Source organism: Macrococcus sp. S115 (assembly GCF_030067655.1).
GTDB classification, from domain to species: Bacteria; Bacillota; Bacilli; order Staphylococcales; family Staphylococcaceae; genus Macrococcoides; species Macrococcoides psychrotolerans.
Map to the genome: position 1 here is coordinate 342,907 of NZ_JASJES010000001.1, position 57,671 is coordinate 400,577.

56 protein-coding genes (2 of these 56 only partly in view) are annotated in these 57,671 nt (G+C 38.2%); 19 read left to right on the plus strand and 37 right to left on the minus strand.

The window, feature by feature from the left end; all coding sequences use genetic code 11:
- Positions 1-272, plus strand: the 3' portion of a protein-coding gene (gene tagD / locus QNJ52_RS01720; protein WP_101044191.1) for a glycerol-3-phosphate cytidylyltransferase. It extends 118 nt beyond the left edge of the window; the window shows 272 of its 390 coding nt (coding positions 119-390); its start codon lies beyond the left edge, outside the window; it ends in the stop codon at positions 270-272.
- 10 nt (positions 273-282) lie between these two features.
- Here tagD and QNJ52_RS01725 read toward each other — a convergent pair whose 3' ends face one another.
- Complete coding sequence (locus tag QNJ52_RS01725) at positions 283-1,380, minus strand: glycosyltransferase family 2 protein (protein ID WP_283721719.1); 1,098 nt, start codon at positions 1,378-1,380, stop codon at positions 283-285.
- A complete protein-coding gene (locus QNJ52_RS01730) occupies positions 1,311-2,354 on the minus strand; it encodes a CDP-glycerol glycerophosphotransferase family protein (protein ID WP_283721720.1) in 1,044 nt (347 codons plus the stop codon). The genes QNJ52_RS01725 and QNJ52_RS01730 overlap by 70 nt, the downstream gene beginning before the upstream one ends.
- 25 nt (positions 2,355-2,379) lie before the next feature.
- Here QNJ52_RS01730 and QNJ52_RS01735 point away from each other — a divergent pair, with 25 nt between their 5' ends.
- The 6 genes from QNJ52_RS01735 to QNJ52_RS01760 all read left to right on the plus strand — a co-directional run bounded on the left by QNJ52_RS01735 (position 2,380) and on the right by QNJ52_RS01760 (position 12,067).
- On the plus strand, positions 2,380-3,510 hold the full coding sequence (locus QNJ52_RS01735; protein ID WP_283721721.1) for a glycosyltransferase: 1,131 nt from the start codon (positions 2,380-2,382) through the stop codon (positions 3,508-3,510).
- A gap of 78 nt (positions 3,511-3,588) precedes the next feature.
- A complete protein-coding gene (locus QNJ52_RS01740; RefSeq protein ID WP_283721722.1) occupies positions 3,589-4,881 on the plus strand; it encodes an LCP family protein in 1,293 nt (430 codons plus the stop codon).
- A gap of 11 nt (positions 4,882-4,892) precedes the next feature.
- Complete coding sequence (locus tag QNJ52_RS01745; protein WP_133421645.1) at positions 4,893-5,363, plus strand: DUF2538 family protein; 471 nt, start codon at positions 4,893-4,895, stop codon at positions 5,361-5,363.
- 214 nt (positions 5,364-5,577) lie between these two features.
- Entirely contained in the window at positions 5,578-9,177 is a 3,600-nt protein-coding gene (locus tag QNJ52_RS01750; RefSeq protein WP_283721723.1) for a GW dipeptide domain-containing protein, read from the plus strand.
- A gap of 250 nt (positions 9,178-9,427) precedes the next feature.
- Positions 9,428-10,411 (plus strand): acyltransferase family protein, encoded by a 984-nt coding sequence (locus tag QNJ52_RS01755; protein WP_283721724.1) that lies wholly within the window; start codon positions 9,428-9,430, stop codon positions 10,409-10,411.
- A 99-nt stretch (positions 10,412-10,510) separates the two neighbouring features.
- On the plus strand, positions 10,511-12,067 hold the full coding sequence (locus QNJ52_RS01760; protein ID WP_283721725.1) for a M20/M25/M40 family metallo-hydrolase: 1,557 nt from the start codon (positions 10,511-10,513) through the stop codon (positions 12,065-12,067).
- Here QNJ52_RS01760 and QNJ52_RS01765 read toward each other — a convergent pair.
- On the minus strand, positions 12,064-12,537 hold the full coding sequence (locus QNJ52_RS01765) for a competence protein ComK (RefSeq protein WP_283721726.1): 474 nt from the start codon (positions 12,535-12,537) through the stop codon (positions 12,064-12,066). The two genes, QNJ52_RS01760 and QNJ52_RS01765, sit on opposite strands and share 4 nt — an antisense overlap.
- Before the next feature lie 212 nt (positions 12,538-12,749).
- On the opposite strand from QNJ52_RS01765, the gene QNJ52_RS01770 reads away from it, so the two are divergent.
- The 3 genes from QNJ52_RS01770 (at position 12,750) to QNJ52_RS01780 (ending at position 14,055) form a co-directional block, all read left to right on the plus strand.
- A complete protein-coding gene (locus tag QNJ52_RS01770; protein ID WP_219494323.1) occupies positions 12,750-13,205 on the plus strand; it encodes a sigma-70 family RNA polymerase sigma factor in 456 nt (151 codons plus the stop codon).
- A 65-nt stretch (positions 13,206-13,270) separates the two neighbouring features.
- Positions 13,271-13,453 carry a YkvS family protein gene (locus tag QNJ52_RS01775; RefSeq protein ID WP_041635862.1) on the plus strand — a complete coding sequence of 61 codons (183 nt, stop codon included), beginning with the start codon at positions 13,271-13,273 and terminating at the stop codon, positions 13,451-13,453.
- A 2-nt stretch (positions 13,454-13,455) separates the two neighbouring features.
- Positions 13,456-14,055, plus strand: a complete 600-nt coding sequence (locus QNJ52_RS01780; protein ID WP_283721727.1) for a CPBP family glutamic-type intramembrane protease — start codon at positions 13,456-13,458, stop codon at positions 14,053-14,055.
- 56 nt (positions 14,056-14,111) lie between these two features.
- Here QNJ52_RS01780 and QNJ52_RS01785 read toward each other — a convergent pair whose 3' ends face one another.
- Positions 14,112-14,972 carry a bifunctional UDP-sugar hydrolase/5'-nucleotidase gene (locus QNJ52_RS01785; RefSeq protein WP_283721728.1) on the minus strand — a complete coding sequence of 287 codons (861 nt, stop codon included), beginning with the start codon at positions 14,970-14,972 and terminating at the stop codon, positions 14,112-14,114.
- Between the two features lie 41 nt (positions 14,973-15,013).
- On the opposite strand from QNJ52_RS01785, the gene QNJ52_RS01790 reads away from it, so the two are divergent.
- Entirely contained in the window at positions 15,014-16,477 is a 1,464-nt protein-coding gene (locus tag QNJ52_RS01790) for an ATP-binding protein (protein ID WP_283721729.1), read from the plus strand.
- Between the two features lie 81 nt (positions 16,478-16,558).
- On the opposite strand, the gene QNJ52_RS01795 is transcribed toward QNJ52_RS01790, so the two are convergent.
- The 6 genes from QNJ52_RS01795 to QNJ52_RS01820 form a co-directional block, all read right to left on the minus strand.
- Complete coding sequence (locus QNJ52_RS01795) at positions 16,559-17,908, minus strand: TrkH family potassium uptake protein (protein WP_241427492.1); 1,350 nt, start codon at positions 17,906-17,908, stop codon at positions 16,559-16,561.
- A gap of 6 nt (positions 17,909-17,914) precedes the next feature.
- Positions 17,915-19,321 carry a S1C family serine protease gene (locus tag QNJ52_RS01800; protein WP_283721730.1) on the minus strand — a complete coding sequence of 469 codons (1,407 nt, stop codon included), beginning with the start codon at positions 19,319-19,321 and terminating at the stop codon, positions 17,915-17,917.
- Positions 19,322-19,387: 66 nt separating this feature from the next.
- A complete protein-coding gene (locus QNJ52_RS01805) occupies positions 19,388-20,158 on the minus strand; it encodes a TerC family protein (protein ID WP_283721731.1) in 771 nt (256 codons plus the stop codon).
- A gap of 15 nt (positions 20,159-20,173) precedes the next feature.
- A complete protein-coding gene (locus QNJ52_RS01810) occupies positions 20,174-21,736 on the minus strand; it encodes a peptide chain release factor 3 (RefSeq protein ID WP_219494311.1) in 1,563 nt (520 codons plus the stop codon).
- A gap of 11 nt (positions 21,737-21,747) precedes the next feature.
- Positions 21,748-21,987 carry a YueH family protein gene (locus tag QNJ52_RS01815; protein ID WP_101039518.1) on the minus strand — a complete coding sequence of 80 codons (240 nt, stop codon included), beginning with the start codon at positions 21,985-21,987 and terminating at the stop codon, positions 21,748-21,750.
- Positions 21,988-21,989: 2 nt separating this feature from the next.
- Positions 21,990-23,459 carry a UDP-N-acetylmuramoyl-L-alanyl-D-glutamate--L-lysine ligase gene (locus tag QNJ52_RS01820; RefSeq protein WP_283721732.1) on the minus strand — a complete coding sequence of 490 codons (1,470 nt, stop codon included), beginning with the start codon at positions 23,457-23,459 and terminating at the stop codon, positions 21,990-21,992.
- A gap of 348 nt (positions 23,460-23,807) precedes the next feature.
- Between QNJ52_RS01820 and QNJ52_RS01825 the strand changes: the two genes are divergently transcribed.
- Both QNJ52_RS01825 and ltaA read left to right on the plus strand, forming a co-directional pair.
- A complete protein-coding gene (locus tag QNJ52_RS01825) occupies positions 23,808-24,977 on the plus strand; it encodes a diglucosyl diacylglycerol synthase (protein ID WP_283721733.1) in 1,170 nt (389 codons plus the stop codon).
- Positions 24,955-26,139, plus strand: coding sequence for a lipoteichoic acid biosynthesis MFS flippase LtaA (gene ltaA / locus QNJ52_RS01830; RefSeq protein ID WP_283721734.1), 1,185 nt, complete (start codon positions 24,955-24,957; stop codon positions 26,137-26,139). Before QNJ52_RS01825 ends, ltaA begins: the two co-directional genes overlap by 23 nt.
- A 145-nt stretch (positions 26,140-26,284) precedes the next feature.
- On the opposite strand, the gene QNJ52_RS01835 is transcribed toward ltaA, so the two are convergent.
- The gene (locus QNJ52_RS01835) at positions 26,285-27,385 is read right to left on the minus strand and encodes an AI-2E family transporter (RefSeq protein WP_219494303.1); all 1,101 of its coding nucleotides are present in this window, start codon (positions 27,383-27,385) and stop codon (positions 26,285-26,287) included.
- Positions 27,386-27,514: 129 nt separating this feature from the next.
- Here QNJ52_RS01835 and QNJ52_RS01840 point away from each other — a divergent pair, with 129 nt between their 5' ends.
- Both QNJ52_RS01840 and QNJ52_RS01845 read left to right on the plus strand, forming a co-directional pair.
- Entirely contained in the window at positions 27,515-28,192 is a 678-nt protein-coding gene (locus QNJ52_RS01840; protein WP_283721735.1) for an alpha/beta hydrolase, read from the plus strand.
- Positions 28,193-28,238: 46 nt separating this feature from the next.
- Positions 28,239-28,748 (plus strand): YjcG family protein, encoded by a 510-nt coding sequence (locus QNJ52_RS01845; RefSeq protein ID WP_283721736.1) that lies wholly within the window; start codon positions 28,239-28,241, stop codon positions 28,746-28,748.
- A gap of 49 nt (positions 28,749-28,797) precedes the next feature.
- Here QNJ52_RS01845 and fabI read toward each other — a convergent pair whose 3' ends face one another.
- The 7 genes from fabI to QNJ52_RS01880 form a co-directional block, all read right to left on the minus strand.
- The gene (gene fabI / locus QNJ52_RS01850; protein WP_283721737.1) at positions 28,798-29,571 is read right to left on the minus strand and encodes an enoyl-ACP reductase FabI; all 774 of its coding nucleotides are present in this window, start codon (positions 29,569-29,571) and stop codon (positions 28,798-28,800) included.
- Positions 29,572-29,729: 158 nt separating this feature from the next.
- The gene (locus QNJ52_RS01855) at positions 29,730-31,559 is read right to left on the minus strand and encodes a monovalent cation:proton antiporter family protein (RefSeq protein ID WP_283721738.1); all 1,830 of its coding nucleotides are present in this window, start codon (positions 31,557-31,559) and stop codon (positions 29,730-29,732) included.
- Between the two features lie 9 nt (positions 31,560-31,568).
- Positions 31,569-32,945: a magnesium transporter gene (gene mgtE / locus QNJ52_RS01860; protein ID WP_219494294.1), complete on the minus strand. Its 1,377-nt coding sequence runs from the start codon at positions 32,943-32,945 to the stop codon at positions 31,569-31,571.
- Positions 32,920-33,813 carry an RluA family pseudouridine synthase gene (locus QNJ52_RS01865; RefSeq protein ID WP_283721739.1) on the minus strand — a complete coding sequence of 298 codons (894 nt, stop codon included), beginning with the start codon at positions 33,811-33,813 and terminating at the stop codon, positions 32,920-32,922. Before QNJ52_RS01865 ends, mgtE begins: the two co-directional genes overlap by 26 nt.
- The gene (locus QNJ52_RS01870; RefSeq protein WP_219494290.1) at positions 33,810-34,607 is read right to left on the minus strand and encodes an NAD kinase; all 798 of its coding nucleotides are present in this window, start codon (positions 34,605-34,607) and stop codon (positions 33,810-33,812) included. Before QNJ52_RS01870 ends, QNJ52_RS01865 begins: the two co-directional genes overlap by 4 nt.
- Positions 34,608-34,618: 11 nt before the next feature.
- The gene (gene yjbM / locus QNJ52_RS01875; protein ID WP_219494288.1) at positions 34,619-35,245 is read right to left on the minus strand and encodes a GTP diphosphokinase; all 627 of its coding nucleotides are present in this window, start codon (positions 35,243-35,245) and stop codon (positions 34,619-34,621) included.
- A 14-nt stretch (positions 35,246-35,259) separates the two neighbouring features.
- The gene (locus tag QNJ52_RS01880) at positions 35,260-35,601 is read right to left on the minus strand and encodes a UPF0738 family protein (protein WP_219494286.1); all 342 of its coding nucleotides are present in this window, start codon (positions 35,599-35,601) and stop codon (positions 35,260-35,262) included.
- Between the two features lie 148 nt (positions 35,602-35,749).
- Between QNJ52_RS01880 and QNJ52_RS01885 the strand changes: the two genes are divergently transcribed.
- The 3 genes from QNJ52_RS01885 to QNJ52_RS01895 are packed head-to-tail and all read left to right on the plus strand — an operon-like array spanning position 35,750 to position 37,545.
- Complete coding sequence (locus QNJ52_RS01885; protein ID WP_283721740.1) at positions 35,750-36,334, plus strand: CYTH domain-containing protein; 585 nt, start codon at positions 35,750-35,752, stop codon at positions 36,332-36,334.
- A gap of 41 nt (positions 36,335-36,375) precedes the next feature.
- On the plus strand, positions 36,376-36,747 hold the full coding sequence (locus QNJ52_RS01890) for a globin domain-containing protein (protein ID WP_086038402.1): 372 nt from the start codon (positions 36,376-36,378) through the stop codon (positions 36,745-36,747).
- Between the two features lie 15 nt (positions 36,748-36,762).
- On the plus strand, positions 36,763-37,545 hold the full coding sequence (locus QNJ52_RS01895) for a ClpXP adapter SpxH family protein (protein ID WP_283721741.1): 783 nt from the start codon (positions 36,763-36,765) through the stop codon (positions 37,543-37,545).
- A gap of 326 nt (positions 37,546-37,871) precedes the next feature.
- Here QNJ52_RS01895 and pepF read toward each other — a convergent pair whose 3' ends face one another.
- The 4 genes from pepF to spxA form a co-directional block, all read right to left on the minus strand.
- Positions 37,872-39,680 (minus strand): oligoendopeptidase F, encoded by a 1,809-nt coding sequence (gene pepF / locus QNJ52_RS01900; RefSeq protein WP_283721742.1) that lies wholly within the window; start codon positions 39,678-39,680, stop codon positions 37,872-37,874.
- A 35-nt stretch (positions 39,681-39,715) separates the two neighbouring features.
- Positions 39,716-40,711 carry a competence protein CoiA gene (locus tag QNJ52_RS01905; RefSeq protein ID WP_283721743.1) on the minus strand — a complete coding sequence of 332 codons (996 nt, stop codon included), beginning with the start codon at positions 40,709-40,711 and terminating at the stop codon, positions 39,716-39,718.
- A 66-nt stretch (positions 40,712-40,777) separates the two neighbouring features.
- Positions 40,778-41,440, minus strand: a complete 663-nt coding sequence (mecA, locus tag QNJ52_RS01910) for an adaptor protein MecA (RefSeq protein ID WP_219494277.1) — start codon at positions 41,438-41,440, stop codon at positions 40,778-40,780.
- Between the two features lie 126 nt (positions 41,441-41,566).
- Positions 41,567-41,962, minus strand: coding sequence for a transcriptional regulator SpxA (gene spxA / locus QNJ52_RS01915; RefSeq protein WP_219494276.1), 396 nt, complete (start codon positions 41,960-41,962; stop codon positions 41,567-41,569).
- A 420-nt stretch (positions 41,963-42,382) separates the two neighbouring features.
- On the opposite strand from spxA, the gene trpS reads away from it, so the two are divergent.
- Positions 42,383-43,375, plus strand: coding sequence for a tryptophan--tRNA ligase (gene trpS / locus QNJ52_RS01920; RefSeq protein ID WP_219494274.1), 993 nt, complete (start codon positions 42,383-42,385; stop codon positions 43,373-43,375).
- A 198-nt stretch (positions 43,376-43,573) separates the two neighbouring features.
- Here the strand turns inward: trpS and QNJ52_RS01925 are convergent, their stop codons facing one another.
- The 15 genes from QNJ52_RS01925 to opp3C form a co-directional block, all read right to left on the minus strand.
- Complete coding sequence (locus QNJ52_RS01925) at positions 43,574-44,374, minus strand: ABC transporter permease (RefSeq protein WP_219494816.1); 801 nt, start codon at positions 44,372-44,374, stop codon at positions 43,574-43,576.
- Positions 44,367-45,245, minus strand: a complete 879-nt coding sequence (locus QNJ52_RS01930) for an ABC transporter ATP-binding protein (RefSeq protein ID WP_283721744.1) — start codon at positions 45,243-45,245, stop codon at positions 44,367-44,369. The genes QNJ52_RS01925 and QNJ52_RS01930 overlap by 8 nt, the downstream gene beginning before the upstream one ends.
- A 4-nt stretch (positions 45,246-45,249) precedes the next feature.
- Entirely contained in the window at positions 45,250-46,815 is a 1,566-nt protein-coding gene (locus tag QNJ52_RS01935; protein ID WP_283721745.1) for an ATP-binding cassette domain-containing protein, read from the minus strand.
- A 1-nt stretch (position 46,816) separates the two neighbouring features.
- Entirely contained in the window at positions 46,817-47,068 is a 252-nt protein-coding gene (locus QNJ52_RS01940) for a DUF2087 domain-containing protein (RefSeq protein WP_219494270.1), read from the minus strand.
- Between the two features lie 52 nt (positions 47,069-47,120).
- Positions 47,121-47,393: a hypothetical protein gene (locus QNJ52_RS01945; RefSeq protein ID WP_219494268.1), complete on the minus strand. Its 273-nt coding sequence runs from the start codon at positions 47,391-47,393 to the stop codon at positions 47,121-47,123.
- Between the two features lie 10 nt (positions 47,394-47,403).
- On the minus strand, positions 47,404-47,547 hold the full coding sequence (locus QNJ52_RS01950) for a hypothetical protein (protein ID WP_157891043.1): 144 nt from the start codon (positions 47,545-47,547) through the stop codon (positions 47,404-47,406).
- 10 nt (positions 47,548-47,557) lie between these two features.
- Positions 47,558-48,475 (minus strand): oligopeptide ABC transporter permease, encoded by a 918-nt coding sequence (gene opp4C / locus QNJ52_RS01955; protein ID WP_241427489.1) that lies wholly within the window; start codon positions 48,473-48,475, stop codon positions 47,558-47,560.
- 10 nt (positions 48,476-48,485) lie between these two features.
- Positions 48,486-49,451 carry an oligopeptide ABC transporter permease gene (opp4B, locus tag QNJ52_RS01960; protein WP_219494265.1) on the minus strand — a complete coding sequence of 322 codons (966 nt, stop codon included), beginning with the start codon at positions 49,449-49,451 and terminating at the stop codon, positions 48,486-48,488.
- On the minus strand, positions 49,432-50,436 hold the full coding sequence (locus QNJ52_RS01965; RefSeq protein ID WP_283721747.1) for an ABC transporter ATP-binding protein: 1,005 nt from the start codon (positions 50,434-50,436) through the stop codon (positions 49,432-49,434). The genes opp4B and QNJ52_RS01965 overlap by 20 nt, the downstream gene beginning before the upstream one ends.
- Positions 50,436-51,431, minus strand: coding sequence for an ABC transporter ATP-binding protein (locus QNJ52_RS01970; protein ID WP_283721748.1), 996 nt, complete (start codon positions 51,429-51,431; stop codon positions 50,436-50,438). The genes QNJ52_RS01965 and QNJ52_RS01970 overlap by 1 nt, the downstream gene beginning before the upstream one ends.
- Positions 51,432-51,493: 62 nt before the next feature.
- Positions 51,494-53,227 (minus strand): oligopeptide ABC transporter substrate-binding protein, encoded by a 1,734-nt coding sequence (opp4A, locus tag QNJ52_RS01975; RefSeq protein WP_283721749.1) that lies wholly within the window; start codon positions 53,225-53,227, stop codon positions 51,494-51,496.
- A gap of 266 nt (positions 53,228-53,493) precedes the next feature.
- Positions 53,494-55,119 (minus strand): peptide ABC transporter substrate-binding protein, encoded by a 1,626-nt coding sequence (locus tag QNJ52_RS01980; RefSeq protein ID WP_219494258.1) that lies wholly within the window; start codon positions 55,117-55,119, stop codon positions 53,494-53,496.
- A 184-nt stretch (positions 55,120-55,303) separates the two neighbouring features.
- Entirely contained in the window at positions 55,304-56,359 is a 1,056-nt protein-coding gene (locus QNJ52_RS01985) for an ABC transporter ATP-binding protein (protein ID WP_283721751.1), read from the minus strand.
- Positions 56,359-57,432: an ABC transporter ATP-binding protein gene (locus QNJ52_RS01990; RefSeq protein ID WP_283721752.1), complete on the minus strand. Its 1,074-nt coding sequence runs from the start codon at positions 57,430-57,432 to the stop codon at positions 56,359-56,361. The genes QNJ52_RS01985 and QNJ52_RS01990 overlap by 1 nt, the downstream gene beginning before the upstream one ends.
- Positions 57,433-57,446: 14 nt before the next feature.
- Positions 57,447-57,671 carry the end of an oligopeptide ABC transporter permease gene (gene opp3C, locus QNJ52_RS01995; protein WP_219494254.1) on the minus strand. The gene runs 831 nt beyond the window's last position, so 225 of the gene's 1,056 nt are visible here — the last part of the coding sequence; its start codon lies off the right edge, out of view; it ends in the stop codon at positions 57,447-57,449.

The following is a 57,671-nucleotide window of genomic DNA, read 5'->3' on the forward strand; positions in this document are numbered from 1 at the left end:
TCAATAAATTAAAAAACAAGAAATCTTATTATGATTACGAACAACGTAAAATGATGTTAGAATCTATTAGATACGTTGATTTAGTAATTCCTGAAAATGACTGGGAACAAAAAATATCTGATGTTGAGAAATACCACGTCGATACTTTCATTATGGGTCATGATTGGGAAGGTGAATTTGACTTTTTAAAAGACCATTGTGAAGTGATTTATCTTAAAAGAACCGAAGGAATATCTACAACACAAATTAAAGAAGAATTATATGGAAAATAAAGCAGCTGCATTAATTACGCAGCTGCTTTATTTTGTCCTTTATTCTTGTTTTTAATATAAACAATTGTCCTTTAACAGGGTGATGTAAAATATAGTTCTTCAATTTAAGGTGATGTGCTTTGATATAGTGTTCGAGCTGTTGTCGCTCCGATTTATTACCATACAGTGTTACAAAGAGCACGATTTGATTTAGGCTCTGATTGTTGTAAGTGTTTGTTCTCATCTCTTCGATATAGCGAATTACATCATCGATAAACTTTTCATCATGCTCAACACGCAAAACGTGTTTGATTAAATAACTGACAATCAATTCGTCCATTCTATAGCTATAGTATTGCATAAGCTCCTGTGAATTTTGTGAGGTTGCCAGTAGATCAAAGACACGTTGACGTGCTTTTATAGCATCTTTAATATATTCAGAGCCGTTTTGATAGCTTTGAGTGATGGATCCTGTGGATATGTGATAATAATAAACAACTTTATCCGTTACAAAGACACGATTCATCAGGCATTTAATATTAAAGGCATGTTCCTCACAGAATGTAATATCCTCATCAAACTGTGATAATATATCTCTACGGTATAACTTTGCTCCTGGTCCGATTGACTGCATCAATTCCGGTGATCGAGATAACGTTGTCGATCCTGACGTGTAGGTGTGGCTTTTAATTGGAATTAATTTGTTTGATTTCATATGCTGTATGTGTCCTACATAAACATCGTGTGCTGGTTGTGTCTGTATCAGTTGTTTAAAATGCTCAATCACGCCTTCAGCAAGTGAATCATCACTATCTAAAAACATCACGTAATCTGAGGTCGCTGCGATGATTCCTTTATTTCGTGCTTTAGCCGCGCCTTGATTGTCTTGATGTATATAGATGACTTGTTTGCTATTTTGATGTTGCCATGATTTAATCTGCTCGCGACTTTTATCGGTAGAGCCATCATCCACACAGATAATGTGATCTGCTGCTCTCGCAGAATCAAGCGCACGCGTTATTGTAGTTTCCGCGTTATATACAGGTATAATGACCGTTATCACTGTAATCGCTCCTTTATATACTGAATGATATCTTGTGTTGCATGCTGCGTCTGATAGTTTGTCCATCCATCTGTATCGATGCGTTCAATATGCGTTAGCTTCTGCTGTAATGCTTCAACTGTATATGCTTTTATTTCTTGTGGCAATGCATAGTAGTACTGATTTAATCCGCGTGAAGCTTCATATTCCGCTTCATCCGGCACATATAGCATGACACGCTTTCCTTTATACAGTGCTTCTATCGCGAGTGAACTATAATCTGTAATAATAATATCTGCAAGATTCAAGCACGCATCTAAAGTTAATTGCGAAATCTCGGTATCCGTCTCATAATTATGGTCTGAAGGGTGTGCACGGATGCGTAGGTTTTTCACGTGTTCATGCTTAAGTTTATCGCTTTCCTTCAACGTGTAATCTCGGTATGTCGGAACAAATAGTACTGTATCGGCTTCACTTTGTGATGCAGTTGAATATTCAAGTCTTGGTAGTCCGGTTTTAATAAAGTTCTTATCGGATGCATTCAATGATTGTTTAAATACTTCTATCATATGATCACCCGCAACGACATAACTATCTGTAAAGTCATATACATCTTTATACTGCTGGACCATCTTGGTGTTTGATACGTCTACAGAACGATCTTCAAGTCCGAATCGTTTCAATGCACTGGATGCATGCCATATTTGAATGACTTCTTGATCTCTATGCTTTGTAATAGCGCCGAACATTAAATAGTACGTATCGATAAGTATAACTTTCGCACGTTTCACCGCCTTGATATGCTGAAATACATATTTATTATTTAATGGAATCGCATTAATGTTATGATAATTTAATTGTTTCTTTACAACATCGTTATACTTCGGATGATATAATAGAGAAATATCGATTTTTTGTGAAGCGAGTTGCGTTATTATCGGTAATAGATCTTCTGTAAATGTCATTGTTATTACGATATGATTTGGTCTCGGCCTGGTAACAATGAATCGATCTAACAGTTTTAATAGGGTTATATAGCTCGCTTTGATTAATGTTCTCATACTACACCTCAGTCAGGAGTTTATCATGCAATCATTTACATTTTTAGTTCACAATATATATTATATCGGCGGAACAACGAGAGCCATCATTAATCTTGCAAATACATTAAGTACACGAGGTCACGATGTAACACTGTTATCTGTATTTAAAAGTAAAACTTCGCCTGCTTATCCGATTCACGAAAATATAAATGTTGAATGTATTATTGATTATAGTAATAAATTAAACATTGTGCCAATGATTATGAACAGAATTCATACATTCACACCATTGCTGAAGCCAAAAGTGATTCAGCCTGATGAACCCGGTTTAAATCAGTTCTCATCATATATTGAACGTAAGATCATACAGGCTATCCAGCATGTTGATACTGACTTTCTTGTCGGAACACGTGCAACGTATAATATATTAATTGCACAGTATAGCCGTACAACCACTATCGGTATGGAGCATATGCACTTTAATGCACATCCAGAACGTTTACAGTCTTTAATAAAATCTACATATTCTAACTTAGATTACATTACAACGTTAACGGATGAAGATCGTAATATCTATTCATCATTTCATCCGAACGTGTTTACATTGCCGAATATTATCCCAGAAACTACTTATCATCGAGATGAACAACCGATCATCTCAAGTCTTGGGCGTTTAGAACACGAGAAAGGATTCGATCTGTTTATAGAGAGTATCTATCATATCGCGCCTTCATTACGTGAATATGACTTTAAAGTAAATATATACGGTGAGGGCCATGAACAGAGTCAATTACATGACATGATCACTCATTATCATCTCGACGATATTATCTCCATTCACCCCATGACACAGGATGTTGCATCTATATATAGTAGAAGTATGATTGTAGCAGTGCCCTCTCGTTCTGAAGGATTTGGTATGGTGATTCTTGAGGCCATGCAAGCAGGTTGTAACGTGGTGAGCTTTAATGCACCTATCGGACCGAAAGCATTACTCAATGAAGATAATGCGATGGTAGTAGATTGCTTTAACACGCAGTTATTCGGAGAAGCTATGCTTACCCTTATTCATGATGCACAGTTGCGACAACATCTTAAACAAGGTGGCTATGCAACAGTCGTTCAGTTCTCTGAAGATGGGATATATAACATAATAAGACGTCAATTACTTTAAAATAAACTAAAGTTGTAAATGCTCTTCTATGCCTTTATAATTAAATCGTTTATTAATTTGAAAATAGGAAGTGTAACAATGAATAGAATATTTAAATGGATGCTTATACTATTGTCACTCAGCCTGATTGCAGTCCCTGTCGCTTATGGTGCTTATCTATATCATTCAACAAAAACGGCAATCGATACATCCTATAATAAAGCATACGAAAAGTCTCAACTGCGTGATAAGACCGTTAATCCTTCCGTAGATAATTTCTCTATCCTGTTCCTCGGTATCGATGACAGTCCTGAGCGCCGCGACAATGGTCAGAAGATAAGCGAGGCACGTACTGACTCTATGATTCTCGCGACATTTAACCGTGATGACAAACAAGTCCGCCTGATTGGTATACCGCGTGATACACTAAGTTACATTCCATCTGTTAAGATGTATGATAAGATTACGCATGCGCACGCTGAAGGTGGTCCTAAAAGTTCAGCACATGCTGTGGAGCAGAAGTTCAATGTACCAGTAGATTACTATGTAAGAGTGAACATGCAGGCGTTCGTTGACATTGTGGATGAACTTGGTGGTATTACGTTCGATGTGCCGTTTGATATCGACGAACCGACGAAGAATGACAAAGGCAGAATTAAGATAGAGAAAGGTCGCCGGCTTCTAAATGGTAATGAAGCTTTAGCCCTTGCCAGAAGCAGAAGTGTAGACACCGATCTTGGGCGTGGTAAACGTCAGATGGAGATGATTGTTGCACTGGCTAAGAAAGCGAAAGATTCAGGTTCAATCAGCAAGCTGGACGATCTGATAGAGATTCTTGGTAACAATGCAAAGCATAACTTAACGTTTAATGATATCAGTGCGATGGCACAGTATTATGCTTCAAATGATGTAAAGTTCACACAACGTCAGCTTCAAGGCACGGATTATATGTATAACGGTGTTTATTATTATAATCCAGTAATGGAAGACGTCTATGATATTTCTAAACTACTGCATGAAGACCTTGAGCTTAAGATGACTGAAGAAGATGACCTGCTGGACTACCAGGTACGTACGCTTTATAATGATCTCATTCCTTTGATGGAGCTGGACAGAGAAGAAGTTCGAGATGCTTATGAAAATACTAACGACAGCAGCGAATCCCCTTCACCAGAGTTTGATGATACTACAAACAGCAGTGAATCTCCTTCACCGGAGCTAGATAACACTATAGACAGCAGTGAAGCCCCTTCACCAGAGTTTAATGATACTACAGACAGCAGTGAATCTCCTTCACCGGAGCTAGATAACACTACAGAAACTGTAGTGCCAGAAAACAATCTTAATAGTGAAGCAACTATAGAAGAACAGATAGATACGAATATTTATTAAGGGAGGCCCCTATGACACGCAAAACTTATGAGAAGTATCAGCATATTGATAAAGTTTTTGATCGATTAGAAACAATCATGATCGAGAACAAAGACAGAGAGAATTTGCGTAAAGATTTCTTTTACGTGAACGATTATCACCGTCAGAACTATGAAGCATTACTCATCTATTATGGAGATGCCAGCGAAAATCCGCTCATGGATGGCGCCTGCTATATTGTAGGAATTCCTGAAATCTTTGAGCAGCTTAATATATTCGATTATGATGTGCCACTGGATTTCGTATTTGATGACGGACACTTAAGTGAGAACTTTAAATCAATTGATGTGCATTATCAGTATTTAATCGCAGCTGCGCTTGAAGTTTCTGATGTTCAGATCTTCAAACCTTCCGGCTTTGCGATGGGTATGAATCACTGGAATATTAATACGATGAAGCTCTTCTGGCAATACACAGCAATCATCAGATTAGAAGCGCTTTAGACGATTAGGACTTATACACGGTATAAGTCCTTTTTATTATGTACAACTTTAGTTCTTTACTCGATATATATAGTGATAATGACCAGGGCCGTATCATCAAGATTGGTGTTGCAAATGTTAAGGGATTATTACAAATCATTAAGCTTATATACTAAAATTTTCTGACAGTATATAATTACATTGTTAATAAGTTCATATTAGAAAGGAAACTTACATGGATAATAAATTTTACTACAAAACACCTGCTGCACTGTTAATGATGCTTGCTGGAGGAACAACGGTGGCGCATGCAGCTGAACAAACACAAGTAACACCTGAAAAAACACAGACTGATATCACACCTACAACAGCAACAAAGACTGTACAAGAGACTGCGACATCGCCTGCACAGCAGCCAACACCAGCACAAGCTGTTCCAGTGAAGACTCAGACGGCGACTGTAGATGTAAAATCTCAATACAGCTTGTCTCAAGCAGGTAAAGCTGCGACAACTTCAACATCTAAATCGACTGCGACAACGCCTTCGTCTACAACGGCGCCTAAGACGACTGCCACTCCGTCACCTTCATCTGCAGATAAAGCACCTGCTGTTCAAGCAGATACGACAGCTGAGAAACAAAGAGCGACCGTTGCTAAAGTGAACACTTCAGTTACACCCACGACACCGACTGTAGAGCAGGCAGCACCCGCTCTAAAATCTGTGAACGCTACTACGCAGTCGACTGCACCTCAAACGACTGCTGCAGCCAATAAGACGGCTACCGCTTTAAAATCTGTGAACGCTACTACGCAATCGACTGCACCTCAAACGGCTGCTACAGCCAATAAGACTGCACCTGCTCTAAAATCTGTGAACACTACTACACAGTCGACAGCGCCTAAGACAGCTGCTTCAACACTTAAGACTTCAGCAACACAAAGTAACATACAGGCGCAAGCACCAAAGTCCATCAAGGCACGTACTTTAAACAATAAATCAAATGTCAGAACGTTAAAGGCTCAAAGTCCTTCAAACATGTCAGTAAATGAATATATCAAATATAATAATTATCAAGTTCCTCAATATGAAACACGTTATTTCAAGGATGCACCACAGATTGCCTATCGTAATGGTGTTGCGAAGCCTGAAGGAATCGTCGCTCATGAAACCGCCAATCCGAATTCAACGATTGAAGGCGAGATTTCATATATGTCGCGTAATATTAATAACGCATTTGTTCACGCTTTCGTTGATGATAATAACATTATCGAGACAGCGAATACAGATTACTTATCATGGGGAGCTGGCGGTGTATCGAATTCTCGTAATATTAATGTTGAGCTCGTGCGTGTATACGGGAAAGATCGTTTCAGTAAGTCTGTTAATAACTTAGCAGATTACTTGGCGACGAATCTCATCTACTATAAGTTACCGGTTGATAATGCACATAACGACGGTAAAGGTACCGTATGGTCACACCAGGCCGTTTCAAACTATCTCGGCGGTACGGATCACTCAGATCCCGTTGGCTGGTTCGCTGAAAACAACTATACCTTCAATGAGTTCTATAGTCTTGTACAGGAGAAATATAACTATAAGTTAAATGGTACGAAACCTACGCCTCCGGTTACAGTGCAACCGACGCCACCAAAGCCTGCTGAGACGGTTAAGGGCACAGTAACAACTTCAAGCGCTCAGATGATGGCGCGCGTCAACAGCACGAAGGCGAAAGTCTATGCTTCTGTTGACAGTGCAACGGGTGTGAGTGCGGGTCAAAAGGCCGGCAACACTTACTATGTGAATAAGAAAGCGACATTAAACGGCAATACGTACTATGCGCTTACAGACGAAACGAAAACGCCACGTGGCTGGGTAAAAGCAAATGATACGACTGCAGTGAATCGCAGTGCTGAAACGGCGGTTACGGGCAACTTTAACGTTAACAACCAAGCAACGAGTCTCTACAAGACGCCTTGGGGTACAGCGAGTCAAATTGTTACAAACTTAAAATCACATGTCGGCAAGAAGTTTACACCTACAAAGAAAGTCACTGTCGGAAAGACGAACTACTACTTCGGTACGGTGAACAATTTAACAGGATGGATTAACTTTAACGAACTGACACTGAACGCCCCTAAACCGGTTGTTAAGCCTGCACCACAGCCGATCAAGGTGTCTGCAGCTCAGATGGTTGCTAAAGTTAAACTTCCAACTTCTAAGATCTACGCCTCAGTTGATCAGAAGTCAGGTGTTAATGCATCAGATAAGGCGAACCGTACGTATTATGTGAATAAGAAAGCAACGTATAACGGAGCAACCTACTATGCATTAACAGATGAGCTAAAGATCCCGCGTGGCTGGGTGAAAGCAAGTGACGCTGTAGTCTCAAGCCGTTCTTCAGAAGTTAAGATGAATGGTAAATATAAAATAAACAGCAAAGCAACTTCGTTATACAGCATGCCAGATGGTACGATGAAACAAGTTGTAAAGCAGTTGAAACCCTTCATCGGCAAATCATTTACACCTTCTAAGAAAATGACGGTGAATCAGTCTGTCTATGTTTATGGTACATTAAATAATATTAGTGGCTGGCTGAAACAGCATGAAATTTCAGTAGACAGAACCCCTGTCATCACAAAGTCTAAACCGGTGAAACTGATTGGTCGTACAGCACCGAAACAAGTGCTGATCTATAAAGATCTCAAAACAATCAAACCTGTTACAAAGCTTGTTGATACTCAAGTCTATGTAAACGAAACTGCGAAACGCAACAACGAACCGTACTATAAGGTAGCAGATAATAATAAGGTACTTGGATGGATCAGCAGCAAGTTTATCAAGACGGTACCGACCGCTACGGTCAGCTGGACAAAGTCCGCACATACAGTGAAGAAACCGACCAGCTATATCTATAATATTCCAAGTGGTGCGAACAAACAGCGTACCGATAAACTGTCTGCTGTTAAAGGGGGTACACTGCAAGTGATTCGCACGGATAAGGTCGGCCGTACGTTATGGCATAAGGTCATCTATAATAACAACAAGATCGGTTATGTATCATCCAGTGACTTATTCACGCAGAACATTACGAAGCTGAAATCACCGACAACATTATCTGCTGCAGTCAAAAAGCAGATGAACCTTGCTAAAGTTCATGCAGGCAGCGCACCTAAAGTTGTGTTCAGTACGTCTAAGAGCGCATACAATGTACGCAACGCTACAGCTGCTGAAGTTACAAAGGCAATGCGTACGCAAGATAAACTAACAGACCCTGTAATGAAATATCAGTTCCTGGACCTTGGTAAATCAGAAGGCATCAACGCAAAGACATTAGACAAGCTGCTTGTCGGTAAAGGTGCACTTGCCGGACAAGGCCGAGCATTCGCTAAAGCAGCACAGCAATTCAACATCAATGAAGTCTACCTGATTGCCCATGCGATATTAGAGACGGGTCATGGTTCAAGCAGGCTAGCAAATGGACTTAGTATCAACAGCACGAATACTGCGACTACTTCAAAAGGCACGAAGTACTTTAATATGTACGGTGCAAAGGCTGATGATAACAACCCAGAAGTCGGCGGCATTAAATATGCTAAAGCACAAGGATGGGATAATCCGTCTAAAGCGATTGTCGGCGGTGCAAAGTATGTCAGAAGTGCTTATATCGATCATGGTCAGCGTACATTACATCAGATGAGGTGGAATCCAGCAAATCCTGCAACCCATCAATATGCAACTGATATTAACTGGGCAGCGAAGAATGCAGCGATTATCGCTAGCATGTACAAGACATTAGGTTTAGATGCAGTGAACTATGTCATCCATGAATACTAATCTTCAAGCTTACAAGCAACAATCCAAGGCCCGAATGATACAGTGTTTTCTGTATCATTCGGGTTTTATGCTGTATTCCTTTATCGCACAATAAAAAGAACAGCAAGAATACGCAATTCTTGTGGTCCTGCAATTTAATGATTAAAAGGAACGAATAACGGCTATAGTAGTTATTGGTTAGAAACGAAATGTATAATCTATTCCAATATAAGATATCGTTGCAAACTATATCATTTGAAAGGAGTAAACCATGACAAAACAAAGAGAGTTCTATTTCGATAATGCGCGGCTTTACCTCATCATTCTCGTTGTATTTGGTCATTTATTACGTTCATACATTGATGAGAGTCCGTTCTTATATGCACTTTATATGTTTATCTATAGCTTTCATATGCCTGCATTCGTTCTCATTTCCGGTTACTTTGCTAAAGGTATTCATAAACCTGGCTATATTAAGAAGGTCACAAAGAAACTGCTGGTCCCTTACATCATCTTTCAGACTTTCTATGCTGTTTATTATTATGTCATCGATGATGTGTCGACGATTAAATTAAACCCTTTCGATCCACAATGGGCGATGTGGTTCTTGATGAGCTTATTTTCATGGCAGCTGATATTGTTCTTTATTAAAGACATTAAGCCTCAGATCGTGCTGCCTATAACGTTCTTCATTGGTATCGCAGCAGGTTACTTTGACTTTATCAACAACACGTTAAGCCTGTCCAGAACGCTTGTATTCCTGCCGTTATTTCTTATCGGTTATTATGCTCAGCCTGAACACTTTAAACATGTCAGAGATAAGCGCTATGTGTTATTCTCCATAATTACATTGCTTTTTGTCTTTATCTTCTATATGTGTTTTAAGATTGATTTCAGCTGGCTGTTCGGTAGTAAACCTTATGCATCACTGGAAACACATACACCAGATATATATAGTGGCCTTAAACGCGCAGCAGTGTACGTGATCATATTGATCAGTACGGTAAGTTTCTTGAATATTGTGCCGAACAGAGAGCTCAGATTGACTTATATCGGTTCGAGGACGATGTTCATCTATTTACTGCACGGATTATTCGTCGGTATCTTCCGTGCGAAGAACCTCAACCACTACTTTAATGACCATATTTTCTCTATATTGACGTTTATGGTGCTCACGACAATCTTTCTCGTCTACTTCTTCAGCCATCGTAAAGTGAAACAGCTCACATCACCAGTAATAGAACTAAAAAAGTAGCTTTAGTTCTATTGCTATTTTTTTATTCTTTTTTATGCGTATAATAAGAGTAAGTGACAGCAACAGAGACGCTCACAATTCTTATTTAAGGAGTTTTTTATGAACACATTATGGCAGACACCGGAAGCTAGAATTGAATTATTGAAACGACTTGTAAAGAATGACAGTGTGACAAACAGCGAAGGAGAACAGCGTTTCCCATTCTTCTTAAAGCAGCAGCTGGAACAGCTCGACTACTTTAAGCATACGGAATCTCATATTCAGCTTGTAGAAACATCAGATCATAAGAATGCTATTTGTGCGCTATATCGGAGCTATGATACGGATCGCACCATTATTATGATGAGTCATTACGATACAGTGGATGTGCAGGACTACGGGCAGTTAGCGGCATACGCTTTCGACAGTGATGCGTTAATCGAAGCATTCAAAGGACAGGCGCTATTTGATGAAGATGTTGAAAGAGATGTGCATTCTGACCACTATTTGTTCGGTCGCGGTGTGATGGATATGAAGTCTGGATTGATGATGCAGATGAGTATATTAGAAAAAGCGACATTAGAGGCCTGGCCGGTCAATATCATCCTCGTTTCTGTTCCGGACGAAGAAGTTGGATCATCTGGTATGAAAGCTGCAACTACATTCTTAAATGAATGGGTTCAGTCCTTGCAGCTGGATGTTAAGCTGATTACGAATTCTGAGCCTTCATTCAGCCAGCTTCCTGGCGATGAAACACATTATATCTATACAGGTTCCATTGGCAAGCTGATGCCTGGTGTGATGGTCTACGGTAAGGAGACACATGTAGGTGAACCCCTAAAAGGACTCAGTTCTAACTATATTATCAGTCGCATCAATCAGGAGATTGAATACAATGCGGCATTCACTGAACATTATAAGAAAGAGACGACCCCGCTACCTGTTTCCTTAAAGATGCATGACTTAAAGCAGGATTATAATGTTCAGACACCGTTTATCTCATCTGCTTATTATAATGTGTTTATCTTCAGAAAGACGGCTGAAAGTGTGCTCAGTCAGTTTGAACATATCGTCCGCCGTACTGTAAGTGAAATTAAACGTGACCTGTCCCACATCATGCCTGATATGCCGAACATTAACGTCATCACCTATCACGATTTGCTAAAGCAAGATGATGTCGATATCGAACAATTGATTACTGCTGAGACTGACCAGGAAATTACTGAACAGATTGTTCAAGGTTTACTGTCATCCCATCATCATAATGATTATACTGTCGTCATCTACTTTGCACCACCCTATTATCCGGCAGTAAATTCAAGTGAGGATAAGCTCGTTACACAGATATCGAAATACGCGATAAAGCAGATGGATAAATGCTACCATCGTAAGCTTAGAAAGATTCATTATTTCAATGGCATTTCAGATCTAAGCTATGCGAACTATCAGGCAAGCATGAAAGATGCGGATTTCTATATGAATCAGACACCTGGATACGGTCGTAACTATAGCATACCGTTTGCCGATATGCAGGCACTAAGTGCACCTGTCATCAATATTGGTGCCTTCGGTAAGGATCCTCATCAGCTTTCAGAACGCATACATATCAAGAGTGTGAGTGAAGAAATTCCTGATATCATCGAAAAAGTGATACAGAAATTCCTATGGCATCATTAACGACAATCATACAATGATTGTCGTTTTATTATTTTATACTGTGTATCGACAAGACAGATACACTTTTCATATTGTTTCTGAACATGTTTCACCTTCTGTGGCAGACGCAGTTTCGCGCCGTCTAGAAATGTAATATCTGTATATTCATCGCTCCCCTCTATGTATGTTACATATTTCTGATTAATATACGCTTTATAATGCTGCTTATTCTGATGAACCTGAAAAAATGCCCAGTTCAAATGCGCCTCCATCATAATCGGAATATACTTTTTCGTACGCATCAGAACCCTTGCAGATGATTTGCGTGTTTTAAGCGAACTCCCTAAGAGCACAAGGGTTTCATCGAGCAGTTGATCTGCAGGCCTGTCCATGATAATCGTCTGTTCATTAAAACGTCTTAACTCTGTCCGACCTTCAACTTCTCCATATTGATAGAGATACATTGTATGTATAGATATTGGCAGCTCCATAACAGCACTCCTTATTTGTTTTACAACATAATTATACAAAATCTTCTTTTTTTTGGATGATTTTTAAGCATTTTAAACGAAAAATTAACAAAATCTTTAACATTTCAACAGATTTTGTGCGTTTGTTAATTACCTATTTATCATTTCTTTCTTTAACATAAAGCTATCCGGAAATCACAACAATATCTAGATGTTGAGAATAGGAATCTTCAATGTCATTTGAACAGCTGCTACAAGATAACGAACGCATCATCCATTATTTGATCCACAAGTATCGCCTGCAATATATGTATGACGATATGTATCAGCTCGCCACAATCCGATTATGGAATATTTATCATACGTACGATCCTACGAAAACGCCTGATATGCAGCAGTATATCTTTACGAAGCTGAACTTCTGCTTTATCGATGAAATTCGCAAATTGAAACGAGAACTGGATCGTTATGCACCGATGGAAGCAATAGAATCCTTCACCTATATGGATGAATCTCTAGTAGAATACCAGGCCTTTTTAGAGCAACTTAAACCTAATGAATATACTTGGCTCATGCTGACACTAGAAGGCTATAAACAAAAAGAAATTGCACAGCTGATGAACTTGAGCACCTCTTCACTGAAAGCATATCGCAAATCCTGTCAGAAGAAACTTCAGAAATTGATATAAAAAGATACTCATCAGCATGCTTTTCTAGTATAATGTTCATTAGTACTTTTTTGAGGAGGATGACTATGACTGTTGCTAAAATTGGAGATATCATTGAATTTCATGACGGACTGCAAGGTGTGGTCGAAAAAATCAATGAAAATTCTGTAATCGTTGACTGTACGTACATGGAAAACTTTGAAAAGCTTGAAATACCAGAAAGAACTGTAATCAACCATAAACGCTATAAGATTATTCACGAGGCATAGCCGTGAAAAAAATTGACCACGCGCTTGTTGTACTATTTGCGATTTATGCTTTCATGCATGTGGTACTCTTTTTGTTACGTGATGAAGCACAGGTCTTCTGGCATGTCTATACCGGCCTTTTGCTCTTTTCATCGCTTGGCTATATCTTCTATGAGCGTAATATCACATCGAAACGACTGATGACGTCAATCGGTGCGGGACTGATAACGAGCGTTATTATCGTCTTGATATATCATATCCTGCTACAGCTGAATTTCGCATTATCATTTACTGCACTACTGCGTGAGCTTGTAGCAATGGGTGTGTACTATAAATGGCAGCTCATCATCACATTGATTGTTGCCGTTCCATTACATGAACTATTCATGCGTGCACTCCTGCAGGATAATATGACACGTTACATGCACCCTATACTTGCCGGTGTCATCAGTAGTCTATTATCCGCCTTGCTGTTTAGCTATGCCGTCGACCTAGAAGTTGTCGTTATACTATTTATCATCCAGCTCATATTATCATTCAGCTATCTTTATACGAAACGACTGATAACGCCTGTTCTCGGTGCAGTAACAGCAATTATTACGCTCATCATCTATGGACAATAATCGCAATGAAAAAGTCTGACCTTAAGAAATTATACGATTTCTTAAGATCAGACTTTTTATTGTATTTGTTCACTATATTGTCTATATTCTTTCTCGTCATAATAGACTTTCTCCATCAGATTCGGATCATTTGGGTATAGATCGATACTTACAGGAGCGACATCCTTTTTAATATATTCAAAGGAATTCGTGCGTTCCTTAAATTCCAGATCCACTTGCGTTAAGTGTTCTTGACCTGAAGTATAGATGATCTCTCTCTCTGTGTCCTGTAGTCTTTCATTACTGTTGGTAATAATTAAATCCAGTCCTTCTGTACGCAGATGGCCATCTCTTTCAATCGTCTGAATATCTCCATTATGCAAGCCAATGACGAAATCCGGATTCTCCTCATCATACAGATAACGTATCCATGTGCGTATAGCATTGACTGGGTGCTCCACTTCAATATCTTCAATGATATCTGTAACATCTCCTATCTCGCTTATCGCAATGACTGCAATCTTGATGCCTTTAATCATCTTGATAATATAGGGTTTGTTATAGTAAGGTTCCTTCGTTCGTGAATTGATGATATTCACCGAAATAAAAGGAAAATCGCTTAGACTCTGTGAGCGGTTGAAGTACATTCTGCCGAGCTTAAAGTCATGGATACTGATATTGCTGGCATCATAATGCATCGCATTCATTATCGTAATCTGAGGATTTCTTCTGAATGATCGATGCGCTGCAAAGTATTCCGCAGCATAAGAACCCGTTAATGTCTGTCCATTATTCAACAGTAACAGATCATCGCCTGTACGACGCATTCTTACAAACGTCGCTGCTTTTATCAATCCAGGATGATTGCTTTCACTGAACATTCTCCCGCATATATCGCTTGTTATGATAATATGTATATTAATGATTCCTTTCTTCATGAAATCCCCTGCCCTTATTAAATAATTACTGTGGAGTGCCTATGAAAAATATAAAAAAGTACGTACTTTATCATTTTATACTATTTATCCTGATGAATATACTCATAACTTATTCGCTTGCAGAATTAGAAAAAGAAAAGCTTAACGATGAACTAAGACGCTCAATCAATATTTATAGTAATCAAGTTGATTCATTCATCAATGAGTCCCTGTCTATCAACGATAATCTTACGACGGCATTTCAGTATACAAGCGCTGTCACAAAAAGGATGGACGAGATTAAGCATAATGATCCTCGCATCATCAACATCTATATACTAGATGATAAGAGCACGATTCTTCATGCAACTTCAAAGATGAGAGTCGGGAGTAAATTGAAATCGCGCGCATTCTTTATGGGAAATGTTCAGCCGAATTCGAACCACGCTTCAATTAGCAATGTCACAAAAAATGAATTTAATAAGAAGGTCTTCTACATTTCAAGAAGCGTGAACAAATTAAATCAGCAGTATATCATCACGATGGAAATCGATGTGAATACGATTGGCGCGGTTATCGATTCCCTACAGAAGGATACGACCGTCACTATCAAAAATTTTAATGATCAGATCATCTTCCAGTCCATCAATCCACACAGAAATTCTATTTCTGCAAGCGAAAAGTTCTTTAAAGTACCATGGGAAATCACACTGACGACAAATAGGAATATTTATTATGATGTCTATAGCACTGCGCTTATCTATACGCTTATCGCATCTTTGATCTTCTTAACATTACACCTACTATATATCAGCTACAGAAATAAACGTGCTAACGAAAAGGTACTTGAAGATATCAACACGCAGCGTAAAGAAATTATCGGGTTGCTGGCTGCCAATACTGCACATGAAATCAAGAACCCGCTGACCTCAATAAAGGGCTTCGTTGAGTTACTTGAACTAGAGTACGATCCTAAACATAATAACCAGAAGTTCCATATCGTTAAAAGCGAGCTCGAACGTATCAATCTCATCGTCAGCCAGTTCCTGTTACTTGGTAAACCGACAACAGTCGATACAGAACGTGTGGATGTCCGAGAAATAATACGTGATATCTTAAACTTTCTGGATTACGACCTGGCTATTCATAATATTATGGTCGTCAAACAGTTTACAGATGAACCGACATTCATCAGTGTTTCTAAAGATCAGTTCAAACAAGCGCTGATCAACTTGATTCAGAATGCCAAAGATGCAATGGTACATGCAGACCCCGCAATACTTAAGATTACGGTTGAGAATGCCAATGGATTTACTGTCATCCGCTTTATCGATAATGGGGAAGGCATGGATAAAGACGTGCAGCAAGAACTCTTCAACCCCTTCTTTACGACAAAACTGCACGGCACGGGGCTCGGTCTACCGATAACTAAAAGTATCGTTGATGCCCATCACGGTTTCATTGAAGTGGTATCAAGGAAACAAAAAGGTACGACATTCATTATTTCTTTCCCGACAGTACAATAAACACCCGAATGATATGAAGAAAGACATTTCTTCTTATCATTCGGGTGTTTATTATTATGTGCTGCTTAACTTAACGATTGATCATCCAATCATGATACGTTCTTTCGGATATCTGAACTTCTCTGGTTCAGCCTTGCCACCGAGCATAATAATGAACGAGATCAATCCGACACGTCCGATAAACATCAAGACCATGATGACTAGCTTACTCAAGTTAGACAGATCCGCAGTAATGCCAAGAGAAAGCCCACACGTACCAAATGCACTCATCACCTCGAAGAAGATTTCAAGCAGTCCATATTTACCATTTTCAAATGATAATATAAGCAGCAGTCCGTTGAAACAAATTAACGTCGCAAGCACCATAACGGCAAATGCACGGTTAATATCGATCGGGTCAATCTCTTTGTTGAAGACTTTAATAGAGTTTCTTCCATTGCTATAGTTGATAAGAAATAGTATCAGAATCGCAAATGTCGTCGTTCTGATTCCACCACCTACCGAACTAGGACTCGAACCGATGAACATCAGACCAGACATAAAGAACTGTGTGGCATCTGTCAGCTGTGTCAAGTCGATTGTCGTAAGTCCTGCGCTACGTGTCGTTGCTGACTGGAACATCGCATAAAATAAAGCTTTATGCCACGAAATGGACTTAAAGGCATGATGGTATTCAAACACATAGATGGTCAGTGTCCCAAGGATAAATAACAGCATATATGTGACGATCGTCAGCTTAGCAAAGAGACTGAGACGAAAGTTCGGTATCTTGTTCGTCAAATAACTCTTAACTTCGATGAGTACAGGAAATCCGATGGCTCCTAGTACAATGAGGAACATCGTTATCGTCTGTACGAAGTAATCATTTGCATAAGAGTTTAAACTGTCTCCAGTAATGTCCAGTCCGCCATTGGTCGTAGCAGATACTGCTGCAAACATCCCGTGGAACAGCGCCTTTGTAATGCTATCCATATCCTTATAGAAATAAAAAGCTAGCATTAATGCACCGCACAGCTCAATTACAAGCATCGTCTTCACAATCTCAAGAATTAATGTTACGACGCCACTCATCTTGTACTGATTATGATCGACCATAATGAGCTGACGTTCGCGCATCCCAATCTTCTTACCAAGGATGACCCAAAGAAGCGTTCCCATAGCCATAACCCCGATACCCCCGAGATTCAGTATGAAAATAATTATCATCTGTCCGAATGTCGAATATGTATCCACGATGGATACAGGGGACAACCCTGTCACACTAATACCTGAAACTGCGACAAACAGCGAATCAATATATGAAATTGTAATCCCTTCTTTATGTACGTACGGAATACGCAACAATAAGAACGAAATAAATATTGCAACAAGATAATAGAGTACAATACCTTGCTGTGGTGTAAGCCGCATCAATAGCTTCGTCATCATCATTCTTCCTTACTTTAATTTAAGTTTAATCGTCTTTTTGATACCTTGTCTTTCAAGCTTAACCGTTAACGTTTCCCCTATCTTCTTATCGTTGAACAATACTTTTCTGAAGTGGATCTTATCTTCAATCTTCGTCTGATCAAGATGTGTTATAACGTCACCCTGCATAAGACCTGCCTGCTGTGCGACAGATGCTGCTTCTACTTGCATGATCTGCACACCTTGTTTCAAGTTTCCGGTATATTCAGCTGAAGCTAAATCTTCTACGCTGATCCCCAGTTTCGGACGCTTGATTGAACCGCTCTTTTCTAGAGCTTTAATATGTTTCTTGACATCATTTGCAGGTATAGAAAAGGCAATCCCTTCGACACCGTTCATCGTAATCTTAAGTGAATTCAGTCCAACCATCTCACCCTTATCATTAAACAAGGCACCTCCTGAATTACCCGGATTGATGGCAGCGTCAGTCTGAAGAACATCCATTGACCAGTCATACTCATTATCGCCATCAATATCCACAGGTACCGTTCTATCGAGCCCAGAGATGATTCCGCTTGTTACACTTCCTGCAAATATTTTGCCAAGGGGACTACCTAGCGCCAGCACATGCTCTCCTGCTTCAAGTTTACTGCTATCACCAAAAGTAACGGTAGATTTCAGATTCCCTTTAGGTATTCTGATCACTGCGATATCAGTCCATATGTCCTTGCCGACAAGCGTCGCCTTTTCCTTTAGTTTTCCTTGTGTCACTTCAATTGTGGGTGCTTTTGCCACAACATGATGGTTCGTTACGATATATGCATATTTTTCATCGAGCTTATAGATAACGCCACTGCCGATGCCTGTTTCCTCAGGTGCCTTTTCAGAAGCCTGTGCATCGATAGGTTCATCTGCTGATGCCTTTTGCAGATTTGTAACCGTTACGACCGTATCCTTATGCTTTGCAATCCATTCCGTCTGAGTAAGCGCCGCTTCTTCCTGTGGCTTATCTTTTTGCTGGAACATCTTTGGTAATAACAGTGCAGCTAACATTATTCCTATAAGAATACCCACAAGTAATGGTAATAACCATCTAAAGCTGCTTCCAGAGGCTTCTTCTACCAATGATTCGGTAGACGCTTCGTGTGCTTTCACTTCTTGTTCAGATGCTTTTTCAGGCATTCCAGGCGTTTCCGTTTCAACTGTTTCCTCAGCAGGTGTCCCTTTGGTTTCATCCTGCGGTTGTTGTGAGGGGGTTTCCGTGACCGGTGGAATAGCCATACTTTCATCCACTGTATCCTTAGTATTAGGTTCAATGATTAATTTTTCTTCATCTCTCTTATGCAGATACGGAAATATATGGCGTTTACCCTGCCCCTCATAAAATAGGCGTTTCGGTCTTCTGTAATCTCTTCTTTTTATCGTAATCTTCTTCATCGCTGCCTCCACTAAAAAAACTTAATGTTTCTATTATAATATAGATACATTAAGTTGAGTATTGTATTATGCTTTTTTCTTGTTGCCGCTGAACCATCCGATTACAAGAATGCCAAGCAGGACTGTCCAGAATATTACTTGCCATAATGTACTATGTGGGAATTCGTGTGGTAATATGCCTACCTTTTCGTGTGCAAGCACCATCACAACAAGCTTGACACCGACCCATCCGACAACCGCAAATGCTGCTGCTTCAAGTGAAGGATTGTCATGCAGCAGTTTAACAAACCATGTTGCCGCAAATCGCATGATGATTACACCAAGCATTCCTCCTGTAAACATTACAAGGAACTGACCGAGATTCATACCACCGAACTGTGGTCCTACTTCCGGTAATGTCAGTGCGATGGCGATTGCTGCAAGCATTGAATCAATGGCAAATGCGATATCTGCGAATTCCACTTTAGCAACAGTCATCCAGAAGCCGCTTCCTTTGCTACTACCATATTTCTCAAGCTCAGCTTCTTCTGACGCACTTGCTGCATCGTCTGTTCTAAAGTAATCTATGAGGTTTTTAGTGGACATATATAACAAATATGCAGCCCCCGCTGCTTGAATCTGCCAGTAGTTGGCAAGGTAACTGATGGCAAAGAGTGCCCCAAATCTAAAGATAAATGCACCGACTAATCCGTAGAATAAAGCTTTCTTACGACGTTCTTCCGGTAAATGCTTGACCATTACTGCCATAACGATAGCGTTATCTGCAGCAAGCAGGCCTTCTAATACAACGAGTACGAGTATAACCCACAGATAGGTAATGATAATTGACGGATCCACTATAACTCCTCCTTCTTACAGTAAACTGTAGAGCTTAATTTCTGGGAACTTATCCAGGAACCAGCGCGTCGCAAATTCATTCTCGAACAAGAATACTTTGTTTTCAAATCTATCTTCCACAAGAATCGAACGGCTTGAGTTCATAACATCTCGAATATCCGCTTCGTTCTCAATCCAGCGGGCAATCTTTCTCCCTACAGGTTCCATAATGACGTCTACATTGTATTCGTTATTCATACGATGTTCAAATACTTCAAACTGAAGCTGCCCGACTGCCCCTAAAATAATCTGATTGGTATGCAGTGTACGATAAAGCTGAATGGCACCTTCCTGGACAAGCTGTTCGATTCCTTTATGGAAATGTTTCTGCTTCATTACGTTCTTCGGTGACACTTTCATAAAGATTTCTGGTGTGAACTGTGGTAATTTCTCGAACTCGAATTTCTGATTTCCACCGACAAGCGTATCACCGATCTGGAAGTTCCCAGAGTCATATAGTCCGATAATATCACCACTTACAGCATGGTTTACCGTTTGTGTATCATCTGCCATAAATGATGTTGAACGTGAGATCTTCATCTTCTTATCTGTACGCGTCATCTTAATGTCCATGCCACGTTCAAATGCACCACTGACGATACGCATAAAAGCGATTCTATCTCGATGCTGTGGATTCATATTGGCCTGAATCTTGAAGATAAATCCACTGAAACTTTCATCAAATGGTGATACTTCTTCACCTGACTCCGTTTTACGCCCAGATGGCATCGGCGCATGATCTACATATGCATTCAGGAAGTTCTGTACACCGAAGTTCGCAAGGGCTGAGCCGAAGAATACAGGTGTTAGATCACCTGTCATCAGTTTCTCTTTATCAAATGTCTCGCCTGCTTCATCGACAAGCATCAACTCCTCTATCGCCTGTTCATATGCGCTGTCTGAAGTGATCGCATGACTTTCTTGAAGTTCATAATCTTCATTTAAATGCAGCACGTTCTCTTCATCTCTAAACGGCTCTATTGTTTTCGTCTTGCGGTCAATAATACCGAAGAATGATTGCCCCATACCGATTGGCCAGTTCATCGGATATGTCTCAATTTCAAGCGTCTTCTCGATTTCCTCCAGCAACTCAAACGGTTCTTTACCGACACGGTCAAGTTTGTTAATGAATGTGAAAATCGGAATCCCACGCATCTTACAGACCTTAAATAACTTTAACGTCTGTGGCTCTATCCCTTTCGCGCAGTCGATCACCATGACAGCACTATCTACCGCCATTAACGTACGATACGTATCTTCTGAGAAATCTTCGTGTCCAGGTGTGTCCAAAATATTAATTTTAAAGTTATCATAATCAAACTGCATCACAGAACTCGTTACAGAAATCCCACGCTGTTTCTCTACTTCCATCCAGTCACTCGTCGCAAACTTACCCGTCTTCTTACCCTTGACGGTACCTGCTTCACGAATGGCGCCACCGAATAATAATAATTTCTCCGTTAATGTGGTCTTACCGGCATCCGGGTGAGAGATGATGGCAAATGTCTTTCTTATTTCTACTTCTTCTCTTAATGTCATAAATTCGCTCCTTAAGTTTCGCTCGTCCATTGCACTATGCGGCGTGCAAGTTCAGATGCATCTTTTTCGTCTAATAAATTAAATAGATGTAAATATAAATGTTCTTCTAAAGCCTCTCCGTATAGATCATAATCGAACTGAATAGAGAAGAAGATATCCGGAATACTTACTAAAAACGTTTCTTCCTTTTTGTTTTCATGAATATATACTTTACATTGCAGGTTTTCTCCTATGCTGTTTCTAATTTTCATCGTTACTCTCTCCCATATTTATCATATGCCGCTTCCAGACCAATCAAATCATCACGATGCGGTACTTTAATGTAATTTTCCATAATCTGATAAGGCTCACGTCCTTTTGAAGCGAGGACGACCATATCTCCAGGTGCACTTACTTCAATCGCGTGACGAATCCCTTGTGCACGGTCTAAGAAAGACACATAATTTGAATGTGTTGCACCACTTTCCAGTGCATCGGTTAGTTTACGCGGGTTATCATTCGCAGGATTATCCGGTGTAAATATCACATAATCTGCGCGACAAGCAATTGCGCCCATTTCAGGTGTCTTCGTTAAATCTCGTTCTCCTGCCATACCGATTAAGAAAATCATCTTACCACGTTTAAAAGGTTCAAGTGCATCGATAAGTTTGTTCATGCCGTCTGGTGTATGTGCATAATCAATCACTAAGTCTATCGGTAAGTTGCGGTCCAGCACTTCTAGACGGCCCTCTACTGGCGGTAAACTTCGGGCTGCTTCAGCAAGTGCACTCAGGGCATGACCTTGCGTCCACAGTGCAGTGAGGGCTGCAAGCATATTATAGATGTTGAATCGACCAATATAAGGACATGTAATCTCAACATTGCCATCTGGTGTTTCAAGTGTAAAAGCAATGCCATCGATAGATTCTTTAATATTTGTTGCTTTAATATCTGTATTCTGTTCAATGCCATATGTAATCACTTCTCTTGGTGAAGCAATGATCAGTTCTTTCGAATAATCATCATCTCCATTTACCACTGCATACTTCTGCTGCTTAAAGTCATTCCCAAGCTGTGCAAAGAGCAGCGCCTTATGAAAACCATAACGTTCCATCGTTCCATGAAAATCCAGATGATCTTGTGTTAAATTCGTGAAGATTGCAACATCGATGTCAACACCATCCGTACGACCAAGCGCTAATCCGTGGCTCGACATTTCCATCGCCATCGCCTGTGCACCTTGTTCTACTGCATGTGCAATATGCTGATTTAAGGTAATCGTTTCAGGGGTTGAATTTGCGCCTTTAGCAACTTCTTCATTATATTGAAAGCCGTTCGTACCGAGATATGCACTATTTATGTTCAGTGCACGGTGCAGATGATGAATCATCGTTGCCACACTCGTCTTACCGTTCGTACCTGTCACACCATAAGTCGTAAGCTGATGTGACGGGAAATCCATTACATGCTGCGTGAATATACGTGCTGCCTGCAAAGTATCACGCACAACGACCTGCCCGATATCCAGTCCTTCGATATAGTGATCGACAATAATCATACGACAGCCCTGCCTAACAACATTCGGTATAAATTTATGGCTGTCTACTGTATACCCATGACTAGCTACAAATACACTCTCGCTGTCTGCTGCTCTTGAATCTACAACCACTTTATTGATATGTTCAGGAAATGTTCCGTAAAGCTTCTTGGCTTTTATTTTAGAAAGTAATTCAGACGTTTTCACTGATAAGCCTCCTTTAGTCAATTCTTAATTATACACCTTTTTTATAAGATTATGAATTGTTGAAGATAGGTTTAAATAAATAATTTGTATAAAATAGAAGGATATTAGCGTATAATTAATAAATAATTTTATGTTATCTATGTTTTCAGTAGTATTTACCATACTGAATATCATATTATTAAAGAAACACCACAATCATCTCTATCATTGATAAAGAATAGAGATAGCATCAATGGATATTTAACTTATTATAAATATTGTAATTTTTTTGTATTTAAGATGACAAGTTGTATAATTTCATTAATAATGATAATAGAACGTTTAACCTTTAGAATCGGAGTGTGCACTATGTCAAACAATAAGAAGATTCTGATCATCACAGGTTCCTATGGTAATGGTCATATCTCAGTGACAAATGCAATTGTTAATCAGTTGAATCGTATGCAGTTACCTCAGTTAACAGTGATTGAACATGATTTATTTCAGGAGGCACATCCTATCATCAATAGCATTGCCAAGAAATACTATATTAACAGCTACAAGTACTTTAGAAATTCTTATCGCTATTTTTACTATGCAAATCAAGATAAGCCGGAAAGCTGCTTCTATCGTTATTACGGATTAAATCGTCTCATTAATCTCATCTTGAAGGAGAAGCCTGATTTAATTCTTCTGACCTTCCCGACACCGGTGATGTCAATCATCAAAAAAGAGCTCAACATCCATACACCGGTAGCGACTGTAATTACCGATTACACAATGCATAAAAACTGGCTGACGCCAAACAGCAACCGTTACTTTGTTGCTACAGAAGCGCTGAAGTCTGAACTGATAGCGCTCGGTGTAGATGAAGCGATCATCGATATTACAGGGATACCGATTCATGAACGCTTTAATGACCACATCGACCGAGACGCCTGGTTATTATCGCATGGTCTGTCTCCTGACAAGAAGACATTGCTGATGGTTGCAGGTGCATTCGGTGTGGTCAGTGGCTTCAACGAAATGCTTAAAGACTTAACTGGAGCGTGCACGCATCAATTTGTCGTTGTTTGCGGTAATAACACACAGCTATTGCAGCAGCTGCAGTCTGAGTATAAAGACAATCGTAACGTGATCATCATCGGCTATACACAAGAGATGGCGCAGTGGATGTCTTGCTGTGACTTAATGCTAACAAAGCCTGGTGGTATCACAATTTCAGAAAGCTTATGCAAAGGTATTCCACTCGTATTCTTTAACCCGGCACCCGGACAGGAAGGTGAGAATGCAATCTATTTCACGAAACAAGGGTTCTCGCGTATCACACAGACTTATGAAGAAACAACGTCAACTGTGCTCGAATTACTCTCAGACGAAGTCTTACTTAATCAATATAAATACAATATGCAGCAACATTATATACCAGATGCCTCACTTAATATTTCACGCACATTGCTCCAGATGTTAGATCACACCTCATCAGATGCAATGATGACTTCTAAAGCAGGACTCTATGCCCGCCTCTTCGCAAAGTAAGTTTAAAGGTAAGAATTTCTGGTTAATGATTGTCATATTGTTTCTGATGGAATTTGCACGCGGGATGTATATACTCAGCTTTCTGCCGGTATTACCTACCCTGTCAAATGTAACCGTCGGTATTATCTCTGCATGTATTACATTGCATTTTGTCAGTGATGCACTGACAAATTTCGGAATCGGTTTTCTGCTTAAACGCTACGGGACGAAGAAAGTGCTGAATGCCGGTTTCTTTATCGCAGCCGCCGGTCTTGCACTCATTATATTTGACCGTCACCCAGTGACGCTTGTGGCAGCAGCAATACTGCTCGGTATTGCTGTCAGTCCAATCTGGGTGATTATGCTGTCATCTGTTGAAGATAATAAGCGTTCCAAACATATGGGATATGTTTATTTTGCATGGCTTGTCGGGATGATGAGCGGGATGATCATCATGAACCTGATCATTAAAGTTCATCCTGTTCAGTATATATTCCTGATGCCATTACTTGTACTCTGTGCATGGGTGCTGTATTTATTCGTGCATGTCGAAGTTTCATTTATCGAAAAGAAATCACTGAAGACTCAGTACAAACATATTAAGCATGTAATGTCACGACATCTCGTGCTGTTTCCTGGCATCCTCTTCCAAGGGATTGCCATCGGGATGCTTGTTCCTATACTGCCATCTTACGCTGTACATAGCCTGAACGTCTCTACACTTGAGTATACGTATCTGCTCATTGCTGGAGGTGCCGGATGTACTGTATCGATGCTCTTTATTTCTAAATTTATGGATGATGTTTCAAATATTTATGCTCATATCGTCATTCTTGCCGGATTCTTTATCTTTGGAATCAGCATTCTTCTTATGACACAGGTAACCAACTATATGATTGTTCTCGGTGCCGCACTTGTCATTGGTTTATTCTATGGATTGCTTCTGCCAGGATGGAATGCATTTATGGCAAGCCAGGTCGATGTTGCATTAAAGGAAGAATCATGGGGTGTATTTAATAGTCTGCAAGGCATCGGCACCATGCTCGGTCCAATTATTGGCGGTCTGATTACGGAGCTGTTTCATAATACAAATTACACATTGTTCACCTCAGCCATCGTATTTATTGGTCTTTCATTCTTCTATCTGTTCTATTTCTATAGAACAAAGCGCATCCAAAGATAAGCACATGCTTTTATAGTATACAACAGAAGAATGACCGCCACAGAGATAAATTCTGTAGCGGTCATTCTTTATCTTCATTTATGTTCTTCTATTAATGCTTCTAGAAATGGAATCAGCGCTTCTAACTGGTGCTTAATATCCTGGATTACCTCGTATGTCGTTCTTTAACAATCTTATTCGCTTCAGAAGTAATCTCCTGTCGATGCATATAGAAGTTTCTTACGATTGTCTTTAACACAGCATAAGTTGGTACGGCAACTAAGATGGCTAAGAAACCACCAAGGTTTCCAGCTGCAAGGATGACCGTAATAATGGTTAACGGGTGCATATTCAATGTCTTACCCATAATATTCGGTGTAATGACATTTCCTTCTAGCTGCTGGGCCACAAACATAATAATGATCACGTAAATCGCCATAACAGGGTCTTGGATCAACGCAATAATAATGGCAGGTATTACCGCCATATATGGTCCTAGGAATGGAATTAAGTTCGTTACCATGCCCCACATCGCGAGAATTACTGCATAATCTAATCCAATAACTAAGTAGCCGGCAAGGAGTAGTAACCCCAGAATGATACTGACCGTCACCTGTCCTTGAATATATGAACGTAACGTCTTATCAATATCTTTAAATAAAGTGACAACGAACACCTTACGCTTCCCTGTGAACGGTGCTGATACAAAGGGTACGAAGCGGTCATGATCTTTCAGCATATAGATCAGGAAGAATGGTACTAAGATTAACAAGAACAGCGTAGAGATGAACTGTGTAATAAAAGAGAACGCATTCGTTACAATCTTCCCTGAATATTCGTTCATCTTCTCTATCCCATTATTAATCCCGTCTTTAACATTCTCAGGTAATTTATCGCGCTGATCTAGTGCCAGACTTACATACGATTGAAATTCCTTTTGAATTGCGGGATAGTTATCTATGAAATTATTTGTCTGCTTTGATACAATAGGTCCTACAAACGAGAATAATAGACCGATAATTAAACACAGTGCAATCATGATTAATGTAACACTTTGCCAGCGTTTTAAATGACGCTTTTCTTCCAGCTTATCCTGGAACGGTACTACAATATAGTACAGGAAACCACCGAGTAATAACGGCAGGATAATAGATTTTACAATGATGATGATCGGGTAGAAGATATGGTTAATCTCTAAGAAATACTTGATGATTAAAAATGTAAGCAGAAGCCCTACACCGAATCTAAACCAAACTTTATTTGTCATAAATTCCTCCAAATTGTCTTTATTTCTTATTATACCCCAGATTCCTCCTGTTTATCATAATTTGAAAAATCCTTTTCATAAAAATTGATGTAAAATTGTATAATATATTTAAACTAAAGGAGTGATTATATGAAACCAGGACTTATTCATCCCCTAGAAATAAACAGCACAGCACTCGAGCGTAGCGTTAAGCTTGGCATCTATATACCAGAACATATCGAATCGCCGAATGTCATCATTGCTTTTGACGGACAAGATCTTGCTCAGATGGCGCAGTTACATAGGCAGTATGAAGCACTGAATATTAATCAGCATATCATTGTCTTCATACATTATCCGAATGTTGCAGTGCGTGCTGAAGAATATCATCCACAAGGTGATAAGCAAACTGCGATGATGACCTTCGTCCATGATGAGCTGCTGAACTATCTGCTCGTCCACTACAATATTAACACGAATGACATTCTGCTTATCGGTGACAGCCTGGCTGCAAGCATTGCACTGATGCTTGCGATTCAGTATCCAGTCTTTAATAAGGCGGTGCTGTTCAGCCCGATGCTGATGCACGACATGATTACAGCTGCTGCCGAGACAGACGCTGATTATTATATCGCAGTTGGTGATGAAGAGTATGAATTCACACTGAAGGACGGTACATCAGCTGACTTTCTGACGCCGATACAAGAACTACACGACACACTTAACCAGAATGGAAAGCCGCATTACTACAAAGAACTATCAGGCTCACATAACTGGAAGACATGGAAACCGGAAATAGAAAACATGTTAAGCTATTACTTCTTATAAAATTTCTGATATAATTGAATTATCAAAAAAATTAGAGGTGATCAATATGAAACTTGGTATCGTATTATATCCATCAAAGGCTTATCAAGATTACATCAATAACTACCGAAAGCGTTATGACAGTCATTATGGAGTGATTGCACCACATATTACACTCAAGGATGCATTCGAAGTATCAGAAGATGAGGTCGAAACTGTTACAGAAAAAATTGCTGACGTCGCAAAGTCAAGTGCACCGGTTGAGGTAAACGTTGAGAAAGTATCAAGCTTTGTTCCGACAAAGAATGTCATCTATCTGAAAGTCACACCAAACACAGGATTGAAGAAACTCTATGAAGCATTCAATAATGGTGACTTCTATGGACAGAACGCACACCCTTTCGTTCCACACTTCACAATTGGACAAGGACTATCGTCACAGGAGTTTGAAGACATCTTCGGTCAGCTACAGATGAAAGATGAAAGCCATCAGGAAGTAATCGATAAAGTCTGTCTATGTTACCAATTAGAAAACGGAACATGGAATGTACTGGAAACGTTTAAACTTGGAGAATAACCTAAACGGCTAGGACACATGTCCTAGCCTCTCGTTTTATAGTCCAGTTTTATCCTACAATATGATAACCGCTATCCACATGAATATTTTCTCCGGTGACACCACTTGATAAATCACTTAACAGGTACAGTGCTGTCTTACCAACTTCCAACGTATCTACGTTACGTTTTAACGGTGCTTCATTTTCGATCCGTTTTAATATCGTATTAAAGTCTCCGATGCCTTTTGCGCTTAATGTACGAATCGGTCCTGGTGATACGGCATTCACACGGATACCATCTTGACCGAGGTCTAATGCTAAATATTTGACATTGGCTTCAAGGCTTGCTTTCGCAACGCCCATGACGTTATAGTTCGGAATCGCGAATTCTCCTCCAATATATGTCGTCGTCACGATAGATCCACCTTCAGACATTAACTTACTCGCTTCTCTCGCTACAATCGTTAGCGAGTATGAGCTGATATCCTGAGCAAGTAAGAACCCTTCACGGGTCGTATCAATAAAGCGACCTCGCAGATCTTCCATATTGGCAAATGCGATCGAATGGAACACGCCATCGATATGCCCTACTTCAGCTTTAATCTGTTCAAACGCACGTACGACATCCGCGTCTTCTTGCACATCACATTGAATCATCAGTGCATCATGATTATGCTTTAAATTAGGGAGCAGACGTTCCAGTTCTTTCATGCTGCGCTCTTTACGATATGTAAATATCAGCTTAGCACCAACTTCATCTAATACTTGTGCCACACCATATCCGATACTGCGTCTATTCGCCACACCCATAATGACATACACTTTATCCTGAAAATTTAACATATAATTCTCCTTTTATAAAAGTAAGTTCTAGTACCTACTACTAAATATATCAGAAGTTCATTTGAATTTCAGTAAAAAATAATATATTTTTAAGAAATAATAATTGGAGACTTCAATAAAAAATACGCCTTGAAGTTTCCTTCAGGCGTACTGTAAACTTAGAACAATTCGAGTTCCCGCTTAATTTCATCTACATACTCTCTTGACCCTGTTACGATAAGACGGTCTTTAAAGTGTAATTCGGTTTCTCCATGAGGTACGATTGAATCTTTGCCGCGTAATATGCGGACGAAGATAATATCGCCACTGAACGGAAACTCACGTAGACGCATTTCATGATAACGTGTATTCAACATTTCTATCTCATACAGTGATGTCTCTACGTTAGACAATAAATTCAGCATGTTCGGTGACTCGATCAGACCTTTCAGCAATGTCTTCGTACTCTGGAATTCGCTGAAGATTTCAATATCTGCCTCCAATAGTTCATCGTCTTCTTTCTTGGATTCTACACGACAGATAACACGCTCAACACCTTCTTCTTTTGCCATCAATGCCACACTGCGGTTAATCGATTCATCATTTGCTGAACATACGACGATATCAAAATCGAACAATCCGATTGAATTTAATTCATCGTAAGTATATTCATCGATCTCAATGACATCGATATCACTGATTTGACGTGCATCGTTATTCTTCCTGTAGATAATTGTTGGTATATACAGCGCTGATTTAAAGCTTTGTGCTACAGGTATCGAGAGCTGATTATTTCCGATGAATGCAATTCGAATGACTTTCTCTTCGCTTAACTGCACCGGGAAGAGCTTCTTAAAGAAGACGGGCACGATCACGCAAGTAATCACTGCTGCAAGAATCAAAGTTCCTGATGTTGAGCTATCTATCGCACCTAATCTCTCAGCAATCTTGGCACTGGCGATAACGAGTGACAATGTTGAAGTCAGTAGAAAGGTTGATGCAAGCACCGTCTGCTTATCATACCACTTGAGCAATACTGCAAGGGGTATCGCTTTCGTCAAGTAGAATACGATGAATAGGATGGGGATTAACACAAGCTTCGATGGATCCATAAATAATGATGGAATATCGAGGTCCACCCCTACCATAATGAAGAATATCGGAATAAAGAACCCATAGCCGAATGAATCAAGCTTGTCGACCATATCTTTGTCAGGACCGAGTAAACTCACGACACATCCCGCTAAGAATGCACCAAGGATATTCTCTGCACCGACACTTTCAGCAAGTGCAACAAGTAACAGAATAAGAGCAAATACCGCACGTATTCCAATCTGCGTTGTTCCTGCCATTAAATTATGCAGAAACTCTAACTTCTTCAGACGGTTCCCCATCACATAGAAGAGTGCAGTGAATACGACGAGTATCCCGATCAGCCATACCGGAGAATCCCCTTCTGCATGCAATGTTCCATAGAGCGTTAACAGCAGAATTGTCGCTAGGTCTGCGATTACGGCTACAAGTAAGATGATTTGTCCGATACTCGTCTGCATCAGATTCATTTCCTTTAATGTCGGTACAACAACACCAAGCGAAATTGTCGAGATAATAATAACCATCAGCAGGACATCATCAACAAGTCCGGCCCATTTAAAGAGATAGGCAGCGCCAATACTTAACAGCAGTATCCCGAGAAATATAGAGAGCGTTAAAATTAAAGGATTTGGTTCTTTTCCTTTTTTAGTGCCAGGCTTTGATTTAAATGTCTTAAAGTCAATTTCCAGACCACTTAAGAACATAAGGAAAATAAAGCCGAGCGTCGATAAGATATTCAGCATCTCTGTTCTTTCTACCCAATTGAACAATGATTTTCCGACGATAATCCCCATCAATATCTCTGCAACAACAACCGGCAGGAATGTAATACGTAGTCTATTGAGCAGTATCGGCGTTAAAAACGCACATACTACGACTACAACGAGTGAAATTAACTGGTCATGATTTTCCATATAACCCTCCTAAACTAAATAGCTCATAAATGTCGTTGCAAGACTGAAATAGATCAGCATACTGATAATATCATTGATTGTCGAAATAAAAGGACCACTTGCAACTGCAGGATCTATCTTCATTCTGTGCATGAGTAACGGGACCAATGCACCAGACAATGTTGCCACCGTCATCGCAATCGTTAAACTAAAGGAAACGATGAGTGCAAGAATCGGCGTTTGATAAATCAATACAATAATAATAAACAATAATACCGCACAACACAATCCTGAAAGCAATCCAGATCCTGCTTCTCTGAGTGCGAGCTTTACTTTACTCTGCTCATCCACTTCACCCGTAGAAATCCCGCGCACTGCAACCGCCAGACTCTGTGTACCAGAATTCCCGGCCATTCCCCCGATAATTGGGATAAAAGCTGCAAGCAGTGCTACTTTCTCCAGCGTCTCTTCAAAATTGCCAAGGATCGTTGCTGTGATCATTCCAAGTACCGTTAGAATCATCAGCCACGGCAGTCGTTTGCGTGCTGTTGTAAAGACCGTATCTTTCGTCGAGTCAATATCGCTGACACCGGCAAGTCTAGAGTAGTCTTCACTCGCTTCTTCGTCAATAACATCGAGGATATCATCAATCGTAATAATCCCGAGCAGATGATTCTGATAGTCAACGACAGGTACTGCAAGAAAGTCATAATCTCGCATAATCATCGCAACATCTTCCTGATCATCAGCAACATTGACACTGATAACACGTTCATTCATCACTTCTTCTACGTATGCATCATTTTCTGCTACAATTAATTCTCTGAGTGAAATAACACCGACGAGCTTCTTTTTGTCGTTCTGCACAAAGATGACATAGATTGTCTCAGCTTTTGGTGCTTGCTCCTTTACATGAATCATTGCTTCACGCACGGACATCATCTCTGAAATTGAAATATATTCAGTTGTCATCAAACTTCCAGCTGTATCTTCTTCGTAATGCAATAACGCTTTAATTTCTTCTGAAGCGTCTTTATCCATCAACAGCAGTAAGCTTGCAACTTTTGTTTTCGGTAAGATCTTCAGTAGATCGACCGCATTATCAAATGACATTTCAGACAGCATATCACTGGCATAACGTGCATCCATCGTATCGAAGATATGATCGTAATCTTCATCTTCCATTTCTGTCGTCTCAAGCAACTCTGCGACTTCTTTCGGAGATAATAAATGATACATCTGATTTCTCAGTTCATCATCTGCTTCGGTAAAGTATGCTCCTTGGTCGTATGTATGAAGTTCCAGGAATTCATCGCGAAATGCATCTATTTCATTATTCAATAAGAGTGAATCGAGCAATGCTTTATCATACATTGCTTCGTCAGTCATAAAATCTTGTTCTGCCATGATGTACCTCCATATTTACTAATAATGTTTCAAGATCCTCCGGTAGGGCATCAAGAATATGCAGCTTTTCCCCTGTAATCGGATGGGTCAGGCGTACTTCAGCTGCGTGTAACGCCTGTCTATTCATCAATGAATTGCCCCCATAGAGGCTATCTCCAGCAAGCGGATGTAAAGCTGCACTGAAATGCACTCTAATCTGGTGCGTTCTACCTGTATGTAACTTTGCGTGTACAAGACTTATATCTAACGCTGCATCATAATCTATTAAATGATATTCTGTACGTGCATGCTGTCCGTTAATAGCAACAGTACGTGTAATGATAGAATCAGATGCTCTGTCAATCGGATAGACATAGTTACCATGGTCTTTCACATGACCTGAAACAATGAGAAGATAGAATTTCTCTATCTTCCCTGTTAACAGATGATGGGTCAGCTGATGTTTGCTGAATACAACAAGTCCACTCGTATCACGATCTAACCTGCTGACTGGATGGAGCACGCTCTTATCACCGTGCGTTTCCAGATAACCATATACTGCTTCTATCAAACTGTCATGCGGATGCTGCTTTGAAGGTATCGTATTCATAAAAGGGGGTTTAGACACAACGATCAGATACTCATCGCTATAGTGTATTCGTATTGGAATATGACTTGCTATAAGTGCTTTACTTCTTGATTCCTCAGGGAGCCAGACAGTTAAAGTATCATCCTTATGCATCTCATATCGCACCGTCACCTGACGCCCATTAACAAGTAAAGCACCATTTTGTTTAATGGCGCTTATACTCTTTCTGCTATATTGATGGTTCTGAAGAAATTTCTTAACTGTTATCTGTTCTGTCACTGCATAAGTAAGCTGTTTCATTCGCTTGCGATAAATGAATCGTGCACACGTTTCCAGAAAGGAAAGGGTCTGAATCGTGCAAATCTCACTTTCTCATCCGCAACACGGTACTGTATCGACGAAACACCTTTATGATCCGCAGTGATATGATCAAATGTAAGCTGTAATGTGATTGGATTTGCAGGTTCCACCTGACAATTATGATGTTTAGGGAGTACGAGCGGTGAACCGACTGTACGGAACACACGATTGTTAATCGAAGCAATTTCGGTCACTTGAATTGCATCCAATGAAGGATGTATCAGTGCACCGCCAAGCGCTTTATTATATGCCGTAGAGCCGCTCGGTGTTGAAATACACAATCCATCGCCTCTGAAACGTTCAAATAGCTCACCTCTTAAACTTATATCTGCGACCAGCGTTGCACCATTATGCGTCTTTACAGTAGCTTCGTTCAGTGCGAGATATCGACTCGCCTTACCTTCATCGTATCTGACAACAACTTCAACAAGCGGGTATTCGATGACCTGGAATGAATCATTATTGATTGCAATGATCAGTTTTTCCACTTCATGCGGGAGCCAGTCTGCATAGAAGCCAAGATGTCCCGTATGTATACCAACAAAACTCGTTTCTTCCAGTTGATGACTATATGTATGAAACGCCTGAAGTAATGTCCCGTCTCCCCCAACAGAGATGACAATTTCAGGAGTCGCTGTATCTTCTGTCATATTGAAGTCATTCATATAACTGACCATCTTCTGCTTTAAAGCATTACTCTTAGAGTCACCTTTAGTCAATATTGCATATCTCATCGCTTCACCTCTTAGCGTTTTTCGCTGCGTTGTTCGGTATAATATTTTTGTGCTTCCTGTATTTCTTCACGAATTTCAGACATCTCTTCATCCAGCAGAAATGCAGCTTCAGCCGCACGTTCCAGTCTCGTTCTGATTTCCGGCGGATAGTCCCCACTATACTTATAGCGCAGCGTATGTTCAATCGTTGCCCAGAAATTCATGGCAAGTGTACGAATCTGAATTTCTGCAAGAATAAACTTCTGGCCCGATAACGTTTCTATCGGATACTTGATGATGACATGATACGAGCGATATCCGCTTTCCTTCGTATCTTTGATATAATCACGCTCTTCAACGACTTCAAAGTCACTTCTTGCTTTAAGCATATTAACGACAACATCGATATCATCTACGAACTGACACATCAACCTTAAACCCGCAATATCATACATCTCTTCACTGAGCTTATCAAATGCGATTCCTCTCGTATTCGCTTTCTCGATAATGCTTGGTACCGGCTTTACGCGTCCGGTCACAAATTCAATTGGTGATGATTTACCTTCATTAATAAACTGTTTTCTTATGCCTTTAAGCTTCACTTTAAGTTCATCAACCGCCTGATAATACGGCGACAAGAATAAATCCCATTGATTCATACGCTCACTCCGTCCTACAATTCAAATGCATGCTCAACACTCTCTGTAAATTCTTTCCCATAGTTATAGTTACCTTCTATGTTCTCAAGCAGAAACTGCAGTTCTTCCTTAAAGTTATCTAACTGTAGCGTTCCGTATAGATACCAGTCTTTATCCTGATACTGCTTTAACATCGGCCATGTTTCCTGGACAAATCGTAAGTGATGGAATTCCCCATCATCCAGCAGATAGACAAACTGCATATGATCACTATCTACGACCATTGTTCCTGTTGCTGTAACGTCCAGTTGTGATTCCTCTGTATATATCTTAACTTTGTTATCTTCCAGTTTGATTTCGTTGACATGTAAATTCATAATATCCACTCCTTAACAACAATATTTTAACATAAAACGGCACATAACTTTAACGGATTGATAATTTCTATATAAAATATGTTAATTTCTTTACTTAAAAGTACAGTTTTCGCATAATAAAGTTAACATTTATTATTGGAGGCTCACGATGAATCACCTGGAAATCGAATTCAAGAACATGCTTAACTATGAAAGCTATACCTTACTTAAATCACTTTACTTTAAAGACGTATCGCCTTTTACGCAGACCAACTTCTATATGGATACGAAAGACTTCAAGCTTAGAGATAAGCACATCGCACTGCGCATAAGAGACGCCGGAAGGCTTAAAGAGATGACATTGAAGATCCCTCAGCAGATTGGCGTCATGGAATATAATATTCCACTTAATGATAGCGATCTAACACAAGATTTCTATGAAGTAGATACGCTACCGGAACCCATTCGCAGTGAACTGATCAGACGGGATATCCACGCACCGCTGAAAGTATTCGGCGCATTATCAACTGAACGCATGGAGACGGAATACGAATCCGGCCTTCTTGTACTTGATGCCAGTGCCTATCTGGATACAGAAGACTTCGAACTTGAATATGAAGTCTCAGATTACGATAGCGGCAAACAAATATTCGATAACTTACTGAAACAGCACAGTATCCCTGTTTCTGTAAGTAAAAATAAAGTACAGCGTTTCTATGATCATTTCGTGCAGTTACAAGCAAAAAACTTTTAAAAAGGAATATACATGATATATTTAGTTAAAAAGGAGCTGGCATATTGAACACGCCATTTGAACAAATCGGTCAGGAAACGTTGTATGAGATGATTGATATCTTCTATCGATATGTCGCACATGATACACGTATCAACCATCTGTTTCCTGGCGACTTCGAAGAAACGAGCCGTAAACAGAAACAATTCTTAACACAGTTTCTTGGTGGACCTACACTATACTCAGATGAGCATGGTCATCCAATGCTACGTGGCAGACATATGCCGTTTACTATCGGTTCACAAGAAAAGGACGCATGGCTTGAGAACATGTACAGGGCAGCACATGAAGTGGATATGGATAAGGATGTCAGAACGTATCTATTACAAAGGCTGACATTAACAGCAGAACATATGGTGAATGCTGAATATTAATTGCAGGTGAATACAATGAATCATTTACAGCTTGTACGCGAAAAACAATATGAACCATTGATGCCTAAGAAGAAAATCGAAATCTATTCTTTCTTCGATCCCTTCTGTAAGGACTCATGGCAGATGAAATCGTTACTTCGTAAGCTACAAATAGAATATAATCAGTTTGTCGACATTAAGCAGATTCTTCTGCCGAGCCTGAAAGTCCTGACTAAATGTCAGGCGCAAAGTACGACAATCGATGATAATATCGCACTTGCATTTAAAGCCGCTGAACTGCAAGGTCGCAAAAAAGCTGCACACTTTTTGAACTACATCCAGAATACTATTATGCCTAAACAGGATATCATCACCAAAGAACTGATACTCCATTCAGCGGACAAAGCAGGGATTGATGTTGAAGTATTCTTAGAGGATATTAAAAGCAGTCATGTGACTACATCACTAAAATGCGATCAGCATATTTCGAACGAAATGGATGTCAACTATACACCGACACTCGTGTTCTTCAATGAAAACTTCGAAGATGAGGGGTTGAAGGTGGAAGGCATTCAGAACTATTCAATCTATACGTATATTATCAGTGAATTGATGGATGTTCCTATAGAAAAAGAACTACCACCAAAACTCATGGACTATATCAACGAACAGGAGCTCGTCAGTGAATCAGAGCTCGAAGTCATCTATGAATGGCCGAAACCTCTGCTCATCAATGAACTACGTAAATTGAAGATGCAGCGATTAATAGAAGATGTCCACTATGACCATGATCTTTTCTGGAGAAAGGTCAGTATATAGAATTTATATTCAAAAATAAATCACCCGAACAATACGTATCCTCAGTATTGTCCGGGTGATTTTATCTACTATATGTTAACCTTAAAAGAAGGCATAAAAAAAATACCGTGTCTGTATACACGGTATTAAACAAAGGGGATGGGAGAAATCTTTCACTCAAACAAAGGGGTATGTTTGGTATGTGATCAATTTCATGTATAAAATATAACATGTGTGATTGTTCATTTCAACGTTTTTATCTATCGTTCACAAAATAGACATATTGTAAACGATTTCACAAAGTCTTTGTATCTTTTCGTGATTTTGCGCGTGTCTGTTCGCGAGTGTTACGACCTTGATTTAATTAATGCTTCGAATGCATCCAGACGTTCTTCAAATACTTTACATGCATTTTCGATTGGTGTTTTTTCGTTCATATCGACACCTGCTTTCTTCAGCACTTCGATCGGATAATCAGAACTTCCGGCTTTCAGGAATTCATTGATATACTTTTCAACTGCTGGTTGCCCCTCTTCTAAAATCTTCTTACTTAATGCGTATGCTGCACTATATCCAGTTGCATATTGATACACATAGTAATTGTAATAGAAGTGTGGAATTCTGCTCCATTCATATTGAATATAGTCATCTGTAATTACAGCGTCCCCGTAATACTTCTCGTTTAACTTGCGATACTCTGCGTTTAGTCGCTCTGCTGTCAACGGCTCATTCTGTTCAGCAAGTGTATGAATTAAATATTCAAACTCTGCAAACATCGTCTGTCTGAACACTGTACCGCGGAATCCGTCTAACTGATAGTTCAGTAAATAGAGCTTCTTCTTATCATCATCTAGATGTTTATACATATAATCAGCAAGTAATGCTTCATTACAAGTTGAGGCAACTTCTGCTACGAAGATAGAATAGCCTGACATATTTGACGGCTGATTATTTCTTGAGAAATAACTATGTGCACTATGTCCGAATTCATGCGTCAAGGTGAATGTGTTGTTCACACTATCTGTCCAGTTCATTAAGATGAATGGATTAGTACCGAACGTACCTGAAGAGTATGCTCCGCTTCTCTTGCCCTTATTCTCATAAACATCCACCCAGCGATTCGTTAAACCTTCTTTGATGACATCTGTATACTCAGATCCCATCGGTTCTAAACTTTTCAGCATCCACGCTTTCGCTTCTTCATATGTCACTTCGAATTTCTCATCCTGAATTACTGGCGTGTACATATCATACATATGCATTTCATCTAATCCAAGTAATTCCTTACGCAGCTTCGTATAGCGATGTAATAAGTGCAAGTTATCATTCACTGTCTGCACTAAATTATCATAAACCGATTCTGGAATATCATTGTTAGACAGAGCCTGTGCACGTGCACTTTCGTAGTTTCGAACTTTGCTTGAAAATACACTCGCCTTCACTTTACCTGCTAATGTCTGTGCTAACGTATTGTTGAACTGTCCATACTTTGAATACACTTCTTTATATGCATTCTCTCTTAACACACGGTCATCTGATTCTAGATAGGTAATATAGTTGCCGTGAGATAATGGTAAGCTGTTCCCCTCTTTATCTTTGACGTTATCAAACTTCAAGTCAGCATTGTTAAACATACCGAATGTGTTTGTCGACGCAGATAATGCCTCAGACGCTTCTGCAAGAATCTTCTCTTCACTTTCACTTAACACGTGTGGACGCTTCTTATTGATGCGCTCTAAATCAAACTTAAAGCGCTGTAAGCCATCCAGCTCAGCGACATAAGATTTTAAAGTCGCTTCGTCAATCGACATCAATTCAGGCAGCATAAAGCTCCAGCGTGCACTGAACTGGCTCGCTAAATTTGCAGCACGCTGTTCAAATGCTGTATACTTCGCATTTGAAGTATCCTGATCATGCTTTAAGTGTGCATATACATAAACTTTTCCGAGCTGTTCATCGATTTCAGCATCTAATAGCAATGCTTCTAATAAGTTTTCTGCACTATCACCGATTTTCCCTTTTATTTCTTCTTCTCGGCCGAGGTATCCTTCAAGCTTCTTGAAGGCACTTTCCCAATCTTCATCACTTTCAAAGATTGTAGTTAAGTCCCATGTATTCTCTAGTTTCTGTTCATCTCTAGTAATCAGTTCTGACATAAATATCCTCCTAAAATAAATTTATCTTAATTTTCTCATTTTTTCGCAGAAATTGCACGTATTTGCTTCGATATCCGATAATATTCTTGTAAAATGTGTGTGCATAAAGAAAGTTCATGACCATAATACTGTGCTGCAGGATGAATATTCAATACCGAACTGAATGCCTCTAATGTAAACGCATCATGATGAACCATGCGTTCCAGTTCCAGCTGCCAATAGATTGGATGCGCATTCAACAGTATCTGCTCAGGCAGAATGATGCGATAGTGTAAAGGTATATTGTCCTTGTGAATATTCAGCTGATAGAGTGCACTTAATGTCGGTTCTAATACAGAACGTCTCGCAACGCAGTTTCTAATATACTGCTGCACGTCTCTATCGTTCATCACCTTATGTGCCGATTTCAGTAGTGAGTGTATCATATGATGGAAGAGCTCTTCCTTTGATTGCACTGTAAACCGCTGCACCTTATATTTAAAACGCCCCACTACTTGCTGAATCTTCAGGGCATAAAGTGTCTCATCTGCAATGTCCAGTACAAACAAAGTATGTGACGGATAATAGATCAATGACTGCTGAAAATAATTCAATATGAGTATATCTTCCTCTATCTTAAGCGAACGATAATCGGTAATCCAGCACACTTTCATGCCGAGCGACTGATAGCCTGCTGTCCTGCTTGCAACTATTCGCGCAGGAATTACTGATAGCTGAAGTTCTAATGCAACCCCTTCGTTCAGCATAATATCAGGAATCTGCTCAATCTCACTGATAAAGTATTCAAGAGATGATTGATGTGCCCCGAACATGCGGTAAAGCATATACTTCCCTTGCAGATGACTGAGCGATTCTTTACGGTAGACGTTACTGAAACAATCATGTGTTGAAATATGCGAGAAATGAGGAATCTTCATCTCTCCTCTTCTCAGCACAACCTTCTGGTGGCATACCGGGCAATAATAATGTTGATTACGAGCTGCAAACTGTGCTTGTACTAATTCTCCGTTGCTATTCATCGCCTGAATCAAAAAACAGCACCTCCTGATGATATATATCAGAAAGTGCTGTTTTGATTCTATAAGATTTTGTAAAGATTACTGTTTAAAATACTGCTTTACTTGACGCTTTACATTGTGACTCATCACAATCTTACCGTATTCATCAAGCTGTTCATGAGAGATTTGTGTCTCATCCGCATATTCCAGCATATGTGCAATATAACTATGAATCGCATCTTCTGACATATGGTCATCGAACTCTACATAGTAATAATACTTACCTTCATACATATACAATAAGTCTTCAATGTCTACATCTTCATAATTATGATAACTAAATTGAATCAAATCTTCCAGATCATCAAAGTGTACAATAAAGAACTGTTCTGTCGATTCTTCTGACGCACGCTTGAGTAAATCACGTAGTTCAGAATCGTTGTGCATTGAATTATTAATAAAATCATTCACTTTCTCATCTATATTTAAGTCACTGTCATCTTCTGGTAACTGCAGATCATCATTCTTAGATTTTGTTACAACAACCTCAATTCCTTTATCAAAGGCATGGACTTGTATCCATAACGGACCATCGAAAAAGAAATCCTCTTCCTCATTAACCTCTTCCATCACAGACCAGAAGAATTCCTCACCTTTCTTGCGGCTCGTCCACAGATCATCACGCTTGAAACCACGCGCTTCAATATCAGTATATGTCAAATAAAATTTTAAAGTTGATTCATTCACTCGCTCTATTCTCATGAGTCATTCCTCCAATCCTATGTATGAATGGTAATATCATTGTACACGAAGAAAAGATTTCCTACAATAAAACTGTTTATAAAAAGAGGTACCTGCAAAATGCAGGCACCTCTCTTTATATCAATATTATTCTACCATACGTTGTGCTTCTAATAATTGGAATGTACGAACCTTACGTGGCAAGAATCTTCTGATTTCATCTTCGTTGTATCCAACTTGAAGACGTTTCTCATCTAAAATAATCGGACGACGAAGTAATCCAGGATTCTTCTGAATAATATCGTATAAATCTTGTAATGGTAATGAATCGATATCTACATTTAATTTCTGGAATGTCTTAGAACGTGTAGAGATAATTTCATCTGTACCATCTTCTGTCATTCTTAAAATCGCTTTAATCTCATCAATTGATAAGTTTTCTGAAAAAATATTACGCTCCGTATACGGAATGTCATGTTCTTGTAACCATGCTTTCGCTTTACGGCAAGATGTGCAACTTGGTGAAGTAAATAATGTTACCATACATCTCACTCTCCTAATTGTTTAGATTTATCGGTTAGTTCTTTCATACGAGGTGTGTACTCTACCTATATACCCGAATACCGGGACGTTAAACATATGATTTGACAAATCTTTAAACTATTTGTCTTTCCTAACCTGATAATGTCATTATAATACGTAAACATTAAAATTAAATGAGAATTCTCTAATATTTTAAAAAGATTTTATATTACTTTCAGATAATTCACATTTTTGCCTTATTTATATCTTAAGCAAGAACCTAAATAAAACTTTTAATATTTACTCTTACACTATACACCCATCAAACAATAATAACAATACGTTTTCATAAAGTTTCACAATCGTCATATTTCGATAATGTATATTTTATAGTACAATGAATAATAATATAGAAGAAACTTAATCAAAGGAGTTAATCAAATGGAAACATTATTCTCAGGTATACAGCCGAGCGGGGTTCCGACAATTGGTAACTATATCGGCGCATTGAAGCAATTTACAGAGATACAAGATGAGTACGACTGCTATTTCTGCATCGTTGATCAGCATGCTATCACAGTACCACAGGACAAAGCGGCACTACGCAAGAACATCCGCTCACTCGCAGCCCTTTACCTAGCAAGTGGACTCGACCCAGAAAAAGTGACACTCTTCATTCAGTCAGAAGTCCCGGCACATGCTCAGGCTGGATGGATGCTGACTACTATCTCATCAATCGGCGAATTAGAACGTATGACACAATACAAAGATAAAGCGAAAGACCGTAAAGAAGGCATACCTGCAGGATTACTCACATATCCACCACTAATGGCGGCAGACATTCTTTTATATGGAACGAACATCGTACCCGTTGGTGAAGATCAGAAGCAACATCTGGAATTAACACGCGACTTAGCAGAACGCTTCAACGCACGTTATAACGACATCTTCACAATCCCTGAGATACGCATGCCTAAAGTCGGTGGCAGAATTATGAGCTTACAGGAACCGACGAAGAAAATGAGTAAATCTGACAGCAACACGAAAGGATTCATCTCATTACTAGACCCGCCAAATACTGTCGCTAAGAAAATTAAATCAGCAGTAACAGACTCTGACGGAATTGTGAAATATGATAAGGAAAATAAGCCAGGTATCTCGAATCTACTCAGCATCTATTCAATATTTACCGGTAAGACAATCGCCGAACTTGAAGCAATGTATGAAGGCAAAGGATATGGCGACTTTAAATCCGATCTTGCTGACGTCATGGTTGAATTTATTACGCCATTCCAGGAGAAATATGAGTATTATATGAACTCTGAGGAATTAGACAGAATATTAGACGAAGGTGCTGAGAAAGCACGTAAGAAATCATTCAAGATGTTAAAGAAAATGGAAAACGCAATGGGACTCGGAAGAAAGAGAAGGTAAGTTAAAGTTCAATTAAGAACGCCTGAACCGGTGATGGTTCAGGCGTTTTCATAGTGTTGTGCCCATATAGGTTAGTGTTTGGGCATTTTGTGCACAAACAGATGAGTATTTGGGCGTTTCCGAGTAGTTGTGATCAAACATACTCTAGTAAATGCAGAATCTTACCATTAAGCACCATCCATCATGCATACGTGCATCTCAATATTGATTGAGTGATCCTTTCTTTCTTGCATAATATGACAAACGATTAAACACTATCACACCAATTACAAAATATACAAACGAATTAATAATGAGCATTATTATCTCACCTATTGAAACAGTTCCATCAAATATAGCATTGATATTAATAATACCCCATGTTATCGGTAAACATTTTGAAAAAATATCTAATACGAACGGTAAATTATTGCCACTAACTAATACACCCGTAAAAAATAAAAATATATAATTCAAAATAACAGTAATCGCAGATATTCTTTTAAAAATAATGGATAGACCAGCTAACAAAAATGAAAACCCATATATTCCTAACATCGTCAATATTAATATAAGTATCATTAATGGATTGAGTAACGGTATAAGATTAAAGTGTCCTTTAACTAAATCAGGTGAGAAGATAAAGATAAACAATAATGTTCCCGATGACAGTATTATGCCTCCAATTGCATCAAAAATAAACGTTGCAATTGCTCGACCAAGCAGCATTAAATTTAAATTTGTCTTGGTCAGAAAAATTTGTTCAAGAGTTCCCAGCTGCATCTCCTCTTGTAATATAAAAGTAAATATTGCGATTGCATTGATACCGATATACCATACAAATATTCCTATCAATAACTGTGCAACAATATTGCTATTCCCACTATCCCTTGTCACTACTGCATAAGTAAGACCAGAAAATAATATCAAATATGAAATAATTTCAGCAATAGAATCCACATAATATCGCTTGAACATTCCTTTAAACTTGATAAATTCTGCATATAGTATATCAATCATCATACTCACCTATCACTTGTACAAATATCGATTTCAAATCTTGTCTCTCGGTCGTGATTTCTTTGATTTGAATATTTTGTTCATTTGCTTTCTGTATAAATTTCGATAATATATTCATATCTATTCGATAGATCATATCTTCGCTTATATATCCTGTTACTTTCTTATCAGTAACGATATTTACATAAGATTCATTTTGAAATGAAGCAAATAATTCCTGTTTAGATATGTCTTTTATAATACGACCATCCTTATATAAGATGATTTGATCAGCGAGCTGTTCGGCAACGTCCATTTGATGTGTCGTTAAGATGATGGTCTTTCCTGCATTCGTTAACTTCAATAAGTATTCCATCAAACTATTTGTAGATTGCACATCTAAGCCAAGTGTAGGTTCATCAAGTATAAGGAGCTCAGGATCGCGAATCATAACTATTGCTAACGCAACTTTTTGTTGCATCCCTCTCGATAATTCTGCTACATAAGTAAATTTCTTATGCGATAAATCTAATACCTCAAGCACTTCATCAATTCGATGATTCAATTGATTACGTCTTAATTTATTTAACTTGCCAAAATAGAACAAATTATCGTACACCGTTAAATAATAATAAACGTTTCGTTCTCCTTCTAGAATACATCCTATCTGAGATAATGGATCATTACCAATATGGTAATGAATCGTTCCCCTATCCGGAATAATCAAATCTACAAGGCATTTAATTAATGTAGACTTCCCAGCACCATTTTCACCGAGCAGACAAGTTATCTTTCCTTTTTGAATACTAAAAGACACATTATCTACCGCATTTACAACATCATTCTTATTTTTAAATACTTTACTTAAATTTTGAACTTCCAGTGCAAGCACTTCGTCACCCCACCTTTAACGTTCTATTTGTAAATCGTTCGACCTCCGGATCATGAGAGATTATAAATACAATTTTGTCATTACAATACTTTAACACTGATTCCAGAATCATCTGCTGTGAGGCTTTATCAATGTTACTTGTCACCTCATCTAAAATGACACAGTCTACCTGTTCATGGAATAGTCGTGAAATCATAATACGCTGCTTTTCTCCACCTGAGAAGTTCGTACCTTTTTCATAGATAACTTCATCTAAATTATGATGTGTTAATACTGACTGTAATACATCCAGACCGCTCATCATATCCCAGTCAATCGCACTTTCATCTTTCCCGAATGCGATATTATGCTTGATTGATATCGGTAATATGGAACTATCCTGAGAAAGATAATAAATATGTTCACGTAAATTTTGATTATTAAGTTCATTGACACTTTGTTCATTAATCATTACGCCTGAACTTGTTCTATACTTTAATAAGCTCTTCATCAATGTACTCTTCCCACTTCCTGACGTGCCTGTAACAAAGACGATATCACCTTTGTTAAATGTCTCGTCCACATGGTATTGAAAGATACGATCGCCAATTTTAACAGTTGCATCTTTAATTGTTATTTTATCAATTCCATCAATGCTTTTATGTCCTTCTTTTTCAACTACAGGCAAAATTTCATCTGTAATAAATTCATTGGACACCTGCATATCACGATATTCTAAGTTGATACTTGTAAATGCTTGTAATGATACAAAGTATATCGGTAATACGATACTCACAATAACAAGCGCACTTACTTCAGTCTGTCCTGTATAGATAAAATAAGCGAGTACAAAATACATCATATTCTGAATAAAGCTGTTTAATAACTTAATCATTAAACTCGTGCTTTGCGCGAATTTATTTACTTCTTTCATCGAATGAAATATACGATGAACAGAAGGTCTGATTAAATTTTCTATACGTTCATATTTCGCTTGTTTAATCATATCAACATTATTAAATACACCAATGATTTCTTTATACCCTGTAGATGTCTGCTGCTGCATAACCTTACTTTTTTCCATCAATTTTTTATTGATCAGTTTATATCCAAAGTAGTTGATAGGAATCAGTATAAACAATATGACTGCAAGCCATAAATTAATTTTCAGTACAATCGCAAGGCATACAAGCAAAATAATAATATTGCTCATTAAACTGGTAATGCTATTTGCGATAAACATATAGAAACTGTTTACAATCATAGCAAATCGGTCAATAAGATATGTCGGTTCTTTTTGAAGTAGATCATCATAGTTCATTTTATGCATCAGTCGATACAATTTATGCGTATGGCTTACATTAAACGAATAGGCAAAATGCTCTCTAATATACACCATGACAATTTGAATGACGTATGTTATGAACATGAAAATGATGACTAACCAAAGCGTGCTTTTATTGATATTATAATTCTCACCAAATACAGTTGTAAGCAGTAATGGTACAGATACTGTCAGCAGTGCAGTTATTAAAGTAAAAATAAAAGTAATGATTAAAAGCTTCTTATTTTCTTTAAAAAGACCGTCCACCTCACTTCACCCTTTCATAGCACTTCCCATCATCTGTTCGTTTCAAATATCCGTAATCTACCATGTACCTTCTGATTATTGCATAATCATCGTAGTATGCTTTGATTATTTCATTGATTTCTTTTTCTGAATACGTTTTAGTATGATTAAACAGAGTGACAAACCAATCGAACAATAATATTTTATCTTTTTCTTTCTTTGGAATTTGTACCAGTTTATTATTTTTGAAAAATCTTAACCTTAAATCTTCCATATAAACCTCCTTATAAAAATAAGCGACTGATTATGTTATCAGTCGCTTATTTTCAAAGTACTTCAACTATTACTTCAAATTTTGCAAACTTGAAATAACTTATGAGCATCTGCTCAAGTTGAGTTTTAAATTCCAATAGAGTGGTCTCTTCAACTTCTCCATCATGATGTAAATCTATTGAAATTCTATCATCTTGTTTTTCATGATTTTGTAATAGTCCTATACCTGTAACCAATGCATTTTTAAGTGCAATTATCTGAATAACAGACGGCACAAGTAATGGATTTGAAATAATGTCATGATTTCCAGTAATATCTACTTTCATATCCTCACTCCTAAATCAACTTACGATCATGTTCAATGATTTCTTCTTCAATTTCGATCTTTCGTTCTGTGATTTCTTCTTCAGACACTTCCTGTTCTGTAATCAGTTCGTCTTCATCATAACGAATTTCTCTGTCATCGTGATGTTCTGTCATATTATCACCTCTATCGATTTGATTTAGGGTTCATTGCATCTTTAATACCTTCACCGATGAAGTTAATACAAAGGATTGTTACTGTAATCGCAATCGCTGGTGGCATCCAGATCCATGGTTTCCCACGCAGGATATCCCCTTCTTGCGCATCTGATAACATATTCCCCCATGTCGGTGTAGCTTTATCGATACCGAATCCTAAGAAACTCAATCCTGCTTCTGCTACAATCTGTACTGCGAATAATAATGTTGCCTGTACGATAATAACGCTTAAGATGTTCGGGAATAGGTGTTTGAATAAAATCTTATATGTTGGTGTTCCGATTGATTTTGCGGCTAAAAAATATTCATTTTCTTTCTCCTGCATCACTTTACCACGTACGAGCCTTGCAATTCCGACCCACGACAGCGCGATTAATACTGCTGCTAAGATCATTGCTGAACCGTATGGGTTTTTAATCTTATCGCTGAATGTTGCGTTTAATACGATAGCGAATGGTAGGAACGGGAATAACATTACGAACTCAGTGAAACGCATGAGTATCGTATCTACCCATCCACCGTAGTATCCCGAGATCATTCCAATCAATATACCAATAAGGAGTAACCCTACTGTTGTTACCAGTCCAAAGATTAATGACACGCGTCCTGAGTATAATAATCGGCTTAATATATCACGTCCACCGGCATCTGTTCCTAACCAGTGCTCCGGACTCATATCACCTTTAATAAGTACTAAGTTCTGAAGATTCGGATCATATGGGGCGATAAGGGGCGATAACAATGAAATAATAAAGATTGATAGTAAAGTTATCAATGCGCCCATCGCAAGTTTATTTTTCATAAATTTTGCACGTGCAATTTGCAGAGGTGACTTGGCTACTTTTTTAGGTTTTACGTTTACTGTTTCAGTTTTTACTGTATTCATAGTCATCCTCCTAGTTACTCTTAATTCTTGGGTCAACAATGCTGTATGCGATATCTGAGATTAAGTTCGCAAGTAACCCTAAGAAAGAGAAGAATAGTAATAACGCCATCATCAGAGGATAATCTTTACCACTGATTGAATCTACGAGTAATTTTCCGATACCCGGATAAGAGAAGATTGTTTCAGTGATAACTGCCCCACCAAAGATTGACAATACATCTGCTCCAAAGAAAGTAACGATTGGAATTATCGAGTTTCTTAAGATATGTTTATTATAAATCTTTGACTTAGATAATCCTTTTGCACGTGCTGTTCTTGTATAATCCTTACGTGAATTTTCAATGATATCATTACGTAGAAACTGAACATAGCTTGCTGTAGACAGAATCCCCAATATTGTTCCTGGTAGTATTGCATGGTATAGCTTACTTAAATAATATTGTAATGAACCATCTTCAAGCCCGATTGCTACCGATCCTGAAAATGGGAACCACCCTAATTTGAACGCAAAGATATAAATTGCAAACACACCAGCTACAAATGATGGTACAGCAAGCATGAGATAATTAAAGAATTGAACCGCATAATCTATAAACGTATAAGGCTTACGTCCAGAAATGATACCTAATGGAAATGCTGCAAGATATGTAATAATTAAAGTAACCACACCTAACAGTATTGTATTCGGCATTCTTTCTTTTATTAAATCAATAACTGGTCGCTTATAACGAATAGAATCACCTAAGTCTCCCTTAATTACGTTCTTACCCCATTTCATATATTGTACATGAATCGGATCATTTAGCCCAAGCTTTTCACGCTGTGCTTCGATGTATTCAGATTTAGCATTTTTAGGATCACCCATCCCAGTAAATGCATCTCCTGGTTGAAGCTTTGAAATTCCAAATATAACAATTGATGTTAAAAATAATAACGGAATCATTAATAGTAGACGCTTAATGATTAACTGAACCATCTATAGCACTCCCTTCCTCTAGTAAGATGCAAGAAGCATAATGTCTTTCACTTAATTGAACACTTCTCGGCTTAATCGTCTTACACTCTGCTTTTGCTACAGGACATCTTGTGTGGAACGGACATCCCGATGGTGGATCAGCAGGTGAAGGGAGATCACCTTTTAATATAATACGCTCTTTACGCTTTTCAGGATCGATCTCCGGTATTGCTGAAATGAGTGCTTTCGTATACGGATGCTGTGGATTATTGTATACTTCATCTGCTGGCCCTTGTTCTACAAGGTGTCCAAGATACATAACACCAATATAATCACTAACGTGTTTCACTACACTTAAGTCATGAGCAATAAATAAATAGCTTAGATTAAACTCTTTCTGTAAATCATCCATAATATTCAATACTTGTGATTGTACGGATACGTCCAAGGCACTAACAGGTTCATCTGCTATGATGAGTTTAGGTTTTAATGCAAGTGCACGTGCAATTCCTATCCTTTGACGCTGTCCACCAGAAAATTCATGAGCATAGCGGTAATAAGCATCTTCATTTAAACCTACACGATTGAGCAGATCCTTAACCTCATCCTCAATTTCATCCATCTTTTTTCCGTAATAATTTCTTATAGGTTCACCAACAATATCTCCAACCATCTGCATAGGATTTAGTGATGCATAGGGATCCTGAAAGACCATCTGAAATCCTTTTCGCACTTCTCTTAATTCTTTACCTTTGAGCTGTGTAATATCTTGTCCGAGAAAGTCGATTGTCCCATCTGTTGCATCTTGCAACCTTAATATTGTACGACCTGCTGTTGACTTACCACAACCTGACTCACCGACAAGACCCATTGTCTCTCCTTCAAATATCTTGAAAGATATACCATCAACAGCTTTTACGTGACCTACTGTGCGTTTAAAGAAACCGCCTTTGATTGGATAATACTGTTTCAAATTTTTAACTTCTAATATCGTTTTTTTCTCCATTACTTCACAACCTCCTTAGCGTCAGTATATAGATGACAGTATGCTACATGTCCTGTTTCAAACTCCGACGCCCCTGGTGTAGTTGTATAACAATGATCCATTGCAAATGGACATCTCTCTGCAAAACGACATCCTTCAGATCTTAATTCCGTGATGGAAGGTACAATGCCCTTAATCGTTTCAAGACGCTCTACTTCTTCATCTAATTTCGGAATCGATTTAAGTAGTAGCTGAGTATATGGATGCTTTGGGTTTTTAAATACTTCAGCAACCGTTGCCTTTTCAATTATACGTCCGGCATACATCACAGCAACAGTATCACATACTTCTGAAATTACGCCTAAATCATGAGAAATAAAGATAATTGACATATCCGTCTTTGTCTGAACATCTTTCAGTAATTCTAGAATTTGAGCTTGAACAGTTACGTCTAAAGCTGTGGTTGGTTCATCAGCAATGAGTAAGCTTGGCATACATGATATAGCAAGCGCAATCATAACACGCTGACGCATGCCACCTGATAGCTGATGGGGGTATTCATCAACAATCTTGTCGGCACGAGGGATTCCAACTTGTCTTAATAATTCTATTGCACGTTCTCGTGCTTGCTGTTTATTTAACTTTAAATGTAATTGAATCATTTCAATCAGCTGATTTCCAATTGTGAAAACTGGATTTAAGGAAGTCATCGGCTCCTGGAAGATCATCGAAATTTCTTTGCCACGAAATTTGTTGATTTCTTCTTCGGTTTTCTTTTCAATATGCTCACCCTTATATATAACTTCTCCTCCAGATATTCTAGAAATTTTCTCAGGGAGTAGTTTCATAAGTGACATACTAAGCACAGATTTCCCACATCCTGATTCACCAACGATGCCCATCACTTCGCCACGATCTATACTAAATGATACGCCATCGACCGCATTGTAGAACTTACCTTTGATATCGAATCCAACCTCTAGATCATTAACCTCTATAATTCTTCTATCACTCATATTCTCCCACCTTCATTCTTTCTTTCTTAAAAAAAACCTCGATAAGGATCGAGGTTTTTTTATTATTTCTTGTCTTCTACAGCCCATTCATAAGATGGATTTGTACCTTTAAGTGATACTTCAAAGTTTTTAACTCGATCATTAACTACCGTAGTATCTACTAATTCCGCCATAGGAATAACTGGTAATTCTTTGTTCATTAATTGTTGCCATTTCACGTATAAGTCTTTACGTTTTTCTTTATCTGTTCCAACTTTGTCAAAGTCTAATGCATCATCTAATAACTTATCAGCTTCTGGATTATTATAACGAGACTCATTCCAAAGTGCATCTGAACGATATAGTCCTGATGGGTCTGGATCAGCGCCTTGAGACCAACTTCTGAAATACACTTCCATGTCTTTATCAGCATTCTCTAAATCTGTACCAAACTTACCAAATTCAACCATTTGAACTTTTGTTTTTAAACCAACTTTTTCCCAGTAACCTTTTAAAGCTGCAGTTCGTGGTTCGAATGTCGGATTAGATCCTGCATAATGTTTCAAGTTAACTTCGAATGGTTTACCTTGAGGATCCTCACGGAAGCCATCTCCATCTTTATCTTTATATCCTGCTTCATCCAGTAATTTTTCTGCTTCTTTTGTATCATATTTATAATCTTCTAACTTATCTTTATCCGCTGCTACCCAGTGATTAGATGGAATTAAACTATTCGTTTTTTCTCCATAACCATATAAGAATGCTTTAATCCATTCATCACGATTAATTGCATGCGCCATCGCTTTACGTAATCTTACATCTTGGTACTTCGGACGTTCTTTTCCGATTTTCATCGTCTTTTTATCATAATCATTTAATACAAATCCAAGAATCATGTAGCTTGTTGAAGGTGATTCTAAAACTTTAAGTTTTTCATCTCCAGATTCTTTAACCTCTTTAGCAATTGGTGCAGTAACAGAAGCCATATCTACTTCTCCACTTTCTAATGCTTGGGTTAATGAAGTCTGTTCAATTACACGTAGGTTAACCTTATCGATTTTTGGTTCACCTTGCCAGTAGTCTTTGAACTTTTCAAATTCAACAGACTCACCGTCAACAATCTTTTTAACTTTGAAAGGTCCAATACCGATTGGATTTTTACGAACTTCTGGTGATTTCCCCATATCCTTTACTGGAATATCTTTAAAGACTTTCTCACTGATTGGAGCGCCTGTCCATAAATTTAATAAATTATTTACTTTCTTCTTATCAAAAGTGACTTCTGCTGTATAGTCATCAATTTTCTTGATACCTGATACAGTATCGGCTTTGCCATCGTGCTTTTCTTTAGCACCTTTAATATCTTCCACACCAGTATAACGAGGACCATCGTAATCTTTATCCGCTAAAGTTTCTAAAGTGAAGATCCAGTCATTGATTGTAAATTCATTACCATCTTGCCATTTAATCCCTTTTTTAACTTTGAATTCATAAGTTTTACCGTCACCTTTATCTTTCCACGAAAGAATTTTAGGCTTCATTTCTAGTTCATCGTTATAATCTACTAATCCATCATTGAAATAACTAATAACTTCTGAATCTCCCGTACTTCCTGCAAAGATAGACTGGAAGTTACCTTCTGGTGGTGCACTCAGCCCTACATTTAAAGTCCCGCCTTTAGCGTCACTTTTTTCTGTTTTACCACTTTTTGCACCTGTCTTACCTGTGTCTTCATTCTTCTTACCGCCACCACATGCAGCAAGTACTAAAACTAATGCAAGCATTAAAATACTGAAAAACTTAAACTTTCTCTTCATGTTATACCCCCCATATTTGAATTAAAGTTGGAATCTATACTTATCGTGTTAGATTTTCCATTATATGAATAAATATTATATTCATATAATGGAAAACCCAATGAATAATGTACGAATTCCGATATAAATTATTAGCTTAAATAAATTATATTGATTTCAGACAATTCTGTCAACGTTATTTTCAGAATTTTTGTTTTTTTATATTATATTGATATTTATGTTTTTATAAAAAATAGCAGCGGAATTTTCCACTGCTAAATCGTCAATTATTTTTTCTTTTCGATATAAACTTCTTTTAATGAAGTGTCAGCTCCAAATTTGTGAATTATAAAGTTTTTAACGTGAGGTTGTACTAATCGAGCAGCTCCACGTTGATAAATAGGGGCAATTACAGCTTCTTCTAATACAATATCTTCTGCTTCAACCATCGTTGTCCATCGTTTATCAATATCATCTAATAATGGACCTTTTGCATCTTGAACCTTTTGATCAAATTCTTTATTTGACCAACCTGTTTGGTTATGGCCTCCATCTGTAACATATAAGTCAACAAACGTCATTGGGTCTGGATAGTCAGGACCCCAACCAGCAAATGATAAATCATATTTCATTTTCGATTCTAATTGAAGTTTCTGTTTAAATGGTTGCTGCTTAATATTTATTTTTAATCCAGGTAAGTTGTTCTCTAATTGTTCTTTGATATACTCACCAGCAGTTTTCGACTCTTCTTGATCATAAGTTAAATATTCAAATGTAAACGAATCTTTACCTAAAGCTTTTTTAGCTTTTTCGAAATGTGCTTTAGCTTCTTCTTTATTATAAGATAATTTATTCTTTAATGAATCAGTAAAATCTTTGCCGTCTTTTTCAACAAATTCTTTAGGTGTATTTGTATCTAAAGGTTTTGAACCATTTTTAAGTAAAGTATCAACATACGCTTGTTTATCAATTGATTTTGCAATCGCTAATCTTAAGTCTTTGTTAGCCAAATCTTTATTCTCTTGATTCATGCGGATAAAAAATGTAGTTGACTGTAATTCTGTCGATAATTTAGGATCATCTTTATATTTATCAACTTGCTCCGCTGGTAATGTTACACGATCTAATTTTCCAGTATTAAATAAGTTTAATGCAGTATTTTGATCTTTAATGATTTTGTAGTTTACTTCTTTAAGTTTTACTTTATCTTTATCCCAATATTTTTTATTAGGTGTTAACTTAAATGATTTTTCAGTTTGCCAATCATTTAAAACGAAAGGACCGTTGAATAAAGTAGTTTCTTTTGTAGTACCATACTTATCACCTTGTTCTTTAACAAACTTCTCATTTTGAGGTAGGAATACTCCAAATGTTAATAATTCTTCAAAATAAGGAACATTGTCATTTAACTGAATTTCTAAAGTATTATCATCTATAGCTTTAACACCTAGTTCCTCTGGTTTCATTTTTCCAGTATTAACTTCTTGTGCATTTTTTAGATCCATCATAATGTATGAATATTCAGATGCTGTTTTAGGATCTAATGTTCTTCTCCAAGCAAAAACAAAGTCTTTTGCTGTTACAGGATCTCCATTTGACCATTTTGCGTCTTTACGTAATTTAATCGTCCATGTTTTTCCATCTTTTGACTTTTCGGGTTTTCCTTCAGCAACTGCAGGAATCGCTTTATCATTTTTATCTAATGTATAAAGTCCTTCCATTACTTGAAAGAATACATTGAATGCAACAGCGTCTGTTGCTAATGAAGAGTCAAGTGTTGGTATATCTGAACCTTCTTGTAAGTTTAATACTTGAGCATTTTTATCATCTGATTTGTTGCCTCCAGAACAAGCTGCTAAAAATCCAGATAATGTAATTATTAGTACAAGTAAATAAGAAAAACTTTTTTTCATTTATATATCCCCCCAACTTTTTTTAAATCATCTGCGCAAATATTCAGAAGATTTGTAATTAATTATATTTTAATAGTTTCAGATAATCAATACCTTTGATTATATATATCTATAATTTTTTGAATATCTCTTTAACTTTGATTATTAAAGAAATATCAAAATCATCTTCCTTATTAATATTTCTCTATAATTTGTAATTTTTCTTATATTTTTCAAGTTCTTCAATAGAACAATAAACATAATGATCGGGGGCGACTTCACGCAATTCAAGCTTATCTTCTGGAGAATATGCATGAACTTCCGGATTGTATGTTCTTCTGACTCTTGTTCTCTCTGACTCGGGATCTGGTAATGGAATTGCCGACAATAACGATTTAGTATATTCATGCATAGGATTATTGTAAAGTGAATCAGCTGGACCTACTTCAACAAGCTTGCCAAAATACATAACACCAATTCGATCTGAAATATATTTAACCATGGATAAATCATGGGCAATAAACAGAAAAGTGATGCCACGTTCTCGTTGTAGTTTCTGCATTAAATTTACAACTTGTGCTTGGATTGAAACATCAAGAGCTGAAATAGGTTCATCTGCGATAATAAATTCAGGTTCTACTGCTAGTGCACGGGCAATGCCTATACGTTGTCTTTGACCACCTGAAAACTCATGTGGATAACGGTTCGCATGTTCTTTGTTTAATCCTACTGTTTCTAATAATTCATACACACGATCAGCACGTTCTTCTTTATTTTTAGCCAATTTATGGATATCTATTCCTTCTGCAATTATATCCATTACTTTTAATCTTGGATTTAAGGATGCATAAGGATCCTGAAATATCATTTGCATACGACGATTAAATTTTAATAAGTCTTTCTTTTTCTTAATTGATTGAATATCAATTCCATCAAAAATTACTTCGCCGCCTGTTGCATTATATAACTTAATTAAAGTACGTCCTGTAGTTGATTTACCACATCCAGACTCTCCTACAAGACCTAAAGTTTCACCTTTATAAATATCAAACGAAATATCATCAATTGCACGTACTTCATTAGGTTTACCAACATTGAAATATTGTTTCAAATTCTTAACTTCAATAAGTTTTTCTTTTCCATCACCATATAATCCTTGTGACGTTATTTGTTTTGGTAAATTTTTTTTGTTCTCATCCATATGTTCTTTAAAGTGTACATTCTCATTTGTTGAATGATTATGAATTATTTTACTCACCATTAAAAGCTAACCCCCTCAACGCGAATAGGTTTATCAAAATCACTTGATATTGGACGCATCATTTGTTTTACCATTTCAGGTGGTTCAACTTTAGGTGCATTCGGATCCATTAACCATGATTTCACAAAATGTGTTTCAGACACTTGATACCATGGTGCCTCTTGTTCAAAGTCAATTTGAAGTGCGTATTCTGAACGTCGAGCAAATGCATCACCAATAGGTGGTTTAATTAAATCAGGTGGTGTACCTGGTATCGCTTTTAGCTCTGTTTCACCATCAGTATCTAAACTCGGCATTGATGACAATAATCCCCATGTATATGGATGTTTTGGATTATAGAAAACTTCATCAACAGTTCCTGTTTCAACAATTTGCCCTCCATACATTACTGCCACACGATCAGCTACGTTAGCGACTACTCCTAAATCATGTGTAATAAATATTATTGATGTATCAATTTTCTTTTGTAAGTCTTTCATTAATTCAAGAATTTGTGCTTGAATTGTAACATCTAAAGCAGTGGTAGGTTCATCTGCAATTAATATTTTAGGATCACATGCTAATGCTGTTGCAATTACTATACGTTGACGTTGCCCACCAGAGAACTGATGTGGATAATTGTTAAATCTACCTTCAGGGTTAGGTAAACCAACAAGTCTTAATATATCTAAAGCTCTTGATTTCGCATCAACTCTAGATAATTTCTGATGTTTAATCAATGGCTCCATCACTTGTTTACCAATCTTCATTGTTGGATTTAAACTTGTCATAGGATCCTGGAAAATCATAGAAATATCTTTTCCGCGCACCTTTTGCATTTCTTTTTCACTCAATTTCGTTAAATCTTTTCCGTCAAATAAAATTTGACCTTCTTTAATACGACTTGGAGGTGTCGGTAATAATCTCATCAATGCTTTTGTAGTAACCGATTTCCCTGAACCCGACTCTCCTACAATTGCAAGTGTTTCCGCTTTATCCAGATAAAAATCAACACCACGTACTGCTTGAACTTCCCCCGCCTTAATATCGAAGGAAACTTTTAAATTCTTAACTTCTAAAATTCTTTCTGCCATTTTCATTTCCTCCTTTATTTACGCATTTTTGGATCAAAAGCATCGCGAACACCATCACCAAATAAGTAAAAACATAAGATTAGTAAACTAAGTATCATTGAAGGTACAAACATTTGATACGGCTCAATTAATAACATTTTTCGTCCATCGTTTACAAGTGATCCCAATGAAGCATTCGGAGCTGGAATACCTAACCCTATGAAACTTAAGAATGCTTCAAAAAATATAGCACTCGGAAC

Bases quoted from the DNA above. Each gene is read 5' to 3' on its own strand.
- QNJ52_RS01725 (WP_283721719.1), bottom strand. From the start codon at position 1,380: ATGGACAAACTATCAGACGCAGCATGCAACACAAGATATCATTCAGTA.
- QNJ52_RS01730 (WP_283721720.1), bottom strand. From the start codon at position 2,354: ATGAGAACATTAATCAAAGCGAGCTATATAACCCTATTAAAACTGTTA.
- QNJ52_RS01735 (WP_283721721.1), top strand. From the start codon at position 2,380: ATGCAATCATTTACATTTTTAGTTCACAATATATATTATATCGGCGGA.
- QNJ52_RS01740 (WP_283721722.1), top strand. From the start codon at position 3,589: ATGAATAGAATATTTAAATGGATGCTTATACTATTGTCACTCAGCCTG.
- QNJ52_RS01745 (WP_133421645.1), top strand. From the start codon at position 4,893: ATGACACGCAAAACTTATGAGAAGTATCAGCATATTGATAAAGTTTTT.
- QNJ52_RS01750 (WP_283721723.1), top strand. From the start codon at position 5,578: ATGGATAATAAATTTTACTACAAAACACCTGCTGCACTGTTAATGATG.
- QNJ52_RS01755 (WP_283721724.1), top strand. From the start codon at position 9,428: ATGACAAAACAAAGAGAGTTCTATTTCGATAATGCGCGGCTTTACCTC.
- QNJ52_RS01760 (WP_283721725.1), top strand. From the start codon at position 10,511: ATGAACACATTATGGCAGACACCGGAAGCTAGAATTGAATTATTGAAA.
- QNJ52_RS01765 (WP_283721726.1), bottom strand. From the start codon at position 12,537: ATGGAGCTGCCAATATCTATACATACAATGTATCTCTATCAATATGGA.
- QNJ52_RS01770 (WP_219494323.1), top strand. From the start codon at position 12,750: ATGTCATTTGAACAGCTGCTACAAGATAACGAACGCATCATCCATTAT.
- QNJ52_RS01775 (WP_041635862.1), top strand. From the start codon at position 13,271: ATGACTGTTGCTAAAATTGGAGATATCATTGAATTTCATGACGGACTG.
- QNJ52_RS01785 (WP_283721728.1), bottom strand. From the start codon at position 14,972: ATGAAGAAAGGAATCATTAATATACATATTATCATAACAAGCGATATA.
- QNJ52_RS01790 (WP_283721729.1), top strand. From the start codon at position 15,014: ATGAAAAATATAAAAAAGTACGTACTTTATCATTTTATACTATTTATC.
- QNJ52_RS01795 (WP_241427492.1), bottom strand. From the start codon at position 17,908: ATGATGATGACGAAGCTATTGATGCGGCTTACACCACAGCAAGGTATT.
- QNJ52_RS01800 (WP_283721730.1), bottom strand. From the start codon at position 19,321: ATGAAGAAGATTACGATAAAAAGAAGAGATTACAGAAGACCGAAACGC.
- QNJ52_RS01810 (WP_219494311.1), bottom strand. From the start codon at position 21,736: ATGACATTAAGAGAAGAAGTAGAAATAAGAAAGACATTTGCCATCATC.
- QNJ52_RS01815 (WP_101039518.1), bottom strand. From the start codon at position 21,987: ATGAAAATTAGAAACAGCATAGGAGAAAACCTGCAATGTAAAGTATAT.
- QNJ52_RS01825 (WP_283721733.1), top strand. From the start codon at position 23,808: ATGTCAAACAATAAGAAGATTCTGATCATCACAGGTTCCTATGGTAAT.
- ltaA (WP_283721734.1), top strand. From the start codon at position 24,955: ATGCCCGCCTCTTCGCAAAGTAAGTTTAAAGGTAAGAATTTCTGGTTA.
- QNJ52_RS01835 (WP_219494303.1), bottom strand. From the start codon at position 27,385: ATGACAAATAAAGTTTGGTTTAGATTCGGTGTAGGGCTTCTGCTTACA.
- QNJ52_RS01840 (WP_283721735.1), top strand. From the start codon at position 27,515: ATGAAACCAGGACTTATTCATCCCCTAGAAATAAACAGCACAGCACTC.
- QNJ52_RS01845 (WP_283721736.1), top strand. From the start codon at position 28,239: ATGAAACTTGGTATCGTATTATATCCATCAAAGGCTTATCAAGATTAC.
- fabI (WP_283721737.1), bottom strand. From the start codon at position 29,571: ATGTTAAATTTTCAGGATAAAGTGTATGTCATTATGGGTGTGGCGAAT.
- QNJ52_RS01855 (WP_283721738.1), bottom strand. From the start codon at position 31,559: ATGGAAAATCATGACCAGTTAATTTCACTCGTTGTAGTCGTAGTATGT.
- mgtE (WP_219494294.1), bottom strand. From the start codon at position 32,945: ATGGCAGAACAAGATTTTATGACTGACGAAGCAATGTATGATAAAGCA.
- QNJ52_RS01865 (WP_283721739.1), bottom strand. From the start codon at position 33,813: ATGAAACAGCTTACTTATGCAGTGACAGAACAGATAACAGTTAAGAAA.
- QNJ52_RS01870 (WP_219494290.1), bottom strand. From the start codon at position 34,607: ATGAGATATGCAATATTGACTAAAGGTGACTCTAAGAGTAATGCTTTA.
- yjbM (WP_219494288.1), bottom strand. From the start codon at position 35,245: ATGAATCAATGGGATTTATTCTTGTCGCCGTATTATCAGGCGGTTGAT.
- QNJ52_RS01880 (WP_219494286.1), bottom strand. From the start codon at position 35,601: ATGAATTTACATGTCAACGAAATCAAACTGGAAGATAACAAAGTTAAG.
- QNJ52_RS01885 (WP_283721740.1), top strand. From the start codon at position 35,750: ATGAATCACCTGGAAATCGAATTCAAGAACATGCTTAACTATGAAAGC.
- QNJ52_RS01895 (WP_283721741.1), top strand. From the start codon at position 36,763: ATGAATCATTTACAGCTTGTACGCGAAAAACAATATGAACCATTGATG.
- pepF (WP_283721742.1), bottom strand. From the start codon at position 39,680: ATGTCAGAACTGATTACTAGAGATGAACAGAAACTAGAGAATACATGG.
- mecA (WP_219494277.1), bottom strand. From the start codon at position 41,440: ATGAGAATAGAGCGAGTGAATGAATCAACTTTAAAATTTTATTTGACA.
- spxA (WP_219494276.1), bottom strand. From the start codon at position 41,962: ATGGTAACATTATTTACTTCACCAAGTTGCACATCTTGCCGTAAAGCG.
- trpS (WP_219494274.1), top strand. From the start codon at position 42,383: ATGGAAACATTATTCTCAGGTATACAGCCGAGCGGGGTTCCGACAATT.
- QNJ52_RS01925 (WP_219494816.1), bottom strand. From the start codon at position 44,374: ATGATTGATATACTATATGCAGAATTTATCAAGTTTAAAGGAATGTTC.
- QNJ52_RS01940 (WP_219494270.1), bottom strand. From the start codon at position 47,068: ATGGAAGATTTAAGGTTAAGATTTTTCAAAAATAATAAACTGGTACAA.
- QNJ52_RS01945 (WP_219494268.1), bottom strand. From the start codon at position 47,393: ATGAAAGTAGATATTACTGGAAATCATGACATTATTTCAAATCCATTA.
- QNJ52_RS01950 (WP_157891043.1), bottom strand. From the start codon at position 47,547: ATGACAGAACATCACGATGACAGAGAAATTCGTTATGATGAAGACGAA.
- opp4C (WP_241427489.1), bottom strand. From the start codon at position 48,475: ATGAATACAGTAAAAACTGAAACAGTAAACGTAAAACCTAAAAAAGTA.
- opp4B (WP_219494265.1), bottom strand. From the start codon at position 49,451: ATGGTTCAGTTAATCATTAAGCGTCTACTATTAATGATTCCGTTATTA.
- QNJ52_RS01965 (WP_283721747.1), bottom strand. From the start codon at position 50,436: ATGGAGAAAAAAACGATATTAGAAGTTAAAAATTTGAAACAGTATTAT.
- QNJ52_RS01970 (WP_283721748.1), bottom strand. From the start codon at position 51,431: ATGAGTGATAGAAGAATTATAGAGGTTAATGATCTAGAGGTTGGATTC.
- opp4A (WP_283721749.1), bottom strand. From the start codon at position 53,227: ATGAAGAGAAAGTTTAAGTTTTTCAGTATTTTAATGCTTGCATTAGTT.
- QNJ52_RS01980 (WP_219494258.1), bottom strand. From the start codon at position 55,119: ATGAAAAAAAGTTTTTCTTATTTACTTGTACTAATAATTACATTATCT.
- QNJ52_RS01985 (WP_283721751.1), bottom strand. From the start codon at position 56,359: ATGGTGAGTAAAATAATTCATAATCATTCAACAAATGAGAATGTACAC.
- QNJ52_RS01990 (WP_283721752.1), bottom strand. From the start codon at position 57,432: ATGGCAGAAAGAATTTTAGAAGTTAAGAATTTAAAAGTTTCCTTCGAT.